Origin of the sequence: Mariniradius saccharolyticus AK6 (assembly GCF_000330725.2) — a bacterium.
Classification (GTDB): Bacteria; Bacteroidota; Bacteroidia; order Cytophagales; family Cyclobacteriaceae; genus Mariniradius; species Mariniradius saccharolyticus.
In genome coordinates, this window is sequence record NZ_AMZY02000017.1 from 1 (window position 1) to 57,671 (window position 57,671).

55 protein-coding genes and 1 tRNA gene (1 of these 56 running past the window's edge) are annotated in these 57,671 nt (G+C 46.3%); 24 read left to right on the forward strand and 32 right to left on the reverse strand.

Annotated elements, in window-relative coordinates:
• Positions 1–224: 224 nt before the first annotated feature.
• The 5 genes from C943_RS16215 to rpmH are packed head-to-tail and all read right to left on the reverse strand — an operon-like array spanning position 225 to position 3,679.
• Entirely contained in the window at positions 225–731 is a 507-nt protein-coding gene (locus C943_RS16215; protein WP_040481073.1) for a DUF2480 family protein, read from the reverse strand.
• Entirely contained in the window at positions 728–1,426 is a 699-nt protein-coding gene (gene tsaB, locus C943_RS16220) for a tRNA (adenosine(37)-N6)-threonylcarbamoyltransferase complex dimerization subunit type 1 TsaB (RefSeq protein WP_040481075.1), read from the reverse strand. The genes C943_RS16215 and tsaB overlap by 4 nt, the downstream gene beginning before the upstream one ends.
• A gap of 5 nt (positions 1,427–1,431) precedes the next feature.
• Positions 1,432–3,099 (reverse strand): S41 family peptidase, encoded by a 1,668-nt coding sequence (locus C943_RS16225; RefSeq protein ID WP_051069627.1) that lies wholly within the window; start codon positions 3,097–3,099, stop codon positions 1,432–1,434.
• Between the two features lie 7 nt (positions 3,100–3,106).
• A complete protein-coding gene (rnpA, locus tag C943_RS16230; protein ID WP_008629982.1) occupies positions 3,107–3,478 on the reverse strand; it encodes a ribonuclease P protein component in 372 nt (123 codons plus the stop codon).
• Positions 3,479–3,520: 42 nt separating this feature from the next.
• A complete protein-coding gene (gene rpmH, locus C943_RS21790; RefSeq protein WP_008629984.1) occupies positions 3,521–3,679 on the reverse strand; it encodes a 50S ribosomal protein L34 in 159 nt (52 codons plus the stop codon).
• A gap of 134 nt (positions 3,680–3,813) precedes the next feature.
• On the opposite strand from rpmH, the gene C943_RS16240 reads away from it, so the two are divergent.
• Both C943_RS16240 and C943_RS16245 read left to right on the forward strand, forming a co-directional pair.
• Positions 3,814–5,481, forward strand: a complete 1,668-nt coding sequence (locus C943_RS16240) for a M61 family metallopeptidase (RefSeq protein WP_008629986.1) — start codon at positions 3,814–3,816, stop codon at positions 5,479–5,481.
• Between the two features lie 71 nt (positions 5,482–5,552).
• Positions 5,553–5,996 carry a DoxX family protein gene (locus C943_RS16245; RefSeq protein ID WP_008629990.1) on the forward strand — a complete coding sequence of 148 codons (444 nt, stop codon included), beginning with the start codon at positions 5,553–5,555 and terminating at the stop codon, positions 5,994–5,996.
• Positions 5,997–6,144: 148 nt separating this feature from the next.
• On the opposite strand, the gene C943_RS16250 is transcribed toward C943_RS16245, so the two are convergent.
• The 11 genes from C943_RS16250 to aroQ all read right to left on the reverse strand — a co-directional run bounded on the left by C943_RS16250 (position 6,145) and on the right by aroQ (position 19,105).
• Positions 6,145–6,876, reverse strand: coding sequence for a peptidase, M16 family protein (locus C943_RS16250; RefSeq protein WP_081610499.1), 732 nt, complete (start codon positions 6,874–6,876; stop codon positions 6,145–6,147).
• 23 nt (positions 6,877–6,899) lie between these two features.
• Complete coding sequence (locus tag C943_RS16255) at positions 6,900–8,945, reverse strand: M16 family metallopeptidase (RefSeq protein ID WP_040481078.1); 2,046 nt, start codon at positions 8,943–8,945, stop codon at positions 6,900–6,902.
• A 44-nt stretch (positions 8,946–8,989) separates the two neighbouring features.
• Positions 8,990–10,354 (reverse strand): M16 family metallopeptidase, encoded by a 1,365-nt coding sequence (locus C943_RS16260; protein ID WP_008629997.1) that lies wholly within the window; start codon positions 10,352–10,354, stop codon positions 8,990–8,992.
• A 333-nt stretch (positions 10,355–10,687) separates the two neighbouring features.
• Positions 10,688–11,755 (reverse strand): DUF4249 domain-containing protein, encoded by a 1,068-nt coding sequence (locus C943_RS16265; protein WP_008629999.1) that lies wholly within the window; start codon positions 11,753–11,755, stop codon positions 10,688–10,690.
• A 7-nt stretch (positions 11,756–11,762) separates the two neighbouring features.
• Positions 11,763–14,162 carry a TonB-dependent receptor gene (locus C943_RS16270; RefSeq protein WP_008630000.1) on the reverse strand — a complete coding sequence of 800 codons (2,400 nt, stop codon included), beginning with the start codon at positions 14,160–14,162 and terminating at the stop codon, positions 11,763–11,765.
• A gap of 9 nt (positions 14,163–14,171) precedes the next feature.
• Complete coding sequence (locus tag C943_RS16275) at positions 14,172–15,647, reverse strand: IPT/TIG domain-containing protein (RefSeq protein WP_008630001.1); 1,476 nt, start codon at positions 15,645–15,647, stop codon at positions 14,172–14,174.
• An 86-nt stretch (positions 15,648–15,733) separates the two neighbouring features.
• Complete coding sequence (locus C943_RS16280) at positions 15,734–16,444, reverse strand: tRNA1(Val) (adenine(37)-N6)-methyltransferase (RefSeq protein WP_008630002.1); 711 nt, start codon at positions 16,442–16,444, stop codon at positions 15,734–15,736.
• A 9-nt stretch (positions 16,445–16,453) separates the two neighbouring features.
• The gene (rnhA, locus tag C943_RS16285; protein ID WP_008630003.1) at positions 16,454–16,918 is read right to left on the reverse strand and encodes a ribonuclease HI; all 465 of its coding nucleotides are present in this window, start codon (positions 16,916–16,918) and stop codon (positions 16,454–16,456) included.
• 123 nt (positions 16,919–17,041) lie between these two features.
• The gene (locus C943_RS16290; RefSeq protein ID WP_008630004.1) at positions 17,042–17,626 is read right to left on the reverse strand and encodes a MarC family protein; all 585 of its coding nucleotides are present in this window, start codon (positions 17,624–17,626) and stop codon (positions 17,042–17,044) included.
• Positions 17,627–17,628: 2 nt separating this feature from the next.
• Positions 17,629–18,684 carry an aminotransferase class V-fold PLP-dependent enzyme gene (locus C943_RS16295; RefSeq protein WP_008630006.1) on the reverse strand — a complete coding sequence of 352 codons (1,056 nt, stop codon included), beginning with the start codon at positions 18,682–18,684 and terminating at the stop codon, positions 17,629–17,631.
• A 4-nt stretch (positions 18,685–18,688) separates the two neighbouring features.
• Positions 18,689–19,105 carry a type II 3-dehydroquinate dehydratase gene (gene aroQ / locus C943_RS16300; RefSeq protein WP_008630008.1) on the reverse strand — a complete coding sequence of 139 codons (417 nt, stop codon included), beginning with the start codon at positions 19,103–19,105 and terminating at the stop codon, positions 18,689–18,691.
• 97 nt (positions 19,106–19,202) lie between these two features.
• On the opposite strand from aroQ, the gene xerD reads away from it, so the two are divergent.
• Together xerD and rluF are read left to right on the forward strand one after the other, a co-directional pair.
• Positions 19,203–20,105, forward strand: coding sequence for a site-specific tyrosine recombinase XerD (gene xerD, locus C943_RS16305; protein ID WP_008630010.1), 903 nt, complete (start codon positions 19,203–19,205; stop codon positions 20,103–20,105).
• Between the two features lie 266 nt (positions 20,106–20,371).
• Entirely contained in the window at positions 20,372–21,097 is a 726-nt protein-coding gene (rluF, locus tag C943_RS16310) for a 23S rRNA pseudouridine(2604) synthase RluF (RefSeq protein ID WP_008630012.1), read from the forward strand.
• A 390-nt stretch (positions 21,098–21,487) separates the two neighbouring features.
• On the opposite strand, the gene C943_RS16315 is transcribed toward rluF, so the two are convergent.
• The 3 genes from C943_RS16315 to C943_RS16325 form a co-directional block, all read right to left on the reverse strand.
• Complete coding sequence (locus tag C943_RS16315) at positions 21,488–22,669, reverse strand: ATP-binding protein (RefSeq protein WP_008630013.1); 1,182 nt, start codon at positions 22,667–22,669, stop codon at positions 21,488–21,490.
• Between the two features lie 349 nt (positions 22,670–23,018).
• Positions 23,019–23,480 carry a peptidase associated/transthyretin-like domain-containing protein gene (locus C943_RS16320; protein ID WP_169334632.1) on the reverse strand — a complete coding sequence of 154 codons (462 nt, stop codon included), beginning with the start codon at positions 23,478–23,480 and terminating at the stop codon, positions 23,019–23,021.
• Positions 23,481–23,538: 58 nt separating this feature from the next.
• Positions 23,539–24,543 carry a Kelch repeat-containing protein gene (locus C943_RS16325; RefSeq protein WP_008630018.1) on the reverse strand — a complete coding sequence of 335 codons (1,005 nt, stop codon included), beginning with the start codon at positions 24,541–24,543 and terminating at the stop codon, positions 23,539–23,541.
• A gap of 256 nt (positions 24,544–24,799) precedes the next feature.
• Here C943_RS16325 and C943_RS16330 point away from each other — a divergent pair, with 256 nt between their 5' ends.
• From C943_RS16330 to C943_RS16370, 9 genes are all read left to right on the forward strand, one after another.
• Positions 24,800–25,315 carry a hypothetical protein gene (locus C943_RS16330; protein WP_008630022.1) on the forward strand — a complete coding sequence of 172 codons (516 nt, stop codon included), beginning with the start codon at positions 24,800–24,802 and terminating at the stop codon, positions 25,313–25,315.
• A 28-nt stretch (positions 25,316–25,343) separates the two neighbouring features.
• Positions 25,344–26,399 carry a quinone-dependent dihydroorotate dehydrogenase gene (locus C943_RS16335; protein ID WP_008630024.1) on the forward strand — a complete coding sequence of 352 codons (1,056 nt, stop codon included), beginning with the start codon at positions 25,344–25,346 and terminating at the stop codon, positions 26,397–26,399.
• Positions 26,400–26,523: 124 nt separating this feature from the next.
• Positions 26,524–28,974, forward strand: a complete 2,451-nt coding sequence (locus C943_RS16340) for an FtsK/SpoIIIE family DNA translocase (protein WP_040481081.1) — start codon at positions 26,524–26,526, stop codon at positions 28,972–28,974.
• 118 nt (positions 28,975–29,092) lie between these two features.
• Positions 29,093–29,743, forward strand: coding sequence for an outer membrane lipoprotein periplasmic chaperone LolA1 (gene lolA1 / locus C943_RS16345; protein WP_008630030.1), 651 nt, complete (start codon positions 29,093–29,095; stop codon positions 29,741–29,743).
• 18 nt (positions 29,744–29,761) lie between these two features.
• The gene (pyrF, locus tag C943_RS16350) at positions 29,762–30,583 is read left to right on the forward strand and encodes an orotidine-5'-phosphate decarboxylase (protein ID WP_008630032.1); all 822 of its coding nucleotides are present in this window, start codon (positions 29,762–29,764) and stop codon (positions 30,581–30,583) included.
• A 133-nt stretch (positions 30,584–30,716) separates the two neighbouring features.
• Complete coding sequence (locus tag C943_RS16355; protein WP_040481122.1) at positions 30,717–32,012, forward strand: DUF2851 family protein; 1,296 nt, start codon at positions 30,717–30,719, stop codon at positions 32,010–32,012.
• 55 nt (positions 32,013–32,067) lie between these two features.
• Positions 32,068–32,706: an acetyltransferase gene (locus C943_RS16360; RefSeq protein WP_008630036.1), complete on the forward strand. Its 639-nt coding sequence runs from the start codon at positions 32,068–32,070 to the stop codon at positions 32,704–32,706.
• Between the two features lie 51 nt (positions 32,707–32,757).
• Entirely contained in the window at positions 32,758–33,777 is a 1,020-nt protein-coding gene (trhO, locus tag C943_RS16365) for an oxygen-dependent tRNA uridine(34) hydroxylase TrhO (RefSeq protein ID WP_008630038.1), read from the forward strand.
• A complete protein-coding gene (locus tag C943_RS16370; RefSeq protein ID WP_008630041.1) occupies positions 33,734–34,603 on the forward strand; it encodes a nucleoside phosphorylase in 870 nt (289 codons plus the stop codon). The genes trhO and C943_RS16370 overlap by 44 nt, the downstream gene beginning before the upstream one ends.
• 30 nt (positions 34,604–34,633) lie before the next feature.
• On the opposite strand, the gene C943_RS16375 is transcribed toward C943_RS16370, so the two are convergent.
• On the reverse strand, positions 34,634–34,909 hold the full coding sequence (locus C943_RS16375; protein ID WP_008630042.1) for a hypothetical protein: 276 nt from the start codon (positions 34,907–34,909) through the stop codon (positions 34,634–34,636).
• Between the two features lie 93 nt (positions 34,910–35,002).
• Positions 35,003–35,629 (reverse strand): response regulator transcription factor, encoded by a 627-nt coding sequence (locus C943_RS16380; RefSeq protein ID WP_008630044.1) that lies wholly within the window; start codon positions 35,627–35,629, stop codon positions 35,003–35,005.
• A 255-nt stretch (positions 35,630–35,884) separates the two neighbouring features.
• Between C943_RS16380 and C943_RS16385 the strand changes: the two genes are divergently transcribed.
• Both C943_RS16385 and C943_RS16390 read left to right on the forward strand, forming a co-directional pair.
• Positions 35,885–36,583 (forward strand): DNA alkylation repair protein, encoded by a 699-nt coding sequence (locus tag C943_RS16385; protein WP_008630045.1) that lies wholly within the window; start codon positions 35,885–35,887, stop codon positions 36,581–36,583.
• A 38-nt stretch (positions 36,584–36,621) separates the two neighbouring features.
• Complete coding sequence (locus C943_RS16390) at positions 36,622–37,209, forward strand: hypothetical protein (RefSeq protein WP_040481123.1); 588 nt, start codon at positions 36,622–36,624, stop codon at positions 37,207–37,209.
• A gap of 29 nt (positions 37,210–37,238) precedes the next feature.
• On the opposite strand, the gene C943_RS16395 is transcribed toward C943_RS16390, so the two are convergent.
• Positions 37,239–38,588, reverse strand: coding sequence for a DEAD/DEAH box helicase (locus tag C943_RS16395; RefSeq protein WP_008630048.1), 1,350 nt, complete (start codon positions 38,586–38,588; stop codon positions 37,239–37,241).
• Between the two features lie 120 nt (positions 38,589–38,708).
• Here C943_RS16395 and C943_RS16400 point away from each other — a divergent pair, with 120 nt between their 5' ends.
• From C943_RS16400 to C943_RS16435, 8 genes are all read left to right on the forward strand, one after another.
• On the forward strand, positions 38,709–40,064 hold the full coding sequence (locus C943_RS16400; RefSeq protein ID WP_008630051.1) for a dihydroorotase: 1,356 nt from the start codon (positions 38,709–38,711) through the stop codon (positions 40,062–40,064).
• A 72-nt stretch (positions 40,065–40,136) separates the two neighbouring features.
• Positions 40,137–40,212 (forward strand) — tRNA-His (locus tag C943_RS16405).
• Between the two features lie 360 nt (positions 40,213–40,572).
• Positions 40,573–42,489 carry an amylo-alpha-1,6-glucosidase gene (locus C943_RS16410; protein WP_008630056.1) on the forward strand — a complete coding sequence of 639 codons (1,917 nt, stop codon included), beginning with the start codon at positions 40,573–40,575 and terminating at the stop codon, positions 42,487–42,489.
• A gap of 15 nt (positions 42,490–42,504) precedes the next feature.
• Positions 42,505–43,785 carry a glycosyltransferase family 4 protein gene (locus C943_RS16415; protein WP_008630058.1) on the forward strand — a complete coding sequence of 427 codons (1,281 nt, stop codon included), beginning with the start codon at positions 42,505–42,507 and terminating at the stop codon, positions 43,783–43,785.
• Between the two features lie 2 nt (positions 43,786–43,787).
• Positions 43,788–45,002 carry a glycoside hydrolase family 57 protein gene (locus C943_RS16420; RefSeq protein ID WP_008630060.1) on the forward strand — a complete coding sequence of 405 codons (1,215 nt, stop codon included), beginning with the start codon at positions 43,788–43,790 and terminating at the stop codon, positions 45,000–45,002.
• A gap of 63 nt (positions 45,003–45,065) precedes the next feature.
• Complete coding sequence (locus tag C943_RS16425) at positions 45,066–45,569, forward strand: RidA family protein (protein ID WP_008630063.1); 504 nt, start codon at positions 45,066–45,068, stop codon at positions 45,567–45,569.
• Positions 45,566–46,006: a hypothetical protein gene (locus C943_RS16430; RefSeq protein ID WP_008630065.1), complete on the forward strand. Its 441-nt coding sequence runs from the start codon at positions 45,566–45,568 to the stop codon at positions 46,004–46,006. The genes C943_RS16425 and C943_RS16430 overlap by 4 nt, the downstream gene beginning before the upstream one ends.
• 8 nt (positions 46,007–46,014) lie before the next feature.
• Positions 46,015–46,293 (forward strand): ATP synthase subunit B family protein, encoded by a 279-nt coding sequence (locus C943_RS16435; RefSeq protein ID WP_008630066.1) that lies wholly within the window; start codon positions 46,015–46,017, stop codon positions 46,291–46,293.
• 302 nt (positions 46,294–46,595) lie between these two features.
• Here the strand turns inward: C943_RS16435 and C943_RS16440 are convergent, their stop codons facing one another.
• The 8 genes from C943_RS16440 to C943_RS16470 all read right to left on the reverse strand — a co-directional run bounded on the left by C943_RS16440 (position 46,596) and on the right by C943_RS16470 (position 51,649).
• Complete coding sequence (locus tag C943_RS16440) at positions 46,596–47,318, reverse strand: DUF4262 domain-containing protein (protein WP_008630067.1); 723 nt, start codon at positions 47,316–47,318, stop codon at positions 46,596–46,598.
• The gene (locus C943_RS22650) at positions 47,315–47,422 is read right to left on the reverse strand and encodes an HNH endonuclease (protein ID WP_211208894.1); all 108 of its coding nucleotides are present in this window, start codon (positions 47,420–47,422) and stop codon (positions 47,315–47,317) included. Before C943_RS22650 ends, C943_RS16440 begins: the two co-directional genes overlap by 4 nt.
• Positions 47,423–47,444: 22 nt before the next feature.
• The gene (locus tag C943_RS16445; protein WP_157198585.1) at positions 47,445–47,927 is read right to left on the reverse strand and encodes a hypothetical protein; all 483 of its coding nucleotides are present in this window, start codon (positions 47,925–47,927) and stop codon (positions 47,445–47,447) included.
• 216 nt (positions 47,928–48,143) lie between these two features.
• Positions 48,144–48,824: a DUF2461 domain-containing protein gene (locus tag C943_RS16450; RefSeq protein ID WP_040481085.1), complete on the reverse strand. Its 681-nt coding sequence runs from the start codon at positions 48,822–48,824 to the stop codon at positions 48,144–48,146.
• Between the two features lie 136 nt (positions 48,825–48,960).
• Positions 48,961–49,569 (reverse strand): alpha/beta hydrolase, encoded by a 609-nt coding sequence (locus tag C943_RS16455; RefSeq protein ID WP_008630069.1) that lies wholly within the window; start codon positions 49,567–49,569, stop codon positions 48,961–48,963.
• Positions 49,562–50,512: a ring-cleaving dioxygenase gene (locus C943_RS16460; RefSeq protein WP_008630070.1), complete on the reverse strand. Its 951-nt coding sequence runs from the start codon at positions 50,510–50,512 to the stop codon at positions 49,562–49,564. The genes C943_RS16455 and C943_RS16460 overlap by 8 nt, the downstream gene beginning before the upstream one ends.
• A gap of 74 nt (positions 50,513–50,586) precedes the next feature.
• On the reverse strand, positions 50,587–51,123 hold the full coding sequence (locus C943_RS16465) for a YceI family protein (RefSeq protein WP_040481087.1): 537 nt from the start codon (positions 51,121–51,123) through the stop codon (positions 50,587–50,589).
• Positions 51,124–51,199: 76 nt separating this feature from the next.
• Positions 51,200–51,649 carry a MarR family winged helix-turn-helix transcriptional regulator gene (locus C943_RS16470; protein ID WP_008630073.1) on the reverse strand — a complete coding sequence of 150 codons (450 nt, stop codon included), beginning with the start codon at positions 51,647–51,649 and terminating at the stop codon, positions 51,200–51,202.
• Positions 51,650–52,010: 361 nt separating this feature from the next.
• Between C943_RS16470 and C943_RS16475 the strand changes: the two genes are divergently transcribed.
• Positions 52,011–54,137, forward strand: a complete 2,127-nt coding sequence (locus C943_RS16475) for a M3 family metallopeptidase (RefSeq protein WP_040481089.1) — start codon at positions 52,011–52,013, stop codon at positions 54,135–54,137.
• Positions 54,138–54,310: 173 nt separating this feature from the next.
• Here the strand turns inward: C943_RS16475 and C943_RS16480 are convergent, their stop codons facing one another.
• Together C943_RS16480 and C943_RS16485 are read right to left on the reverse strand one after the other, a co-directional pair.
• Entirely contained in the window at positions 54,311–56,992 is a 2,682-nt protein-coding gene (locus C943_RS16480; protein WP_157198586.1) for a fimbria/pilus outer membrane usher protein, read from the reverse strand.
• Between the two features lie 63 nt (positions 56,993–57,055).
• A protein-coding gene (locus C943_RS16485) for a fimbrial biogenesis chaperone (RefSeq protein ID WP_008630085.1) crosses the window boundary here: on the reverse strand, positions 57,056–57,671 show its 3' portion. The gene runs 215 nt beyond the window's last position; only the last 616 of its 831 coding nucleotides appear in the window; its start codon lies off the right edge, out of view — the gene reads right to left on this strand; the stop codon is at positions 57,056–57,058.

A 57,671-nucleotide genomic window follows, 5' to 3' on the forward strand; every position in this document is an offset into this window, starting at 1 on the left:
CCGGGAAACTCCTCCCCCAGAAAGCGACCGCAAAGGTAATTGAATTTACTTCAACAACAATGCCTGGCCAATATTTTTTTGCAATTAAATCAAATGCTCTTTACCGCTTTGGGAAAATCCTGCAAATGACGCAAAAATTTTCTCAAATGGGCTTCAAATGTAAGAGTCGAAAGCAAGATAAGCAAATGAAAACGCCAGAAAATGAAATTGAAATCCAAAAAAACCTATTTCCCAACTTTGTAAAGCGGCACGGTGCTGCAAGGCTCTCCATACATGATAGATCTGGCAACAGGCTGCAATAATGATAATATCCTGCCATATGCATATAGAGGGACAGCAACCTTGCTACACCCCTTCACAACAACTGGTCTATTCCGATAGATTTCAATATCAATCTTTGTAAACGCCTTTTCAAACAAATACTGCTCCAACGCATTCATATCCCCAACTACATATTCAATCCCCAATTTACCAAGGTAAGTTCCGACCAACATAAAGGCCCAATTGGGCACAATTGCATCTACACTGCAAAATACGGCCACACATCCATTTTCGAATTTACTCCATTCGAATTCCCTCAAGGCGGCCCTAAATTCAGCTTCCCTGAGAATAAGCCCATGATAAAGATAATCCTTGATGTCAAACTGATACCTACTAAGTGGGCTATAAAACTCCTCCAAATCAATGGTAACGATCGGACTATTTGCCACACGATTGACTATTTCATTCATATTTCCAAAGGATTTTTCTTCGAAGCGATAACTCTGAACTCCTTCAAGTAGTTCGGCTCGAAGTATGCCAGGTCTTCAAATTTTCCGTCCAAATATTTCTTGTAGGCCAAAACCCCAACACCAATCGCGGAATTCCGCCCTTCCATAAAAACTGAATTGGCATGGCCCAAAACCGTTTTAAGTTTTTCCACACCATCACCGACAAAGTATACCTTGCCACTTTCCAACAAATCCAAAAATGGGTTGGTGTCCACAATAAGGGCATGGGAAGGCTTCAGTACACCCCCATCCGAACCAAACACCGCCGTGTAGACTTCCTTACGCCTCGCATCCAGCATCGGGATTATGTAAGACACCGGATCGACAGAATTAGTTACCTGGCAAGCCATAGCCTCTAAGGTATCAACGCCAATCAATGGTATATCCTGCGCAAAACATATTCCTTTTGCCGTGGAAACACCAATTCTTAGCCCGGTGTAAGAACCTGGTCCCGCAGACACAGCCACAGCCTGTATTTGGGCAATATTCATTGACAATTCCGAAAAAAGTCCTTCGATCAAACGCAGTAGTTTTGCACCGTGGGCATTCTCGATGTTTAACTCAGAATGCCCCAAAAGAACGCCATCTCTGTGTAACGCTACCGAGCAGATCTGAGAGGCTGTCTCAATGGACAATATGGTAACGGCTTGATGCATTTCGCCTACTTGGCTGATGCAGTAAGGATTCCAGACATCTTGGCCGGGTTAGACAATATGCCCATAGCTGCCTTAATTTCGCTATCATCTACGAGCGAAGCTTCGATCACGCCTTCCTGGAAGTAGTATCTAGAAACCAACTCCTCTCTCAATGCTTCCCGAATTTCACCTTGGAATGTTATCAAATCCTGCTCTTTATTATGGCTGACTTTCTTGCGCAGGTCCTCGATCGTGCCTTTGATTTCGTCGAAATATTTCTCCCGCTTCGCATACTTTTCAAGGTCATCCAAAGACTTTTCCACATAAGTCGTGTAATCGTATTCTTTTCCTTCCAACCATTTGACGAAATCATTGTAAACTACATCACTTACCACAAAACTCCGTGGATTGCCAATTTCCTTATTTTCGAGGAAAAACTTGTTCCCGTATTCAAAAATGAGATCCCGACCCACCAGGCTATAGGTAATCGGCGCATAGGATTTTGATCCGACCGCTTCGTCCGGTTCAATCCCAGCACCATCCAATACGATACGGCCATTTTTGGTCTTGAATTCTCTCCGCAGAGAATCTGGGATAGAATTGGAATTCCCGTTTTCATCTCTTTTCTCTCGGCTGTAATCAATCGCCTGGATACAGCGCCCACTCGGGATATAATACTTCGCGGTCGTAACCTTCACCTGCGCATTGTACGAAAGCGGTACCGTTGTCTGTACGAGACCTTTTCCAAACGTTTTCCTGCCAACCAAAACCGCTCTATCATAATCTTGAAGTGCGCCGGCCACAATCTCGGCTGCAGAAGCACTTCGTTCGTTGATCAGCACTACCAAGGGAATATCCTTATCCAGTGGCGCTTTAGTGGTTTTGTAGGTGACATTGGCGCTTTGAAGCTTGCCAATGGTCCTCACCACTTCTTTTCCTTTTGGAATGAAGAGATTGACGATATCAACAGCCTCGTTGAGTATTCCTCCTGGATTGTCACGTACGTCAAGAACGAGCCTTGTGATCCCTTGGGACTTAAGATCGACCAATGCCTTTCGCACATCCGAACCGGCATTGGTAGTAAAATCGGAAAGCTTGATATAACCTGTATTTTCGTCCAATTTGCCATAGTACGGGACATTGGAAATGACGATCTTTTTCCTCATTAGATCCACTGAAATTGTATCATCTCCCCGTTTTACCTGAACGAAAACCGAGGTATTGGCAGGCCCTTTAAGCAATTTGGAAATTTCCGAGGTAGGCAAGTTGGTTGCCATTACTGTATCCACCTTCAATATCTTATCCCCGATCCTGAGTCCGCCTACTTGAGCAGGAAAGCCCTTGTAAGGCATCAGAATCATATTCGATCCCACCCTGTTGCCAATCAAAGCTCCGATACCTGCATATTCGCCCGTGGTCAAAAGGCGAAAGTCATCGGAATTTTCCTCGGGAATAAATTCGGTGTACGGGTCCAGTTCATTCAACATCGCGTTGATCCCGACGGGGACCAACTCATCCGCGTCAATTTCATCGACATAATAGGAATCCAACTCTCTCACAAGCGAAGCAAAAATGTCCAGGTTTTTAGCGATCTTAAAAAGCTTGTCATTTTTTGCCGCAAACGAAAAAAGGAGGCCAAGGGTCAGAATTACCAGTACAATGGAGATGTTTTTTCTAGTCATAAATCGTTTCATGCGAAAATCAATTACTTTTTGGGGAAAGGCTGGTAAGTACCTTCAGCATTTTTGCTTCAATGGTTTGAAAGGTAAGTATATCTGAGGAAACGTAAATAAAGGCGATTAATTTTTTGTCGGGCTCGGTTGCTGGTATGAGGTGCTTGTGAAGGCGATACGCCTCACGCATCCTCCGCTTTACCAAGTTCCTGTCCACGGCCTTTTTGAATTTCTTCTTCGAAACGGAAAATAGAGCCTGGTTGGTTCCAATTATTTCAGAGGGGACATTCAAAACCAACACCTTGAAGGGGAATAAAAAAAAAGAGGAACCTTTGTCAAAAAGTTCCTTGATCAATTTTTGGGAATGCAAACGTTCGCCTTTGGAAAACCCGTAAGTCATGGCATATGAATTGACGTATGATATACGAAAATCAAGGCCAGATTACTTTTTCAGCGTTTTCTCGGAAGAAACTGAGAGTTTATGTCTACCCTTTGCCCTTCTTGCCCTCAACACTCTTCTGCCGTTGGCTGTGGACATTCTTTCCCTGAAACCGTGCTTGTTTCTTCTTTTTCTACGAGAAGGCTGGAATGTTCTTTTCATGACTGTATGCTTTTATTGATTTCCGTATCTTTTGATTCATTTCGGAGGATGCCCCACCAAAAGGAACGCAAAGATAGAACCCATTTTTTTATTTACAAACGGTGGTCTTACTTTTGTTTGGAATATAAAGGCTCATGGAGTACTTCATCACACGTAGTTCAATCCCATCCCAATACATAGAAATCACGCTGAGCATTCACTGCGAAAGAAATGAATGCATTTGCCTGCAGATTCCAGCATGGCGTCCTGGGCGCTACGAGTTGGCAAACTACGCACAAAAGGTTCGAAACTTCTCTGTCAGGATTGGCGAAAAAAGCGTTGAATGGAAAAAAACCAGCAAGGATCTTTGGGAATTCCGGTCAATTGAATCAGGATTGTATTCAATAAGCTATGAATATTATTGCAACCAAATGGACGCGGGGGGTTGCTGGTCTGACGATGAGCAGCTCTACCTGAATTTCAGCAACTTTTGTTTCGAAGTGAAGGGCAGGGAAGATGAGGGGATAATGGTCCACATCGATCTTCCTCAGGATTATGTCGTCGCGACGGCGCTTCCACATCGGGAAAGTCAAAGCTGGTCAGCGGAGAGTTTCGACCATCTGATGGATAGCCCATTTTTGGCTGCAGTATCCTTGACACATCGCTCCTACCGGGTTTATGAAACTGAGTTTCATCTGTGGTTTCATGGCAAAGTCGCGTTCGACACGAATTATCTAGTCGATATTTTCAGGAAATTTACCAAAAAGCAAATCGATGATTTTGGATCTTTTCCGGCAAGTAACTACCATTTCATTTTTCAGTTGCTCCCATACAAGCATTATCACGGTGTGGAGCATGCATATTCTACGGTCATCACATTTGGACCCGCTGGCAGTTTGGTTGAAAAAAGCCAAATCGATGAATTGATTGGAGTGAGTTCTCATGAGCTCTACCACTTTTGGAATGTTTGCCGCATTCGTCCAAAAGAACTTCTTCCATACGACTTATCCAAAGAAATCTATTTGGACTCCGGGCTAGTGATGGAAGGGGTGACGACCTATTTTGGGGACATCTATCTTTTGCGATCCGGATATTTTACGCTGGATGAATACCTAGAAAATCTGAAAACCCAAATCCAAAAAGAATTCGACAGCTTTGGATGGAAGAGCCAATCGATCACCGAATCCAGCCTAGACCTTTGGCTGGATGGCTATAAATCCGGCATTCCAAACAAAAAAGTTAGTATCTACAACAGAGGGGCACTAATTTCACTTTGTTTGGACTTGATGCTCTTGGAACAGGGGAGCAGTTTGGCGATTGTGATGCGGCAGATGTGGGAAAAATTTGGGAAAAATAGGATTGGATATTCCCTTGCAGATTTTGAACAGTTTTTGTTGGAAGGCACAGATAGCGAAAAAGAGTTGTATTGTTTCTTGGAAAAAATCGTCCGAGGTAGGGAAGATCTACTTCCCTATTTGGAACAACAGCTTTCTACCGTCGGCATTTCACTTCAAAAGGAACCCAATCCAAATCTCTTGACTGCAGAGTTTGGAATCAGGATAAGCGAATCCAAGGAAGTCTTCGATGTGCATCCCGAGAGCCAAGCATATCAATTGGTCATGATTAGGGACCTTGTTGAATCTATAGGGGGATTGGAAGAGTCCAGATTGCAAGGAAACACCAAATCTGAAATTACGATCAATCTCATACGTGGGGGAAGAAAATTAAGCGTAAAATTACATGCTGAAAACGTTGGATTCTTTCCTGTTTTCAAGCTTAAAAAATTCTCAAATCCTGACAAGCAAAAGCGTTGGATAAATTAATAATATCCTGATTTTCAATTTTTTGAATCATTTTTTCGTAACTTTTTCCTTCAATCAAACCAGACGAAAAAATGAACACCGTATCCAAAATCGAAACTTGGGCGGATTCCCATCATCCAAAATGGATTGATTTCATCCGTGTGGCTTTAGGTTTATTTATCCTTTACAAGGGTATCTTATTTGTCTCCAACGTTGACGTCTTGATGCAGATGACCCAAAATGCAGATATCGCATTCTTCAATATGGCCTTGGCACATTATGTGGCCTTTGCACATTTGGTAGGTGGACTATTGATTGCCATTGGACTGCTAACGCGAATTGCTGTTATTGTTCAGATCCCAATCTTGATAGGCGCAGTATTTTTCGTGAATATCAAAGAAGGATTTCTTTCTACGATCAACAACATGGAATTTGCATTTTCACTAGTCGTACTTGTCTTATTGTGCGTGATTCTGTTTTATGGATCAGGAAAATTTTCTGTGGATCGGTGGATGAAACAGCATCCAAATGAATAAAAGTCCGAATACTCACAAAAAAAAACATCATTTGCCAAAAACCAAAAAGCCTCCCGATGAGGGGAGGCTTTTTGGTTTGGAATATATTTGAAAACGGCGTCAATTCAGACCCCAATCGTAAAACCTGAGCTAAAGTTCCTAATCTTTTTCAATCGAAATCAGCTTCGGAGAGTTGTTGATTGAATGTTAATGATACCAACTTCGTCTGTAACTCCACGGGAAGCATCGGACTCTTGATGGTGATCAGACTTGGGAATTTCATTCCATCATAATCTTTATATTCAGAATATCTGATCTCGCCCGCCGCATCTGATTTCGTCATCAATTTCAGCCCAGTGGCAACGGAGTAATACTCAGTCGTCACATTACCTGCAGAAGTTGTGATAGAAAGCTTGTGGGCTTCCTCTCCTTGGATAGTCTCTGTGCCATCCAAAGCGAGTGTGTATCCAAACTCTTTGTATCTCGATTCCGGAAATGCGTAAGTCTGTGCTTTCAAGGCCTCTGCCATTTCGGAAGGAAGCTCTTGTTGCTGGCCTCCCGCAAGGACGATTCCCTTACCGTCTTTGTAGATTGTCTTTGACGCCAAATTACCCGCTACGGTGGTCTCTTGCACCATGCGACTATTTTCGGAATCCGCTATCGCCTTGATGACAATGGACATCCCTTGGAACTCCGCTTCCATAACCATCGTGGAGTTCTTGATTTTGTCAGTTTTTGACTTACCTCCAACCGCTTCGATATACTTTGCAATAATCTGCTCAGGATCGTTCAAATTGTGTACAATGACGGTTTCAAATGAGGCAGTTTTGGTCGCTGCATTAGAAACGGGACTAACTACAAGCAAAGCAAGAGCTAGAAAAAGCGATGGGGATTTTTTCATGCGATACGGATGGTTTTTGGTTTTTATTTGAATTCTTCTTCTGAAATGGGCTTGTTCAATTCGAGTTTCTCCACCTTTGCAGCCATCGGAACAGGCAGCATGGGGGATTTGATTGTCATCGTCATGGGAAACTTAACCCCTTCCACTTCTTGATAATCTGAAAGATAAGTCTCACCCGCTTCTCCATTTTCGGATTTCACTTTCAACCCCGTGGATACGCTGTAATAGTTAACCTGTGAATTTCCAGTCGGGTTTTTAACGATCACCTTGTAGGCTTGATCGCCTTCCACATCTTTGATCCCGTCGAGTTCGAGCGTGTAGCCCATATCTTCATAGTGCAACTCTGGAATGATGAACATAGACATCTTCATTGCGTCCAATTCCTGGTCATTCAGGTCCTTGGAAGGCTGGCCCATTTGAGTCATTGTGCCCTTTCCGTTTTTGATCACTGTGTTCATTGCGACATTTCCCATGACCATCACTTTGTTGGCATACGCCTGATTGGATTCGTCATAGGCCATGACGAAATTCAGTTTTGTACCCTGAATTTCAGCTACAGATTCTATACGGGATGTCTTGATTGACCTTGCACTTGCCTCACCACCTATAGCTTTTAGATAGGAATCGATTACCTGGTCCACAGTGACATTGGCGTCCATGGCCACCAGTACTTCTGGGTTGCCCATGTTGTTGAATTTGGAAACTTCACCAAATGCCGCAAGGCTCTTTTCGATCACCGCACCGTTGCCGACAACAGTGATGTACATATTGTCAGGTTTCAGGTATTTTTTTGCAGCGGCATTGATATCATCCACTGTCAGTGCGTTGAGACGCTGCAAATAGGTGGCGTAGAAATCTTTTGGGAGCTTGTAGCGCTCGGTGTTGATTGCAAAATTGGCAATGGTGGAAGGGCTTTCGAGAGACCGGCCAAAAGAACCGCTGAGGGTTGCTTTGGCGTTTTCCAATTCGGTGGCATCCACACCTTTATCCCTCAGGTTGCGGATTTCAAAGATAAACTCGTTGATCGCTGAGTCAGTCGCCACTTGCTTCACAGAAGCTTCGGCGGAGAAAGTTGCCACCAGTTTATCCGCACCGATCGAAGAATACGCGCCATAGGTAAACCCTCTTTTTTCCCTCAAATTCATAAACAATCGGGAAGATGAACCTCCACCCAAGATGTAGTTGAGAAGGCGGGTTGCGATATAATCAGGATGGCTTAGGCTCATTTCCATAGGATAGGTCACCTCCACGACAGATTGCACGGAAGCGGATCTGTCTACCAACGCGACCATGTTTTTTTCCGGAAGCTTTGGCATTGCATATTGATGGGTAGGGACATTTCCTTTTTCCCATTTACTGAAATACTTTTTCACCAAAGCCTCTGCCTCGCGGCTATTGATGTCACCGACGATAGCGAGATAGGCGATATTGGGCTTGAAATAAGTATTGTAGTAAGCCTTAATATCCTCAACGGTGATGTTTCCAATGGTAGCTTCGGTTTCGATCTCGCCATAAGGATGGTTCCTGCCAAAATTGAGAGCGGATGCCAACCGGGATGAAATCGCGTTGGGGTCATCCTTGCTTGCCGCCAAGCCGGAGATTGCCTGCTTTTTCAATTTATCCAATTCTTCTTGTGGAAAAGTCGGGTTGTAGAGGACATCGGTCATCAGTTCCAAAACCTTTTCCTGGTGTTTTTTCAAGGCAGAACCAAATATTGATGTAGAGCTGGCGCTAAGACTGGCTCCGATAAAATCCACTTCTTCATCCAATTGGTCCTTGGAGCGGTTTTTTGTGCCGCCGGTCAACATTTCGCCGACCATGCCCGACATTCCCGCCTTGTCGCCTTCCATGATTGGATCCCTGTCGAGGACCAGAGAAAAGGCAACACGTGGCAATTTGCGGTTTTCCACAACAAATACTTTCAGCCCATTGGGAAGCGTAAATGAATGCGCGTCACCGAGCTTGATCTCACGGGCAGGACCAGCTGGCGGATAAGTTGATCTGTCCACTTGTGCCCAAGATGTCTGGACCAATAGGACAACAAAAAGATATATGATTAGCTTTTTCATGATTTCTGGAATTAGTTGATTCAATGTCAGACAAGCTTCGATAATCAATTGGAGTTGGATTTGATCGCAGCACCCGCTGGAGTTTCAGGGGCTTGAGCGGACTTTGGCATGTAATATAACACCACCCTACCGTCGAGGCTGAGGTATTGGTTCGCTACACGCTTCAGGTCTTCAGCAGTCACTTTACCATAATGTTTCATCTCCTCATTGATGTAGTTGGCATCACCGAAGAATACGCGGGACTGGGCCAAGTTCTGGGCAATGCCTGCCATCGAACTGTTTTTGGTCACCAGGTTATTTTCGATGATATTCTGGAGTTTTTGGAAGTCTTTGTCAGAAACACCCTCCTGCTGCACTTTTCTAAGCAAGGCATCGATCTCACCTTCCAAGGCTTTGGGTTCCACTCCCATGTTAGCGATGCCATACATGATAAATACCCCACCATCCTCCAAGTCAAGCGGGATAGCTGCTACGGCCAAGGCTTTTTGTTGTTTGTCAACAAGTTCCTTGGTCATGAGCGAAGAGTTGCCGCCCGTGAGGTATGTAGAAAGCATGGACAAAGCATACGAATCCGGATGATTTTTCGGAGGTAAATTGTAGGCTTGGATGATTGCAGGGATCTGGATATTGTCATAAATCACGTCACGTACTTCCGCGGTTTTCTTTGGTTCTGTGACATTTGGCCTAAAGAATGCCTTTGGCCCGGATGGAATTTCCTCAAAATAAGCCCTTACCCATTTTTCCGCCTGCGCATAATCTATGTCTCCCGCAACAGTCAATACAGCGTTGTTGGGCACATAATAGGACTTATGGAAATCCATGAATTCCTGCAAACGCGCAGAATCCAAATGCTCCATGGACCCGATTACTGGCCATTTGTATGGATGGACGTTGTATGCCCTCTTCATGGTTTCGGGCAAAATCGTCCCATAGGGACGGTTATCATAGCTTTGCCTTTTTTCTTCCTTGATCACCTCTCGCTGCGTATCCACACCGATCTGATCGATTTTTGGATGCAGCATACGCTCGGATTCCATATACAATGCAGTCTCCAACTGGTTGGAAGGAACGATCTCGTAGTAATAGGTAATGTCGTTGGAGGTAAATGCATTCAGCGTACCACCGATTGCCTGGATTTTATTCATATATTCGCCCCGACCGATGTTTTCTGTCCCCTCAAACAGCAAGTGTTCGAAGAAGTGCGCGAAGCCGGTCCTATTTGGATTCTCGTTCTTTGAACCCACATGGTAAAGCACAGACACCGCCACTATCGGTGTCGTGTTGTCTTGGTGTAGGATCACATGAAGGCCATTGTCCAGTGTAATTTCCTTGAACTCGATTTTGTTCTGGGCCAGCGCAGGCAAGGACAGCACGGCCACTAGTAAGATTGAAAAGGTAAACTTTCTCATGATAGTTTATTTGGTTGTTTCCGTTACATAAATACTACATTCTTTGGAGTTTGTTTCGCGATTTGCGGATAAATGCCGATTTCGGGTTATGGATAAAAGGTATCAAATCCTCCTAGAGGCAATTGGTTTCACGTTGAGAAACCGCTTTGGAAACCGATAATTATCCAACACTCCTGATTCATTCTGTGACCACAGGCTACAAATCAAGGATCGGAGAAAGTCACACCATGGTAGCTTTTGAACCATGGACTCCTTCACCGAAAATCCCCGACCGGTATTTTCAAGATTTTGTCTGAGATTCTTACTAAGGAAATATTCCACCAGAATCCATTGCTAGTCTCTTGGAGGATTCCAATAAGATGGTGGGTCGAGCGTCGTGCCGGGAACCGTGAGGCAGTCATCCGGGATAATCCTCGGAGTGACGGATTCAGAAAGCCTTGAATTTTCGATATAAAGCGGCATACGACTCACGGATGCCACGATGAAATAGCCCAAGACGACCTCGTCCGGATCAGTCAGTCCAATGATATTGCCGCGAATATTGGCAGGCGGTTGGTCAAAAACGCTTCCAGTAATATTGATTTGCTGCTGCACTAAGCGCAAAAACCGATAGGCCTCGCGGGATACGGCCATCTGGAGAATCTCAGTCCTATAGGTACGCTTGAATCTCAATCCATCATCCTGTATGTAGGCAACAGGAATCTTTTGGGACAAACCATTGAAACTCTCATCGGCTGCTATCGCAAAACTCTGTATCCTGGAATTTTCTTTAGCGAAGCATATGTCGCAGCAATCCTTCGGCGCTGGACCTCTTGGATTGGTGGGATGGGTCGGAGGAAGTGTATAAAGTTCCGGATTGGCAACCAACACATAATCGCCTGGACCGGATCTCCAATAGTAAAAATTGGTCTGATCGCTCGGATCCTTGAAATACGCATAAATCTGGGTGCCTACTTTGTCGTTCAGCCGATCGCTGGTAAACGTTCGAACAGATTCATAGGAGAGCGAATCAATCTGGGGAACACTATTGGCGATCTCCGGCAACGAGGAATAGGTCTTCCCATTCTGAAGCTCTATTTGGAGGATGTAACTTCTCCCTACCTGTACCTGAAATCCCGCAGGTGTAAAATAAGAACCTCTTTCCACTTCCTCTGAAAGGAACGTAACGTTTCCTTCACTGTCCCTCAAAGCGACTTTTGCTTCGGTGACTGGCCTAATCAAGCCCTCAAATACACTTCCATAAGTATCGGACCTTGTCAAGCGAATCAAATGTGGCCCGGGTTCATTGGTAATAAAGCCCTCGACCGTCAAGAGTTGTTCGCCTTCGGGAATCTCTACCTTGTAGGGGTCGATACAGGAAAGCGTAAACAAAAGCAATATGTAAAGTGATCTCTTCAACATCGTCGTATCAGAATTTTACCGAATAACTTAAAGTTGGAAGCGGGACGCCCAATATCGCCAATCGGTATGGCTGTGGCGGTGAACCCGGCTGGTCTGCAAAGAAGATCGAATATGGGTTCTTTCTTCCATACACGTTCATGATCGCAAAGGTCCAATCACCTTGATAGAAAAGGCCTTTGCCCTTCAGTTTGAAATTGAAGGAAATATCCAGACGGTGAAAATCCGGCAAGCGCTGCAAGTTTCTATTTGGGAAATAGGCAAGTGAGTTGCCTGCAAAGTCGAACTTGGCTTCCGGGAACGAAACAGGGCGACCTGTGCTGTAGGAGAATGTGGCCGAAAAAGAAGCGTTGGTTGCCAGCTTGTAATTTCCGATCAGAGTCAGGTCATGGGGTTTGTCGAAATTTGCTGGATACCATTCGCCGTCGTTGACGATTTCCTCCTCAAAGGGGGTGATCACACGTCGAAAGGTCCTGGAATATGTGTAACTCGCCCAACCTGTCGTCCTGCCCAGGTTTTTCTTTACATAAAACTCCGCGCCATAGGCTTTTCCCTGTCCCGGGATAATCTCCGTTTCGAGGTTGTTTTGTAGCAGCAGTCTAGCGCCATCCTTGTAATCAATCACGTTCTGGATGTCCTTGTAATACACTTCCACGGAGGTTTCAAAGATGTTTCCTTTGAAATTCTTGTACACACCCAACGAAAGCTGGTCCACAATCTGTGGCTTGAAGAATTGGTCACTTAGCTTCCAAACATCCGTGGGCGCAATGGTAGCGGTATTGGAAATCAGGTGGATAAACTGGTACATCCTGTTATAGCCACCCTTGATGGAGGTCTTGGAATCGAAGGAATACCTGAATGAAGCCCTTGGACCGAGGCCATCATATGATTGGATCAATTCCCCGTCCCCGTAGGTTCTTTCCCCAATCACCGTCCCATTGCTAATTGGCAGGTTTGGAGCGTATTCCCGGACCGTTCGAGGGCCGAAGTATTGGTAAAAATCATACCGCAATCCGTAGGATATCCCAAATTTTTCACCAAACTCCAATTCGTGCTGTGCATACACTCCTGATTCCCGGCCAAACTCATTTTGGACACTTTGGGGCAGTACACTCGATTCGCCATCACTCGGCAGCGGAATCAAATCTCCTGGCCTGATCGTGATTTTTTTCGAATCAGCACCAAATGAAATCTTGTTCCGCTCTCCCAAATTGTAGGTAAAATTCAACCTCAATCCCAAATCTTGGATACCGGACTGCAGGTCGAAGTTGTTGATACCGGATTTGTTGAAAATAGAAAAATCGTATTCAGTGTAAAAGCCGATAACATCCACGTTCGTCCGCTCACCAAACTTGCCCTGATACCGCAAAGTATGGCTCATGTTTGTCCATGAAATGGTGGTGTCCGAAGCCAATGCGAAATCATCGTAACTTCTGTAAAAACTGTACGTGACGTTGTGGTTTTCATTGATTTCCCCGTAAAGGATTCCATTCATGTCGTTGAAGTTGGCATTGGAGGAGCGCAAATCGGGATTGTTGAGTGAGTTTAGCAACCAATTGATATATGAACCTCTAAAGCCCACCTTGGCGGAAAGATGGTTTTTGATAATCGGGCCGTTCAACGAGGCTTTGCCGGAAACTGTCCCGACCATGAAGTCTCCTCCCCAGCGATCCAGGCTGCCTGACCTCGGCGTGATATCGAGGATCGAGGAACCACGCCCACCAAATTTGGTTGGGATGATCGCCTTGTAAAGTGTGAATTCATTGACCATATCCGGATTAAAAGCCGTAAACAAGCCAAACAAGTGGGATGGGTTGTACACAGGCGCCCCCGCGAAAAGTATCAGGTTTTGATCGGCGCCGCCTCCACGGACATTGAGCCCCGAAGAAGCTTCGCCCGCCTGGCTAACACCAGGCAAGGTCGCAATTGAACGGATGATATCCACTTCACCCAAAAAAGGAGGCAGTTCCTTCAGAGTATTCATATTGATACTGACGGCTCCCATTTCCGTACTCCGGATGTTCTTCTCTGGATCCGAACCGAAAACCACCACATCATCCAAATCAAAATCCTCTTGGATCATCGTCAGGGTAATCCGACCATCTCCAACGGCCACAAAAGGGTAAATGATTGTTTCGTAGCCCACATACCTGATTTCAAGGACATACTCAGCACGATCCAAGACAAGGTTGAAGCTCCCGTTTGTGTTCGTCACCTCGGTTTTGTTAAGTTCTCTGACCGTGACGGTAGCGCCTACCAACGCCTCTCCGGTGATTTGGTCAGTCAGACGGCCACCGATCTTTATATCCTTCAGCTGGCCAATATCGCGACCAATGACGGTTTTCTGTTGACTGTACGCAGTCAAATGGCAAACCGAGAAAAGCACCAGAAGGAGTAAATATTTTCTCATATCGTATCGTTAAAAGCCCTTCGGATCAAAAACCCAGAATTGCATGGGCCCAGACACCTGTATCTCCCCATTTCTAAGGATATAAATGCTCCCGGAATCCTGGAATGCGCCCACGTTTTGCCCTTGGGAAAGTCCAGGAAAATCATTCTTGGCCACCCAGTTCATCGTGCGCAGGTCAAGTTCCCAAATCTTTTCGGAGCGATTTTCCAGACCTACATAGGCAAAGTCCCCAATTGTCAAGCCAAATCCCCTGAGATTCGTGAGCACTCCTGGATACACACTCACCACATCCCAGGACTCATTGGAAGGATTAAATTCGTAAAGCCCTTTACTGGCTGGGTCAATGAAATACTGCTTCCCTTGATAATGGAAGTTCATCACGTTGAGATTGATTGAAATGGGGGCGTCATTTATCCTCGTCCAAGTATCCGTCGGTTTGGAGTATTTCAGAACTTCCTTCTCTGCGTCAAAACCTCCACCCAAAACAAACACGGCGTCGGCAGTCTCAAATGCCGCAGCCAAATAAGCGGGCCGAGGAAGATCGCGCAATTTCACAAATGCACCATTTTCGAGTTTCCAGAAATCCAAAGTAGCGCTGGAGGGGTTGAGAGAAAAACTCAACAAACCGCCTCCAAAATATTTCCCAGTGGAAAATGCCCTAAAATGATTCCCCCCAGGAAAAGACACTTCATTCCAAGTACTGGAACCGAAATCATATTTCCAAAACCGGTTGTTGAGGTTTTGGGCCAAACCTTGGGTCAGGTTACCCAAACCCACATAAAAATCACGGCCTTCCTGAAGTGCGACGTTCTCAAACAAACGCAAGCCATCCGGGAATAGACCAATTGTCGAAAACTTACCCGTGGTGTATTCAAAAGGCTGGGGAAGCACCATTTCCCTGCCCTGACTGACAACACGCACCTGCACGACCGGACTCACCGTGGGCGCCGGGACGATTACCCGAATATTTGATTCAAAGTCGATTCCTAACACCTGCGCCCTATTGGGCCCGAAGAAAACTTCCGTGTCGGAAGTGAAATTCCTTCCCGAAATGGAAACTTCAATTCCAGATTTACCATTGTTGGGAGCCATGTCCAAAGCAGCAGGAACCAGGCTTTCCAATGTGATCGCATTTCCAAATAACTCCCCTGAACCAGTCTTCAGATAAGTTCTGGCATAGTACCTGGTCCCTGCCTTGAGCCCCCCGGTTTCTCCGATAAACCTGCCGGGACCGGTTCTTTCGCCTAAAGAGATTACAATCGGTTGGGAAAACTGCTCCGATTCTGAAACTTGGAAACCGTGGTCGGAAGCCTCGATATTTTGGTTGGTGATCACCCTCCCCAATAGCCTGACCCTTTCCCCACTTAGGTACAAAACCTCCTCCGTAAGCAAGGAAGGCTCAAAATCGACCTCCTCTTGACAGGCACTAAACAATCCCAAAAGGACAAATAGGAAGATGACGGGAGTAAACCTGAATTTATTCATTTACTAAATGGCATACGCAGCCGCCAAAAATAAAGGAATAATTATTTAAAAAAAATCAAAATTCAGGGCCGAACGAGGAGTATAAACTAAAATATGATGAGGAAATCACACAACAAATCAGAATATTCTTTGGAATAAATCCCCTCAGTGTCCTTGATTGAAATGATCCTGCTTTCAAAGCCCCGATCCAAAAAAGAAAAACCCTGAATCGAACGGTGGATCTTTTTTTGGGGTCGATCACAAATTTCCAACAAAAAAAATGGGGAAAGCCCCCTTTTTTGCAACTCGCTTTCCAAGGATTCCATTTGTCGGGGCGGAAGAATCACCCAAAAAACACCTGCTTTTTCCAGAAGCTTTGAAACTCCTTCTGCCAAAGCATCAAAATCCAAGCTCTTTTGATGCAAAGCCAGATTACGCTTTTGATCGATGGAAAGTAGGTGATTCGGAAAATAAGGCGGATTACTGACTATCAGGTCAAAGGTTTTCTCCCATGCTTTTGCAAAATCTTGGAAAGGGCTGTGCCAAATGTGTACCCGTTCACCCCATGGACTTCCCTCCACATTTTCCTTTGCCTGCAAAAAGGCAGACTCATCGATCTCTACCGCCTCGATCCTCGCGGTGGGAAATCGCTGGGCAAGCATCAAGGCAACCAAGCCAGTACCCGTGCCGATATCCAAAATCCGGTTAGGGGATCCCGTGCCCGCCACAGCCCCTAACAGCACCCCATCCGTGCCGACTTTCATCGCACATCGGTCGTGATGGATTTGGAATTTTTTGAATCGGAAAGGCTTGGACATTTGAGTTTATCAAAAGAGAGAAGAATCTTCCTTCTCGTAGCCTTCGTCAGGGGGAAGATTGGCCTGACTTGCGGCCTCCACGGCGAGTTGGTCGCAGCGCTCATTCTCTGGATGTCCCGCATGCCCTTTGACCCAAATAAACTTCGGCTTAAACCGCACATGCAGCGTGATGTAGTGCTTCCAAAGGTCAGGGTTTTTCTTTCCCTGAAAGCCCTTTTTCTGCCAGCTCCATATCCAACCCTTTTCTACCGCATCCACGACATACTTGCTGTCGGAAAAAATAGTCACCGGAATATCCCTGACCTTCAGCGCCTCCAATCCGCGGATCACGGCAAGCAGCTCCATACGGTTGTTGGTGGTCAAGCGAAAGCCTTCCGAAAGCTCCTTCCGGTGCTGCTTGTAGATCATCACGACCCCATAGCCTCCCGGTCCAGGATTGCCTTTGGATGCGCCGTCGGTGTAGATGGTGATCATGGGTAGGTTTGGAGTATGGATTTATGTACGAAGTACGAAGAACAAAGTACCAAGAAATAGGGGCCTAATGAGGGTTTCGATTTTTGATGTAAACCTCATCGGTCATCCGAGAAGTCGACAACCCTAAATCATCTCCCCCGAAAACATCGCGCTCTTGAAAATCTTGATCGCAATGGATAGCAGGATGATGCCGAAAATCCGCCGCAACACATCCAAGCCGGTTTTTCCAAGCTTCTGTTCCAGCCAGTTGGTACTTTTCAAAACGGCATATACAACAGCCAAATTGATCACAATCCCTATGGCGATATTGGCTTGGGAGTATTCTGACTTAAGCGTCAAAATCGTCGTCAAAGTCCCCGCACCTGCGATCAGCGGAAATGCAATCGGCACAATACTCGCGCTCGTCGTACTCGCCTCCGGGTCCGGCTTGAACAGCTCGATTCCCAAAATCATCTCTGCCCCCAAGGCAAAAATGATCAAGGCTCCAGCAATCGCAAAGTCATCCACCCCAATCCCGAACAGCTTGAGAATGGATTGACCCAAGAAAAGGAAAAGGATCATCAGCAGACCCGCGGCAATGGTTGCCTTTCCGGATTGGATATGGCCGACCTTTTTGCGGAGATTGATGATGATGGGAATGGAACCCAAGATATCGATCACCGAAAACAGGATCAAGGTCACGGAAAATATCTCCTTCAGGCTCAGCATGCTCAGTATTTCTTCAGAAAGGCAATCAATTTGTCAAACTCCGCATCGGTGATAGCGGGGAAGTTGGCAATGCGGAAACTGGTCGGCTTCAATGGACCATAGCCGCCTCCGAGCTGCATGCCGGCATTCTCCGCTTCTTTCTTTACCTGGGCAATAAATTCCTCCTTGCCACTGACCGCCATGACAGTGCTGCTGCGGGCCTCGGGATTTTGGATCAGCATTCGCATGCTGGCGGTATTGGCAATTGTATCTTCCAATTTCCGCATCCGAGCTTTGGTCTTTTGATCAATATGCTGGATCTCGGGCATATCCTGCAGCACCCGGTACAAAAGGTAAATCCCAAAAACATTGGGCGTGTAATGCGTCTGATAAGTCGCGGCATTTTCCAGCATAAAATTCAGGCTGTTGTAACGGCCCTTCTCCCCCTTGTCCGCGGCTTTTTGTACGGCTTTTGGGGAAATGATCAAAATACCCAGGCCTGCCGGCAAGCCAAAGCACTTCTGCACCGAAGCATACCAAATGTCCGCCAAGCCAAAGTCCAACTCAATCCCCGCCATGGAAGACGTGGTATCCACCGCAATCATCTTTTCGGGATACTTGTTGGCAATCGCCGCAATGGTCTCCATCCGCACTTGGGTGGCATTGGAAGTTTCATTTTGCGTTATCGCGATCAAGTCAAACTCCTCGCCGATATGCAAATTCGCCACGTCAACCGTTTGGTCGGCATCCAGCTTGTGCGCAAAGGTTTTCGGCTCGATGTACTTGGCGTACTCGTACCATTTTTTCCCAAAAGATCCCGAGAAAATATGGTATCCTGCCGACTGCACGATGGATTGGCTGATGATTTCCCAATTTTCCGTGGCAGAAGAAGTGAAAAGCAGCTTGTAATCGGCCGGCATATGCAGCTTCTCCCGCATCAGGGTCTGGGTCTCCTGATACAGATTCATGAAAACGGATGAGCGGTGGTTGGCGCTCAAAATACCTTTCTCGTAGGCCTCCTGCATGTAGCGGGGCAGGCTGTCATAGACCTTGGAAGGTCCAGGTGCAAAAGTCAACATGTAATTATGGGATAAAATAGCGGATTCCTAATTCATAACCTCGAAGGCCCAAGCCCGAAATCATCCCCACGCATTCTTTGGTGATGATGCTTTTGTGGCGAAACTCTTCCCGCTTGTAAATATTGGAAATGTGGACCTCCAATACAGGCGTCTTGATGCCTGCGATCGCGTCCGAAATTGCCACCGAAGTATGGGTATAGCCGCCCGCATTCAGCAAAATCGCATCATACGAAAACCCCACTTCATGGAGCTTGTTGATGATTTCGCCTTCGACATTGCTTTGGAAATAGTGCAGGTCGACCTGCGGAAACATCGCCCGCAGCTCGGCAAAATAGTCCTCAAAGGACCTGCTGCCGTAGATTTCGGGCTCGCGCTTGCCCAGCAGGTTGAGGTTGGGACCGTTGATGATGATGATTTTCAAGGTAATGGTTGGGAGTGGTTACGGTCGCCAAAGTTAAGGAAGGATTTCTTTTTCTACTTTCCCGACCTTAGATTTAAATTCCAAAACCAGCGCCAACATGTCCCAATGGACTTCACTCCTGAAGCAATTCCAGCACCACCTCAAATTGGAAAGATCGCTCAGCGAAAATTCCATCCTGGCCTATACCCAGGACATCGAGAAGCTCAGCCGCTACATGGAGTCGAGTTTCCCCGATGTGCATCCTACGACTGCGAAACTCGAACACCTTCGCTATTTCGTCAATAGCCTCGCCGAATTGGAGATTTCGGAATACACCCAAGCCCGCATCGTGTCGGGCATCAAGGCTTTTTACAGGTTTCTTATGTACGAGGACAAAATCCGCGAAGACCCCGCCCAACTCCTCGAAGCGCCCAAACTCGGCCGCAAACTCCCTGATACCCTCAGCTACCACGAAATCAACGATATCCTCGAAAGCATCCCCCTCGGCAGCCCCGAGGGCCACCGCAACCGCGCCATGCTCGAAATCCTCTACAGTTCGGGGCTCCGGGTATCGGAACTCACGGACCTCAAGACCGGCCAAATCTTCGCCGACATCGGCTTTTTGCGGGTTATCGGCAAGGGGAACAAGGAGCGCCTCGTCCCCATCGGCCGGGATGCCCTGAAGTACCTCCGCATCTACATCGAGGACGTCCGCGTCCATGTCCAGCCTGCCAAAGGCCACGAACAGTTTGTCTTTCTCAACAAAAGGGGCAAAAAACTCAGCCGCGTGATGGTATTTCTCATCATCAAAAAACAGGTTGAGAGTATCGGGCTCAAGAAAAACGTCAGCCCGCACACCTTCCGGCACAGTTTTGCCACCCACCTTATCGAAGGTGGTGCCGACCTGCGTGCCGTCCAGGAAATGCTGGGACACGAAAGCATCACCACCACCGAGATCTACACCCATCTCGATAGGGATTACCTGAGGCAAGTGCTGAACGAGTTCCATCCCAGGAAGTAGGTTTTTGGATGCAGTGGCAGAGTTCAGTTGGTAGAAGCTTGATCAGTTGGCAGTAACAGGGGGTTTCTTTGTGTGATCGCCGAGGGAAATCTTCCGATAATTGAGGAAAGAGCGTTTGCGTTTTTTTTAAAACCAAATGTTATATGCTACTTTCTCTTAGGGTGAAAATCAATTTTTCCTACTTTTGAAAAAGGGAACCCGATCAATGCTTCACGGTTACTTCCGATCGCTTCCACCCGCTTTGGTCAAAAAATCAATCCCACCCCATGTCCGAGGGAACAAGAATCAATAAATACCTGAGTGAAGTCGGCTTTTGTTCCAGAAGGGCTGCCGACCAACTCATCGAGGAAGGCCGCGTGACCATCAACGGCAAGGTACCCGAAATGGGCACCAAAATCCATCCGGGCGACGAAGTCCGCGTCAACGGCAGATTGATTTCCAAGCCAACCGAGCAGCACGTTTATATCGCCTTCAACAAACCCGTCGGCATCGTCTGTACCACGGATGTCAAGTCCGAACGCAACAACATCATCGACTATATCAAGCACCCCAAGCGGATTTTTCCCATCGGCCGACTCGACAAAGACAGCCAAGGATTGATTTTCCTGACCAGCGACGGGGACATCGTCAACAAAATCCTGCGCGCAAAAAACAACCACGAAAAGGAGTATGTGGTTACGGTCAACAGGCCCATCAACGGGGAGTTTATCGAACGAATGTCCAACGGCATTCCCATACTCGGGACCATGACCAACAAATGCCAAGTCAAACAGCTCGGCCCCAAGGTATTCAACATCATCCTGACCCAAGGACTCAACCGACAAATCCGCCGTATGTGCGAATACCTCGGCTATGAAGTCGTGAAGCTGCAGCGCATCCGCATCATGAATATCCGCCTGGATATTCCCATCGGCAAATGGAGGGACCTTTCACCAAACGAAATGAAACAAATCAACCTCATGGTTTCCGATTCCTCGAAGACGCATGATTGATGTTAAGCCCCAGGCATTTTTTTTTGAGAAGACTCGCCATCCAGAGGTTTGGGCTTTTGTAACAGGTGTTGATTCGATTTTACGCTATTTGGCTATAGCCGGAACCGACTATCTCCATCTCTTAGGAACGGGCTAAAGCGCCGTTCCAATTTATCCCCAATCAAGCCAAGAAACCCATTTATTGTTTCCTGCTTTGGCTGGGAATTGCCTCCTTCCTGCTTTAGCTGGAGGAAAAAAAATCCCGAGGATTCCTTTGGGGCTTTAGCCAAAAAACAGACTGACTACAGCGGGATTTTTGCCACAAAGACACGAAAAAATCCGTACCCATGTCGACTTGGTAACCTGATTTCATCTTTTCAGATCGCTGTGTCTCCCGATTATACCGTGTCCCTAATACAGCATCCCAAACAACCACAACGGTATGCGGTTGTTACCTCCGCCTTCGACATCCAGTGCCAGGTAGGCATTGGGAATTCCCCGAATCTGATCTCCCGTCTTGGAAGCGCCTCCCACTTCAAAAAGATATGCATCATCCACTATAAAGTCCCCAAACTTCGGAGCAGTTACCGAATGGACTGCGCCTACTTGGTTGAAAAAGAAAGTCTCACGCACATTACCGATATTGGCCATATTGGGTGAAAAGAGGTAAATGAAATTTGGATTATGAAGGTAGATTTTCTCCGGTTTCTGCAGGTAACTTATTCCCTTTGTCGAAGTCTTCAAAAGCTGCAGAATTCTGGCCTGACCCAAAATATCCAGCAGCCGGAGTATCGTGTTTCGCTGCGTTTCCAGTTTTTCTGCAAGTTTGTTGATATTGGGCGTGAAAGGCACAGACTCGCTCAGCACAAAAAGTAGTTTTTTCATCGTCCGAGTGGTGGCATGTTGGAGTTCTTCAAAAGGAGCAATATCGGTATCGATGACCAATTGAATGGTTTCCTGTAGCTGTTGCTGGTAAGAGTTTCCCGATTCTAGGAAAAACGGGAAATAACCGTACCTCAGATAATCCTGAAAATCGGCGTGAAAATCAAAAGTATCCAATAGTTGGGGGCCAAGTACATGGTGGTTGCTCAGTATTTCCTGCAAACCCAGCTTTGTCAAGTTGAGGCCTTTATTGAAATTCAGATATTCCCTAAAAGACAATCCCTCCAGGTGATACACCGATGCGCGCCGGGACAGGTCCGCACTGCCCTTGGAAATGTCCAGAATCGAAGAACCGGTCGCGACGACTTGGATATCCGGAAAGTCATCATGCAGTTGTTTGATATCCTTTGACCACCAGGCATACCGGTGTACCTCATCCAGTAGAAAAACACGGTACCCCATGCCATAGAGGGTATCGACAGTCGGCACGAGGCGGTTGGTTTCAAAGAAAAAATCATCGAGGCTTAGGTAAATTCCCTGCCTTTGGATAGAGGAAAGGTACTGCAAAAGCAGCGTCGTCTTCCCGGTACCCCGGTAGCCAAGCACCATAATCAGCCTTTGGTCCCAGCCGATCTGCTCATACAGGTACCGCCGTTTCAAATTCCGATTGAGGTTGGCCTTTCGTTCAGATTTCTCTATCAGACGCTCCATAAAGTAGTTTTTACAAAAAGCAAAAATATGAAATAGTTTTTACAAAAAGCATTACCGATAAATAGTTTTTTCAAAAACCAGTCAGCGGCAAATACACATGATGTACACCACGGGACTTAAATCAAAAAGGGAGGATCATCTTTCGTGATTTTCCTCCTAGATGTAGTATATAACTTCGGCGGTGGCTTGTTGGATACAGATATTCCTCGCGGACGAAACTACGCCCTATTATCAAACTCAATTTTCAAGTGGAAACCAACCAAAACTACCAATAATCCACTTCACTCAAACCCTTTAGTCCTGAATACCTGCCTGCCTAAGCGAGGCAGTTGGGAAAGCTATTCAGATGCTATTTTTCCCTCCTCTCAAAAAAGGGCACAAACACTTGTGTGTAACAGGCCTCTTCGGTTTTAAATATGCCTTTTAAAAATGCTTCCCTATGTATTTCAGGAAGATCCCTGAATCTTTTCATACGGAGTTTATCAGCCTTCTTGAGCGACATAAAATCAAAGGTACCTGTTAGCATCATAACGACCTCTATGTCAACGCAATTATCAAACAACACTATAGGTGTCGGATCTAGACCAACATAGACAAACTTTAGTTCCTTCACGGAATCTGGAACGTTTATTTGGAAAAACCCATCCAAATCTGTTTTTCCAACTTTAACTGTGTCATCAATTAAAATGGATACGAAAGACATCGTTTCAACTTGATCTGAAATTACACGTCCCTTTAACGTCCGAGTTTGAGCATAAACAAAGGATGCCGAAACGATAAAAACGAAAAAAGTGATGGATAATTTTTTCATGCCGGTTTCAGTGTTTTTACGGTCTACATTCATGGGAGAAATCTTATCCACCCAAACCTCACTTCATCTCCAATACCCACCAGTCGCTTCCAAAGGTCAGCCCGTTGCCTTCGTCGCCGAGGCCGAGATAGACCTTTTCTCCAAGGACCTCAAGCACTTTCAGCGTAAACCCACTTCCCGGATAGTCACCAATCTTCTTCCAAGTCTTTCCCTTTGGCTCAAACTGCCAAACGTCGCGAAACCTTTGGTTTTTACCAAAAAAGTCACTTTCCTTCCCTCCAATCAGGTAGCCATAGCCGTCCATCGCAAACCCACTTGCATCGTATCTACCCTTTTCCGGGAAGTCGGGAAGCAACTCCCAAGTTCCGTTAACTAGATCGTAGCTGACGCATTGCTTGTTCCCCAGCCCATTATCCATACCGGTCATGTAGTAAATTTTATCTCCAATTCTAAAAAAGGCGGCAAAATTGATCAATACAGGGGGAGCCGCTTTATCTGTGTAGCTAAAATCCAGCAAGCTAATCTCGAAAGCCTTATTGTCGGTAACAAAAAACACCTTATCACCGATCAGTGTAGCATGGCCGTCACGAAGGCCCGGGATGGAGGATAAGTCCGCAACTTGCTGCCAAGTATCAGAGGCTGGGTCGTAGGCGTGTACATAGTTGTATTCAATATGATCACAGGGCACTTCCGGACCACTGCACTCAACCGTGCCTCCAAAAAACACATATCCCTTTCCGTTGTAGGCAAAAGCGTCCTGCCCAAAAAATGGCCCTAATGGAAATGGCGCTTTTTCAGTCCATGTGTTTGAGGCTACGTCATACTCCCAAAAGTCCGCCAAATACGTCTGTCCCGAGGCGTCACGCCCAAATCCGGCACCTACATAAACCTTGTTGCCGATGGCAAACGAAAACGCGCTCCGGCGACCTGAACCGGGTATTGCGCTTAAACCAGTGAAATCAGCTTCAATTTCTGTTTCCGGATCGCTGGGATCTGGGTCCGCAGATTCCGAGCAGGCAAAAAGGGCAAAAGCCAAAAAGAAGACAAACAGTCGTGTGCACATAAATGAGTTATTTAGAATTGAAAAATTAGGTAAAAAATCAGATAACATCTTGAATGTCGAGATTTTTTTTAGTTTTGAGCTAAAGCTTCCACATCGAAAGCCAGTCAGACAAGCTTTCAAATTCAAGAAGAAAACGGTCACTGGCACTGAATGAAGCCTACTCCTAGGTGGAGAATCAAATGTGTTGCCTTCAAAATTACCAAAACCTTGGGTGAATGCGCTTGTTCCAAATCAATAACATTCACTACTTTGGTTCATGTACAAATATTTTCTTCGGTTTGCGGTCTTTTTCATCCTGATACTATTTTGGATTCAGACTTCATTCGCACAAATCAGAGATGAGGCGGGAATCCTATTGGTCAACAACCGCACGGGCGAGCAGCGCTTTATCCCGCAGGGCAAAAAGATCAGTGTTACCGATAGCCTTGGGAATCGCTTCAAAGGTAAATTTTGGCTGGAGTCCGAAAATGAAATCATCATTGACGGCCAAAAAATCCGAACTACCCAAATCCTGAATATCAAAAGACGTATCACCGGCACGAAAATCGTAGGGGTTGGCTTGGTGACCTTGGGTTTGGCGGTGTTCCAACTGGAAGTCATCGCCACCGGTGTAGGCAACGCGGTATCGCAGACTAGCTCCGAACCTGAAATATCCCCAACAGGCCTTTGGATCGCCGCGGCTTCAGTTCCTTTTTTTGCCTACAAGCCCACTTTCAAATCAAAAAGATGGATAATCAAATTAATCCCCAAAGAAAAGATAGATTTACCTTAATTTTACCCCAACATCAATTTACCGAGAAGTGTACAAGTCCATCCTGAAGCCGCTGCTTTTTAAAATGAACGCCGAAAAGGCGCACCACCTCACTTTTGCCTGGATCAAACGGACCTTCAACCTTCCCTTTGCGCGGACGGTAATCCAGCGGCAGTTTGCCTACGACGACCCCATTTTGGAACGGGAGGTGTTTGGATTGCGGTTCAAAAACCCGGTCGGATTGGCTGCAGGCTTCGACAAGGACGCCAAGCTCATCGACGAAATGGACCTCTTGGGATTCGGCTTTATCGAAATCGGGACACTCACACCAAAGCCCCAAGAGGGAAACCCAAAGCCGAGGCTCTTCAGGCTTCCCCAAGACCTTGCCCTTATCAACCGCATGGGCTTCAACAACGGCGGGGTGAAGGATGCAGCCATTCGCCTGCAGGATCGCAAATCGGATATCATCGTCGGCGGCAACATCGGCAAAAACAAAAACACGCCCAACGAAAAGGCGGAGGAAGACTACCTGATTTGCTTCGAGGCGCTGTATCCCTACGTTGACTACTTTGTAGTCAATGTAAGCTCCCCCAATACGCCCAATCTACGAGACCTCCAAGAAAAAGAACCGCTCAAGAAACTGCTCCTTTCTGTCAAAAAGGCCAACAAACGCAAGGATTACCCAAGGCCGATACTCCTGAAAATCGCTCCCGACCTCACCGTAGGACAACTCGACGATATCATTGAGATCGTGATGGAAACCAAAATCGACGGCGTCATCGCCACCAATACGACCATTGACCGGAGTCTGCTCAAAACAGATAAGGGTGAGGTAGAGGCCATCGGCGCGGGAGGCGTCAGCGGAAAGGTCCTCGCCAAACGCAGCACGGAAGTCATCCGCTACCTCCACAGCCAATCCAACGGCGCATTTCCGATCATCGGTGTCGGGGGGATTTTTTCGGCCACGGACGCCATCGAAAAGCTGGAAGCAGGCGCATCGCTGGTGCAGGTCTACACAGGCATGATTTATGAGGGACCCAGCCTGATCAAAAAAATCAAGAAGGGAATTGCGGCACACTACAAAAAGAACAAGGTCCTCGCATAGAATTTGTTGCATTGCTGCGTTAGGCTTTTTGGGCAGGAATCCCCGAAATATATCCGAACCGATTGTTTGGAAATCTGTATATTTCCGCCGCCTTCATAAAAAGAGATATGTAAGTTGATGCTCTATGGCTTCAGAGACTCCCAAGACAAATACCTTTAGAAAGAAAAACGAACCCAAACCAAGTCCCAAGGCAGCTTGGAAACCCGGGTTTTCCCTGTCTTTTGCCAAAGACCAACGCATTCCCCTGACTTTGGGGATCATTTTCCTGTCGTTTTCGATCTTCCTCTTTTTCGCCTTTGTCAGCTATATCTTCTCCGGCAAGGCCGACCAAAGTCTGGTAGCCTCCGAAATCGACCAAAGCCTCCGGACCACTGCCACGGAAGCCCGCAACTGGCTTGGGTTGTTTGGTGCCAAACTTTCTGACATTTTGATCAGGAGGTGGTTTGGTTTGGCTGCATTTTTCCTTCCTCCCTACCTGTTTTTGTTGGGATTCAAATTGACCTTCAAAAAATCCCTGATGTCCCTGAGTCGGTTCAGCAGCTTTGCACTGTTTTTCGTCTTTTGGTTGGGCCTGACAATCGGGTACTTGGTACAGCTGGCAGATGGATTCACAAGCTTTGGCTACCTCAGTGGGGGATTTGGCTATGAATTGGGCCTGCTGGCACAGGAATTTCTGGGTTGGGGAAGTTTTATCCTAATCCTGGGTTCGTTGATCATTTTCCTCGTTTTCTATTTTGACATCAGCCAACTCAATTGGTCATTCAAATCAGATTCTTCATCAAAGCCATTGGCAGGTGAAACAAAGGAGAAAATGGAGGACGAACTGGATGAATTGGAAGACGAGGTTCCGATGTTGACAGAGGAAGAAATCGAGGAAGACGTCAGTTCATGGACATTGAAATCCGAGGAAAAAGAAACCAAAAAACCCATCAGCGCCCCTGTTTTCAATATCGAAGGTGAAGACGTGCTATTGGATGAAGAGCCAGTCGCACCGGCGAAAGAGGAGAAGAAATTCTCCGTAGTGACGAATATCGACGAGGAAAAAACCGCCGAGATGGTCGAAAACCTCGATCCCTATGATCCGACCTTGGATTTGCCGCATTACAAATACCCGACACTGGATCTGCTCAATGAATACGATGTCCAAAAAGTCACCGTATCCCGACAGGAACTCGAGGACAACAAAAACAAGATTGTCGAGACCCTAGTCAACTTCAAGATTGGCATCCAGGAGATCAAGGCAACCATCGGCCCGACTGTGACGCTCTACGAAATCATTCCTGATCCAGGGGTGAAGATTTCCAAGATCAAAAACCTGGAGGACGACATCGCGCTCAGCTTGGCAGCCTTGGGTATCCGAATCATCGCCCCGATGCCCGGCAAGGGCACCATCGGCATCGAAGTTCCCAACAAAAACCGGGAGCTAGTTCCTGCCAAAGCGGTATTGGGTACGGACAAGTTTATGAAGAGCGACAAGGACCTGCCTGTTGCCTTGGGAAAAACCATCTCCAATGAGGTCTTTGTAATTGATCTGGCCAAGATGCCCCACCTACTTATGGCGGGTGCCACGGGTCAGGGAAAATCCGTCGGTTTGAACATGATTTTGGCTTCCTTGGTCTACAAGAAGCACCCGTCCCAACTGAAATTCGTCCTTGTTGACCCAAAAAAGGTAGAACTCACCCTTTTCAACAAGATCGAAAGACACTTCCTCGCCAAGCTCCCCGGTACAGAAGAAGCGATCATCACCGACACCAAAAAGGTCATCTATACGCTCAATTCGCTTTGTATTGAAATGGACCATCGGTACGACTTGCTCAAGGATGCAGGCTGTAGGAATCTTAAAGAATACAATGCAAAATTTGTGGCGCGGAAGCTCAATCCGGAAAAAGGACACAAGTTTATGCCTTACATCGTTTTGGTCATCGACGAGTTGGCGGACTTGATGATGACGGCCGGAAAGGAAATCGAGGCGCCCATCGCACGCTTGGCACAGTTGGCGAGGGCGATTGGGATCCACCTCGTAGTGGCGACCCAGAGACCCTCCGTCAACGTCATCACAGGTATCATCAAGGCCAACTTCCCGGCAAGGCTATCTTTCCGCGTGACTTCCAAGATCGACAGCCGCACCATCCTCGATGCAGGCGGTGCAGAGCAGTTGATCGGGATGGGCGATATGCTTTTGTCCCAAGGTTCGGATGTGACACGCCTGCAATGCGCCTTCTTGGACACCCCTGAGGTAGATGCAGTATGTGACTGGATTGGTGAACAAAAAGGCTATCCGGATGCTTATCTATTGCCGGAGTTTGAAGGCGAAGAGGGCGAGGGCAGCTTGGCGGATATTGATTTGGCGGATCGCGATCCGCTGTTTGACGAGGCAGCGCGATTGATTGTCCTGCACCAGCAGGGAAGCACTTCCCTGATCCAAAGGAAGCTCAAACTCGGCTATAACAGGGCCGGTCGGATTGTCGACCAACTGGAGGCAGCTGGAATTGTCGGCCCATTTGAAGGCAGCAAGGCCCGCGAAGTGCTGATTCAGGATGAGGCCAGTTTGGAACGGTTATTGAATAGCCTGTAGATTAACTGTACAAAGTACCAAGTACGATGTACCAAGCAAAGGGTCCTTTTGTGAGAATTTAGGAATATTGGTTATCCTGCCTCCAAACGAACAAAGAAACACATTTCACCAAACCAAAATGAAGCGTTTACAAACTTTACTTATTTTTTTTCTGGCATTTTCCAGCATTGCCTTTGCGCAAAAGGATCCCAAAGCCAAGGAGGTTTTGGATGCCGTAAGCTTGAAATACAAGGGATTGAAAGGCATGAAAGCCAGTTTTGATTTTACGGTCACCGATGCGGGAGAATCGCGTGCGCAAAGTAAAACCGGCGAAATTGCCATCAAAGGCAACAAATACCACCTCAAGCTGCCCGAGCAGGAGATTTACAACAACGGAAAAACCGTCTGGACCTATATCGAAACGGATGGCTACAAGGAGGTTACGATCAACAATGCAGGAGAAATGCAGGATGAATTGACCCCTTCGACGGTGTACACGATTTACCAAAAGGGTTACAATTACCGGCTTGTCGGCGAACGGACAGAAAACGGGGTTCTGATCCAAGAAGTCGAACTGACGGCAGAAAAGGCAAATGCACCATTCAAACGGGTGAAACTCTTTGTCGACAAAAACAAAAAAGACCTGACCGGATGGGAAATCTACGACGACCAAGGCGGAATCTTCAAATACAAGTTCAAATCCGTGAATACCAACGTCGATCTACCGGACGAATATTTCAACTTTAACCCGCAGAAGTACGGCAAGGTTGAGATCATTGATTTGAGGTAAAAGCCCCTTTTCCGATCCATGAATAGACAGGAACTCATCCAGCAAATCAAGGCCAAGCAATCATTCCTTTGTGTCGGTTTGGACACCGATCTGCAAAAAATCCCCAGCCACCTCCATGGCGCAAAAGATCCCATTTTTGAGTTCAACAAAGAAATCATCGACCAAACCGCCGATTTTGCGGTAGCCTACAAGCCCAATATTGCCTTTTATGAAGCACTCGGGCCCAGGGGTTGGGAGAGCCTCGCCAAGACCTTGGAGTATATTCCCAAGGACATTTTCACGATCGCTGATGCCAAAAGGGGCGATATCGGCAACACCTCTGGGCTGTACGCCAAGGCCTTTTTCGAAACGATGGATTTTGACTCCATCACCGTCGCACCGTACATGGGAGTCGACAGCGTGGGTCCTTTTTTGGAATATGCGGGAAAATGGGTCATTCTGCTCGCCCTCACTTCCAACGAAGGAAGCCATGATTTTCAGGTCACGACACTGCAAAACGGAAAACCGCTTTACCAAGAAGTGTTGGAAAAAAGCAGCCAATGGGGAAGCCCCGACAACATGATGTATGTGGTCGGCGCGACAAGAGGGGAAAAAATCGGGGCGGTACGCAAGATTGTTCCTGATCATTTTTTCCTGGTCCCAGGTGTGGGCGCTCAGGGCGGAAGTCTCCAGGAAGTGGCAAAATATGGCATGAACAAAAACTGTGGCCTTTTGGTGAATTCCTCCCGCGGCATCATCTACGCGGGGAAAGACAAGGATTTTGGAAAAGCCGCACGGCAGGAGGCCAAAATACTCCAGGCTGAAATGGCCGATCTGCTGGCCCTTTACTCCGAATTGTAAGCCTTTAGCTAACTAGCTTCAAATTAGTCGACTAATTTCACCTCCAGGGACTCGGCAAAGAGTGGGCACCAAGAATATCTTTTTAAATTAGATCATATAGTTGATCTTGACCAAAGATAATTTTGGAAAGCCTATGGAATTCCGGGAAGATTTTCTCCAGGCAGTCTGGAAATACCAGTATTTTGACAAAAACAGCCTGTTAACCACGGATGGTCAGTCCCTCGAAATCAAAAAAATCGGCTACCACAACCAGTACGAGGGGCCGGATTTTTTGGAGGCACATGTCAGGATTGGCAAAATCGACTACCACGGACATGTCGAAATCCACATCCATTCCTCCGATTGGAATGCACACGACCACTCAGCAGATACGAAATATGCTCCGGTGATCCTCCACGTAGTCTGGACGCACGACAAGGAAATCAACAACCAAGATGGTACTGCCATACCGACATTGGAGTTACGTGGAAGGATTTTCCTCGACACTATGCGCAATTATGAGCGATTGACCAGCAGCCGGGAGGAAATCATCTGTAGCCCCCACATCGAGCGGGTGCCAGAAATTGTCCGCTTTTCGATGCTGGAAAAAGCCCTCGTAGAAAGGCTGGAACACAAATCCCAAAAGCTGGCGGGGATCTTGACGGCGACCAACAACGACTGGGAAGAGACTACTTTCAGGTGGTTGTTGTATTGTTTTGGGTTCAAAACCAACGCAGATACGATGCTGCAACTTGCCACAAAGCTCCCTTTCCGGCAATTGCTGAAGCTTCAGCAACAACCGCAAGCGATTCGGGCGATCTTATTTGGCATGGCAGGATTGCTACCTGATCAGCCCGAAGACGAAGAGGGAGAAGCGCTGCAAAAAGAGTTCGCCTACCAACACAAAAAGCTGAAGCTTTCTCCCCCACTCCACCGCAACGACTGGAAATTCCTCGGCGTCAGGCCTCCGGGATTCCCGACGGTGCGCTTGGCACAATTGGCCGAACTGATTGGTAAGCAGCAGGGATTTTTCTCGACACTTTTGAATGGACTGGATTCATTTGGGCAATTCCAAAAATCAATGGACATCCAGTTACCCGAATACTGGCGAAACCATTATCAGCTCGGGCAGCCAAGTCCAAGAATCCAATCAGCGAAATTGGGTTCTTCCACATTGCACCTGTTGGCCATCAACCTACTTGTCCCACTTTGGTATGAATATGGAAAATACACCCAACAGAGCGAATGGAAGGAAAAGTGCTTTGATTTTCTCCAAACGCTGCCTGCCGAGCAAAACCACATCATCCGAAAGTACACCTGGATAGAATCCCACCAACAATCTGCTTTCGAATCGCAGGCACTAATTGGGCTTTTTCAGGATTACTGCCAGCCCAAACGATGCCTGCATTGCAAAATTGGCCAAAGTCTGCTCAAACCAGAAAAGAAATGAATGTTGGTTAGGTAGTCATTTTCCCGTATTTTTGCACTCCGAATTCGCAGAAACCATGGAAAAACCAGTCATAATTTTGGGTGCAAAAGGCATCGCCCATCCTGCTTTGGAGATATTCAACAGCAACCAAGTCATGGTCTATGGATTTCTCGACGAAGACGAAAAGCTCTTTGGACAGGAAATCAACACCGTTCCTATATTGGGCCATACCGAAGATGAAGGCTTTCTCAAATTGATTGGAAAAAAATGCGAGGCCTTTGTCGCCGTGGATGACAACAAGTACCGACAGTTTCTGGTGAAAATGCTCCACGAAAACCGTAAGGTCCAGCCAGTCAATGCCATCCATGGCATGGCGTATATTTCCACAGACGCAACGATCGGGCACGGAAATTTCATCAACGCGAAGGTTACCCTAGGTGCAGGTAGCAAAATCGGCAGCCATTGTATCCTCCACACGGGCGCGATTGTGGAGCATGGGGTAGAATTGGCTGATTTTGTGCAAATTGGTGCAGGTTCCGTCATCAACTCAGGCGTACGTATTGGCGAAGGTGCATTTGTGGGCTCGGGAGTCACGGTGGTAGCTGGAGTTTCCATTGGGAAAAACGCCCGAGTAGGAGCAGGTTCGGTGGTGATCTCAAATGTAAAGGACGGAGAAACCGTATTTGGCAACCCCGCTGCCCCCATCAAAAAGTAATTTATTCAATCAAATAATACCTAACACCCTGCTTGAAACAGGGCGATCGTTATGGAAAACAACAAATACAGCATCCTGCTTTACTATTGCTATGCCCAGATCGAAGATCCGGAGGCATACCGCGAGGAACATCACCTCTTTTGCGTCGAAAACAATATCCGCGGACGAATCATCATTTCGCCCGAAGGCTTGAACGGAACCGTCTCGGGACTCAAGGAAGACTGCGAAAGGTACATGGCCTATATACATGGTGATCCGAGATTTGCCAAGACAGAATTTAAAATCGAATCCCACGACAAGCATGCCTTTGCGAAAATTCACGTGCGGGTAAAGCCCGAGATTGTGCATTCAAGCCTACGACATATTGATCCCAACGTCCGCACAGGGAAGCATTTGGAACCAGAGGAATTCAAGGCGCTCAAAGACCAAGAAGATGTAGTCATCCTCGATGTCCGATCCAATTATGAGCATGAATTGGGCAAGTTCAAAAATGCCATTACGCTGGATATCGAGAACTTCCGGGACTTCCCTGACAAGGTAAAGGAGCTCGAACACCTCAAAAACAAAAAAGTCCTCACCTATTGTACCGGGGGAATCAAGTGCGAAAAAGCGTCTGCTTTTCTACTGGAGCAGGGTTTCTCGGATGTGTACCAGCTGCATGGCGGCATCATTAAGTACGGCCTCGAAGCGGGTGGTGAGGACTTCGAGGGAAAATGCTACGTGTTTGACAACCGGATCGCCGTAGACGTCAACAAGGTCAATCCTGTGGTGATATCAACCTGCCACGTGTGCGGCACTACCTGCGACCGCATGGTCAACTGTGCCAACCCAACCTGCAATGCGCATTTGGCGATTTGTGAGAAGTGCGGCTGGGAATTGGAAGGAGCTTGTTCCACAGAATGCAAGGAACATCCAGAAAAAAGGCCTTATGATGGCACTGGATATTACCAGAAAAACACCAATGGCTACAATCCCTACAAGGGACTATTTCGAAGACAGGACAAAGAGAAAATCAAAACTACGATCCATGGCCAAAAGGATTCCAGAGTCGGAACTGATCATCAATCCTGACGGGAGCATCTACCACCTCAATTTGAAGCCAGAACACCTGGCTTCAAATATTATTGCCGTAGGTGATCCTGATCGTGTGGCAAAGATCTCAAGATACTTCGACGAAATCGAGTTCAAAATTTCCAAGCGGGAATTTGTGACCCATACAGGATGGTACCGGGGTACCCGAATTACCGCGATTAGTACCGGAATGGGCACGGACAATATCGAGATTTTCATGACCGAACTCGATGCCTTGGTCAACATAGACCTGAAGGAAAGAGTGGTAACGGATAAACATAAAAGCCTCAACATCGTGCGCGTCGGCACCTCCGGCAGTATGCGTCGAGAGATTCCAGAAGGTTCACTCCTTGCATCCGAATATGGAATTGGGTTGGATACATTGATGGCATTCTACAAGACCGATTACACCGAATTTGAAGAAAACGTCGCCGATAAAATCCAAGATTCATTGGAGCTGGGCTTTAGACCTTACTGCATTCGAGGCTCAGAAAAGTTGATGAAGACGGTAGGAAAGGGACTTATCATCGGCAACACCGTAACCTGTCCGGGATTTTTCGGGCCACAGGGACGGGAAGTCCGGGTAAAGCCTGCCTTGCCAGATTTGATCGAAAAACTCGGAAAACTGGAAATCGGAGGTATACGCTTGACCAATTTTGAAATGGAAACTGCAGGATACTACGCCATGGGACGGCTACTTGGGCACGAAGTTCTGAGTCTCAATGCCATTATCGCCAACAGGATAAGCAAAAAGTTCTCCAAAGATCCCTACGGTCTTGTGGATCAACTGATCCGACACACATTAAATGAAATGGCGGGTATCTAGCCCGCCATTTGAGTTTATTACTGGTAATTACTAGGCATTCGACCTGTAAAACACCTGTTCCTGATCTACCTGAAGGTGGTCCCAATCTTTGTAGTCAATGTTTTTCAACATTTCATTAATCGCCTCCAGACATTCCCGTTTTTTCAGATAGACGCCAAACACCGCATCTCTTTTATCGATCATAAAAATCCGACTTGCTTCAAAAAGATGCTTCAAGCTTTCCCATTTGGACAATACAAGGAGCTCATCCTTATCGCTAACAGATTGGATTATCTTGAACTTGCCAAATCCACATTGAATATTCATATCTTAAAAATTTAAACAATGCAACAAAAATAAAACCTACAGACGTTAATTTCAATACGTATTAGTACTTATTTTTCTTTGAATAATACCAAATTAACTGATCAACTCTTTGTTTTTCTGTGCCCAAATCAATAATGCGTTCGGTCGTTTGTCCAAAGAAAGCTTTTTGATGATGTTACTCCTGTGCTTATCCACCGTTCGTTCGGCAATCGAAAGCGTATCAGCGATCTCCTTGGTCGTAAGTCCTTCCGCTACATATTTGGCAATTTTAATCTCGGACCGCGTCAACAGGTCCCCTTTCTCAAATTTATCCTCCTGACTCAGGACCTGATCGCCTCCGATCCCAAAATACTGTCCCCCGCCCAGCACTACTTCGATGCACTTGAGCAAGTCTGCAGGTTCAAATTCCTTGGAAATAAATCCTCCAACGTGCTCAATCTTTGCCAGTTGGAGAAACAAAGGGTCCTTGTGGAAGGTCAGGAAAATAACCTTTGTCGGGAGTTTGGCAGCTTTGATTTGCCTCGCCACCTCTAATCCTGACTTCACGGGCATTTCATAATCCAAAATCGCCAAGTCCGGTCTCAACTCTGAAATCAAATCCAAAGCCTCTCCCCCATCCGTCGCTTCCCCCACTACTTTGAAATTATGTTCATTCAGAAAAGTCATTATACCCCTTAAAAACAAAGGGTGGTCGTCGGCAATCAGAATCGAAATACCCATATCAATAAAAGTAGGTTAGAATAAAATGAATTATTCAATGATTAAACTTAAACAAACAATTACTATTTTACCTTTTGTGAACTTTTCAAAAGTAAATTTAAAGATACTTGTTAGATTCGAATTATCGTAATGATTGGAATTTCTTTTGGCGCAGCACATTCGAAAATGGGATAATTTCCTTTCTTCCTATTATCCGGGCCATATCAGTCGCCCACGAAGCTAAGAATTTCCACATGCCACAACCACCAATACTCCATGACTGCTAGCGCCATAATCCAAGCACTTTCAGATTTGTCAAATCCCGAAAAAGCCGCTTTTCTACCAGGTTTCTTTAAGGCATTCCCGGGTGGATATGGAGACGGGGACAAATTTTTGGGTGTGACGGTCCCCAACCAAAGAAAGGTTGCCGCACATTTTGCCAAGAAAACGACCGAGGGGGACTTACAGCAACTCATCGAAAGTCCCTATCACGAGGTGCGGCTCACTGCGCTCCTGATCCTCGTTTCAAAATTCAGAAAAGCCTCTGAAAAGGGATTCTGGGTCGATTTCTACTTGCGAAACCTGAAATATGTCAATAATTGGGACTTGGTAGACAGCTCGGCGCACTTTATTCTTGGTGAATGGCTTTGGGATAAGGACAGAAAAATGCTGCATGACATGGCGCGGAGGGGAAACCTTTGGGAGCAACGGATCGCGATCATCAGTACTTACCATTTTATTCGGAAACAAGACTTCGCAGACACCTTCACAATCGCCGAGACACTCATAGACCATCGGCATGACCTGATCCGTAAAGCTGTTGGTTGGATGCTGCGGGAGATTGGCAACAGGGATTTCGAAGCTGAAAAGGTGTTTTTGGAAAAACATTACAGACAAATGCCCCGAACCATGCTGCGCTATGCCATCGAGAAATTCCCGGCAGTGGAAAAGGAAAATTTCATGAAAAAGGGATGATTTTTCCTTACTTTAGCGTAGTCCCAAACCCAATGGCCATGAAGACTTTGTTCACGTTCGCCCTTTTTATCGGATTCCAAATCTTTGGAGTAGCACAGACTATTCCCTCGAAAGAAATCCAAATAAAGACTGCGGTGATGGCTGCGCCTGAAGAAAAAAGGGAGGGGGCGACCGTGTTGGGTTTTGATGAAAAAGGAAACCTTGTGACGCTACGGAAGGGCAGCAATGATCTAATCTGCCTTGCCGACGACCCCAATTCAAACGGATTTAACGCTTCATGCTACCACAATACCCTAGAACCATTTATGGCGCGGGGCAGGCAACTTAAGGCTGAAGGCAAGACTCCAAAGGAGATTTTTGATATCAGGGAAGCCGAAGCAAAAAGTGGAAAACTCAAAATGCCCAAGGATGGCGCTACGCTTTTTGTTCTGACAGCGGACCAACAAAATTTTGACCCGAAAACCGGTGAAGTCAAAGACAGTTATCTACGCTATGTCGTTTACATTCCTTGGGCCACTGAGGCTAGCACTGGTTTACCATTGAAGCCTTCAGGGCCTGCTATGCCTTGGATTATGGATCCAGGCACCCATCGGGCCCATATCATGATCAATCCGCCGAGAAATTAGAAATTTGAAAGATTTCCAGAAGGCAGCGGTCACTTCTTGTATTTCCCTTGGGCACCTAATTGGTTCCGGTTTTTCTTGGCCTTAAACTTCTTGCCTTTCTTCTTTTCAGTTGGCTTTTCGTATTTTGAAAAAGGCTTCTTTTCATGGAAAGCGCCCTTGAATTCAGGATTTTCCTTCCGTTTCTGATTGTCAATTTCCCGTGCGTACTCCTGTTTTTCTTCAAAGGGAGTTTCGGTCACCTCTACGATATCAGGAATACTTTCCTGGGGCACGGGCATCCGGATGATTTTTTCGATTTTTTCGAAATGATATTCCTCTCCCGGATTCACAAATGTGATGGCCATCCCTTCATTTTCGGCCCGTCCAGTCCTACCGATCCGATGGACATAATCCTCATAAATCAAGGGGACGTCGAAGTTGATCACGTGGCTGACCATACTGACATCAATCCCACGGGCTGCCACATCAGTCGCGACAAGGATTCTGACTTCCCCGGATTTGAAATCGTCCATGGAATTGATTCTCGTGTTTTGGCCCTTATTGGCATGTATCACGCGGATTTGGCCGAGGTTTTTCCTACCAAGATAGGAAAACACGGCCTCGGCATTCTTCCTTGACTTTGCAAAAATCATTACCCTGCTGACACCTTCGTCCTGCAAAAGAAAGTGTAGCAAGTTAATCTTGGTCTTGATGTTTGGCACAAAATATTTGATCTGCCGGATTGTGTCAGCAGTAGTCGCCTGAGGCGCCACTTCCACCCGCTCTGGGAATTCGAGGAATTCCTCGGACAATCGCTCCACCTTGGAACCGAAAGTAGCCGAGAAAAGCAGATTTTGACGCTTGACCGGAATCACTTCCAAAATCGCCCTGATTTGGGGTAAAAAGCCCATATCCAGCATTTTATCGGCCTCATCCATGACCATGGTTTTAATCTCCTTGGTCAAGATCGCCTCCTTCCTATATAGGTCCATGAAGCGGCCTGGCGTGGAAATAATGATATCGACTCCCTCTTGAAGTTTTTCGATTTGGGTTTTTGGTCCCAAGCCTCCAAAGAGTGCCACATAACGTAGGTCGGTGTTCTTGCCAAGCTGCTGCACAGCTTCCTCTATCTGCAAAACCAATTCCCGGGTCGGCGCGAGTATCAGCGCTCGCGGCAACCTACCCTGTGCATATTTCACCTTCATCAAAATGGGAAGAACATAGGCTGCGGTTTTACCGGTCCCTGTCTGTGCTATGCCCAAAACATCATGTCCTGCCAAGGCCAGAGGAATCGCCTTTTGCTGAATCGGCGTGGGTTTGTCGTATCCGGCTTCGCTGATGGCATCCCACAACTGTCGGTTCAATTTAAAATCTTCAAATTTCGGGAGGCTATCGGACATGTTTTGTAATTTTGAAATGAATGAAATGGGGAAGGTTGCTTGGGTTTCACCTGCGTCTAAGCAATTTCATGATACAGAAGCATTCTCCTAAAACCATGAATCTGGCTACATTGTACTAATATGAAAAAGAAAAGCATTCTTATCACCGGGGCAAATATAGTGAATGAAGGCCGAATCAGGCCATCGGACGTATTAATTAAGGATGGTTTCATCGAGCGTATTGATGCAAACCTGTCCTCAATCTCCGCCGATATCCTGATCGATGGCAGTGGAAAATACCTTTTCCCTGGGCTTATTGACGATCAGGTACACTTCCGTGAACCGGGCCTGACACACAAGGCGGATATCTACACAGAAAGTAAGTCAGCAGTCGCGGGAGGCGTGACTTCCTACATGGAGATGCCAAATACGGTTCCCCCGGCCACGACGATAGCGCTTCTGGAGCAAAAATTCAGGATAGCCTCCGAAAAATCACTTGCCAATTACTCGTTCTTTTTTGGTGCTTCCAATGACAACATAGCGGAAATCCTACAGGTCGATCCGCAGAACGTCTGCGGCGTAAAAGTATTTCAGGGTTCATCCACCGGAAATATGCTCGTCGACAATCCGGAGAGCTTAGAACGGATATTCGCAGAATGCAAGGTGCTTATCGCCACCCATAGCGAAAACGACGAAATCATCAAAACTAATCTTGAAAAATACAAGAGCGAGTTTGGGGATAATATTCCAGTCAAGTATCACCCGCTGATTAGATCCGAAGAAGCATGTTATGATGCCTCCAAGAAGGTGGTAGCATTGGCGAAAAAATATGGAAGTAAGCTCCATATTCTCCATATCAGCACCGCAAGGGAAGTCGGGCTCTTTGACAATTCTTTGCCACTGGAACAGAAACGAATTACCGCTGAAGCATGCATCCACCATCTATGGTTCTGCGACGAAGATTACGAAAGCAAGGGGAACTTTATCAAATGGAACCCTGCCGTCAAGACAAAAAATGATCGGTCCACAATCCTCCAGGGGGTATTGGATGGGCGGATTGATGTGATCGCAACCGACCACGCCCCCCATACCCGTGAGGAAAAGTCCAAAGCGTATTCCTCTGCACCATCGGGCGGCCCCTTGGTACAGCATAGTCTAGTAGCTCTTTTGGACATGTACCACCAAGGCAAAATCAGTCTGGAAATGATTGCCCAGAAAGCCGCACACAATGTTGCAATATTGTTTGAAATCGATAAGCGTGGATTTATCAGAGAAGGCTTTTATGCCGATTTGGTATTGGTCGATTTGAATTCTCCTTGGACAGTTACACCTGACAATATCCTGTCGAAATGTGGATGGTCGCCTTTTGAAGGACATACTTTCCGCTCAAAGGTGACGCACACGATCGTTTCCGGACATTTGGCATACGAAAACGGCACTTTCCATGAAGAACAAAAAGGTGTGCGTTTAAAATTTTCCAGAAAAATCAATAGCTAATATTGTAAACAAATCCGGCAAGCGTTACCTTTGCAGTCCAATCAACAAGCTGGTTGTATTGAAAAATAAAATGGTGATTGTAGCTCAGCTGGTTAGAGCGCTGGTTTGTGGCACCAGAGGTCGCCGGTTCGATCCCGGTCATTCACCCAATAAGACCCCTTTAAAATTGAGGGGTCTTTCTTTTTGAATTAGGCAGTGAACCCAAATGGCATTAAATTTGTACTAAAGGTTGAAATTTAATTTGAAAGGTATGTTCACGTTATTCATGAATTCTCCCAGGTTTCCAAAAGTGAAACCCGTCAATTTGAAATTTGTGCAATCCTATATCCAGAAATTTGAGGAATCCCTCAAAGTTTACGAAGAACTCCAAAAGGAAAGCGCACGGTAAAATGCAGGACAATCGATAGCAATAAGGTTATGGTAACGTAACCTTTTATTTTTATACCAATATTTTTTTCTTTCACACTCAAAAAAGTATTTTTATCCTGAATCTCAAATTTTTGACCCAATGAGTTATATCCACTTCGACAAAACCCAATTAATCAATCTTAATTACTCTTTGGATCGGGAAATCATCAGGACCAACAGAGGCGGATGCTATACAAGTACAACTATCATTGGATGCAACACTCGAAAATATCACGGTCTTTTGGTCGCCCCCCAGCCGCAAATTGATGAGCAGCTACATGTGATGCTTTCCACAGTGCACGAGACAGTGATCCAACGCGGCGCATCCTTCAATTTGGGAATCAGCAAGTTTCCAGGAAATTACTACCCTCGGGGCCATAAATATTTGGAGGATTTTGATTCCGAACCTATTCCAAAGCTCACTTACCGTGTCGGAGGTGTTTTGCTTCAAAAAGAGCTTATCCTCGACACCAACCGCGACAGAGTGATGATTCGGTACACGCTGCTGGAAGCCCATTCACCGACAAAAATCAGGATCAGCCCATTTTTGGCATTTAGGGGCTACCACAATCTGTCCAAGGCCAATGATAGAATCCAGAAGGACTTTGAAAAAGTGCCAAATGGAGCAAAGTATCAACTCTACCCGGAGTATTCTCCGCTGTACCTCCAGCTTTCCAAGAAAAATGAATACGTATCCAAACCCGATTGGTATTACAACATCGAATACATCATGGAACGGGAAAGGGGTTATGATTACCAAGAAGACCTTTTCGTGCCTGGTTATTTCGAGTTCGACATCGCCAAAGGCGAATCGGTGATTTTTTCCGCCGGACTTACCGAAGCAGATCCGAGTACAAGACAGCGCGCATTTGAGAAAGAATTGGCAAGAAGGATACCCAGAAACAATTTTGTGAATTGCCTCAAGAATTCGGCGGGACAATTTATCCAAAGACGAGATGGCAAAACCCACGTAGTCGCGGGGTATCCATGGTTTGGATGGTGGGGAAGGGATACTTTCGTCGCATCGCCAGGCTTGGTTTTGACCCAGGGCGACAAGGAGACTTTTCTTGAGATAATGGATACCATGGTCGCCGATCTACATGGCCCGCTTTTTCCAAATGTTGGCAGCGGGGTGATGCGAAACTTAGCTTCCATGGATGCACCACTTTGGTTTTTCTGGTCACTTCAGCAATACATCAAGTTTACCGGAGACGAAAAAACCGTCAAGAAGAAATACCTCGAAAAAATGAAGGGAATCATCGACGGCTACATGAAAGGAACGGATTACGGCATCCACATGCTTGAAAACGGACTCATGTACGGTGGTCAGGAAGGGGTAGCATTGACTTGGATGGATGCCGTCAACTCAGATGGCCCGGTGACTCCAAGGATTGGCTGCCCGGTAGAAATCAATGCCCTTTGGTACAATGCGCTTTGTTTTTATGCAGAACTGACAGGAGACAAAGCGATATCGGAACTTTCCGAAACTGTCAAAAAATCCTTTGTGGAAGTATTTTGGGACGAGAAGAGAGGCTATCTGGCAGATTACGTAGATGGGTTTTATAAAGATTGGGCCATAAGGCCAAATATGGTTTTTGCGACATCTTTGCCGTATTCACCATTGGAAGAATCCCAAATGCAGCGCATTCTCGAGATTGTCAAATCAAAACTGCTCACTTCCCGTGGATTGAGATCGCTCTCGCCTGACGACCCCGGATACAAGGGATATTATCAAGGCAACCAATTTTCACGGGACAATGCCTACCACAACGGTACGGTTTGGGCTTGGCTGTTGGGCAATTTTGTGGAGGGATACCTCAGGCTGCATGGGAAGGCAGGCAAGCATTTTGTCGAGAAAATCGTACAGGGGTTTGACGAAGTAATGAGCCAATACGGGATCGGTACGGTAGCGGAAATATACGATGGAGATCCACCCCACCGGCCAAAAGGTTCGATTTCTCAAGCTTGGAGCGTTGGGGAATTGCTCAGGATGATGTATTTGTTGGAAAAAATATAGATAAACTCTTTTTGTATGAAGGTACTGATGTTTGGTTGGGAGTTTCCTCCTCATATTTCCGGAGGCTTGGGCACCGCGTGTTACGGATTGGTAAAGGGCCTTGTCCACCACAAGCAAGACATAATTTTCGTGGTCCCAAAGCTGTGGGGAGATGAGGAGCCTTTGGCTGATTTCGTAAACGCCTCGGATGTCACGATCGACTACCGTGAAAGGAAATTCAAGAAGATATGGAAAAACCTCACCTATCTAGAGGTCAGTAGTTTTTTGGTACCCTACCTGGGTCCCGAAGAGTTTAAAAAATACACCGATTATGCAATGCATGACCGCGTGGATATCGACGAGAGCGTATTTTCCAACAAGTTTGAATTCAGTGGCAAGTATGGAAAAGACCTGATGAAGGAGGTATCCCGATATGCCCTTGTTGCCGCCCAAATCGCCAAATCCAAGGAACATGAAATTATCCATGCGCATGATTGGCTGGCGTTTCCCGCAGGTATTGCCGCCAAGGAAATCAGTGGTAAACCACTGGTATGCCACGTACATGCGACCGAATTTGATCGGTCTGGCGAGTCAGTCAATAAGCCGGTCTACGATATCGAAAGGGCTGGGATGTTGGCAGCGGACCACGTGGTCGCAGTGAGTCATTTGACACGAAAGGTTTGCATCGAGCGCTATGGAGTCCATCCTGACAAAGTCAGCGTACTGCACAACGCCGTCTTGGACGCCAGCATAATCAAATCGGACGCCAAGAAGCATGTTCCAGAAAAGATCGTGACCTTTTTGGGTCGTATCACTTTCCAAAAAGGACCGGAGTATTTCGTCGAAGCTGCGAAAAAGGTACTGGACCGCGATGACAATGTGCGATTTGTGATGGCAGGAAGCGGAGATCTCCTCAACCGTATGGTAGAACGCGTCGCCGAACTGGGCATGGGTACCAAATTTCACTTCACCGGGTTTTTGAAAGGTAAAGATGTGGACGATATGTATGCCATCAGCGACGTATATGTAATGCCATCCGTTTCCGAACCCTTTGGCATTGCTCCTTTGGAAGCCGTACGTCACAATACACCTGTTATAATTTCCAAACAGTCTGGCGTCGCGGAAGTGCTTCGAAATGCCATCAAGATAGACTTTTGGGATGTGGATGGCATGGCAGATGCAATCTTTGGATTGCTTCATTATGAGAGCATCGCCAAGATGTTCAAAGAACTTGGAAGCGAAGAGCTCAAGAAGCTCAAGTGGGAACACGTCGCAGCCAAGTTAGTTACTGTTTATGAAAAACTCACAAAAGAATAGCCATGAGAAATATCTGCTTTTACTTTCAGGTACATCAACCACTCAGAATCAAACCTTATCGCTTTTTTGACATTGGCGAAGACCATTATTATTGGGACGACTACAGCAACAAAAGCATTATCCGAAAGGTAGCCCAAAAATGCTACCTGCCGATGAATGCCTTGCTTTTGGAACTGATCCATGCATACAAAGGCCAGTTCAAAGTCGCTTTTTCGATATCGGGTGTTTGCCTGGACCAATTTGAAGCATATGCGCCTGATGTATTGGAAAGTTTCAGAAAATTGGTGGCAACCGGACATGTAGAGATGCTAAGTGAAACAGACGCCCATGCACTTTGCTCTTTGAAAAGCAAGTCTGAATTTGAGCGGATGGTAGGTCGGCACAAGGACAAGCTGAAGAAACATTTTGACGGTTACGAACCAAAGGTTTTCAGAAACACTGAGCTGATTTACTCAGATAAGATCGGAGCAATGGTCGCAGAAATGGGATTTGAAGGCATGTTGACCGAAGGTGCCAAACATATTCTAGGTTGGAAGAGCCCAAATTTCGTGTATCAAAACGCCATCGATCCAAATTTGAAAGTTCTCCTCAAAAACTTCCAACTCAGCGACGACATCGCTTTCCGATTCAGCAACAAGACCTGGAACGACTATCCGCTGACAACCGAGAAATTCGTTACATGGATCAATGCCATCCCTAAAGAGCAGGAGGTCCTGAACCTGTTTATGGATTATGAGACATTCGGGGAACATCAGTGGGCCGAAACGGGGATTTTTGAATTTATGCGCGCCTTGCCTGGGGCAGTTTTCAAATACACTAATTTCGGCTTTGCAACACCGACTGAGGCTGTACGCCAAGGCACTCCTGTCGCAAAAATCCACGTTCCCACGCCAATTTCGTGGGCGGACGAGGAAAGGGACTTGACCGCATGGCTGGGAAATGATCTGCAAAAGGAAGCATTTACCAAGCTTTATGAGCTGGAATCCAAGGTCGTTAAAATTGATGATCCGGATATCCAACGCGACTGGAACTGCCTGCAGACCTCCGACCACTTCTATTATATGTCCACCAAGGCCCTGTCAGATGGTGCTGTACATACCTATTTCAGCCATTACGATACGCCCTATGATGCGTTTATCAATTACATGAATGTGCTCAGCGACTTTATCCTTCGGGTGAAAAATAAAGAAAAAGAACTGGCTGAGGCTGCCGAATAAATCCAAACTCAGAGAAAGGCTTGAATTTCAAGCCTTTTTTTAATCAAATCTATCCCTGCGATTATGAAAACCCTGCCCTTGATTCTATTCACAGTCTTGTTATCATCTTGCTTCACTTTTTCAAAAAAGGAAGAAGTGGTGGAGCACTTGGCACCCATCGTTCGATACGACAGGTCGGATGCAGCAATTTTGAAGGGAGTTTTTATACCGGAGGGAAAAAGCTACTACCTGACTTCTGGCTTGGTGGCTACGGCAAAAAACCCAGACGCAGTGCCGGGAACTTATGAGCGTTACGGAAATACCTACGAGCAGAGCATCAGTATCTTGGAAAAAATCAAGGCGACCCTCCAGGAAGCTGGCTTTGAAATGCACGATGTGGTTTTTCTGCGGGTTTATCTCGCTCCGGACAATGAGGGGAAAATAGACTGGGACTCTTGGTTCAAGGCCTACGGCGAGTTCTTCAACAATGAACAAAACCCAAACAAAGTAGCGAGATCGACGATTGGCGTTTACGCTTTGGCAAATCCCGATTTACTGGTCGAAATCGAAGCCGTTGCTGCGAAATGAAAACCATCAAACTTGGCCTAGCTCTTCTAGGCTTTTCAATCCTATTGCAAGCCTGTTCCTGCGAGCCCGAAAACCTCACGAAAGGATTGTTTTGGGGATTCAACAAAATCGCGGGTGAAGGATATTTCCCTTCGCCCGAACTCATTGCTCTGGGCGGGTTTGAACATGTGGAAGTAGCCGTAAACCATAGCATCGTCAATGGTGAAGACCAAAGCAGGATAGAACTGAAACTCTACAATGGCAAAAGCAAGGAGTTTTTGGAAAATGAAGCCAATGTCGCCAGAAAATGCGCCGAATTGTACGCCGCCAACTATTCTAGGATCAGCGAATTCAAGACTATAGACATACAATTTGTAAAAGTCGACCCGATCAATCCGGAGAACTACACCATCGCAGAATACAATTTTGACGTGAGTGACCTTTTGACCAAACCCTAAACTCAGCCATGGACAACTACATGAATTTCCCCGAGCAGCCCAAAGCGCCAATTGTCAAAACCAGCGATTGGTTTTTGACGATATTGATTTCAAGTATTCCACTGATTGGATTCATCATGCTTGTCGTTTGGGCAATAGACAAGGAAGGCAATCCCAATAAATCCAATTGGGCAAAGGCGACCCTTATTTGGTATGCCATTGGATTTGGCTTCGTAATGCTGGTTTTGTTCTTTATCGGATTTGGGGCGATCACCGGGGTATTTGACGACGTTCCCACTTGGGATTAAGGAAATAAACCTACAGCAAACCCCCTCCATCTAAGTGTAGTATATACTTTCAGTGGTGACTGGGAGGATCCCGATAGCCAGCACGGATGTAACTACACCCTTCTATCAAATACAATCTGCAATTGCATTTTATCGACGAGTTATCGAATTAGAACATAGTTCTAAACAGATGGAATTAAAAATTCATAAGGATAGAAAAGTGTAGTTGAAAACTACGCTTAGCGGGGGCATTGACGTTTTCCGGACGGAGATTTTGCCTCTTTTCTCAATAAATTCATTCACAAACAATTTCCACCATTGACTTAGCCCCAATCATTCCAAATAAGATCAACATGGTCTCTCCAAAGTCCTTTGCCAATTTTCAAATTCATTGATGGGACTAGCGTTTGATCAATGCCTAACAAGGTTCCCAATGATACGATCCTCATTTGTTCCTTCGGAACATCAGGTCCCGGGCCTGCAAACATTTCCCATTCACTTTTCTCCCAACGCATAATCTCTGTTATTTTTTCGCCTTTGAGCGCAGCCAAATTGGTCACTACTTTTGAGTCTCTTGGGACAGAATAATTCCATTCGTCGATCAACCACTTCCAAACTGGCTCTGCTTTGGTATCAAACTCCTTTGATAAGTCTGGAACATCTAAAGTGTGGTGCTCGGCATCTGGCAAAATCTGCAATGCATTAAATTCACTTACTTGAAAATAGTCATAAACCCCCAGCATTAACAATTTAGACCAACTAGGGTGAACCTTCACCAACGAAAATGAACCTAATAAAGGGATATCTATTTCAACGCCATTAGGATTGGTTTCCAAAAAACTACCAATCCTATGAAATAATTCGTTGATTTCATTCGCAGAGAAATATTCACCTCCGGCAAAAATCAATTCAACATTCACTTGATCCTTTAGGCCGATAGTGTACGCAAATCTAGGGATACCATCACCGGCAATAAGCGTTACATGATATTGATTCCGATTGATATTTGACTTGATCGTTTTTAAAAACTGTTCTCTATTAATCATGGATTCTTATGTACATGATTGCGACAACTTTCACAAAGATTAACCATATCTTCTTTAGTCGTTTTACCTCCATCAGCGTGCCTTGTTTTATGATGTGCTTGCACGGTACTCCTGGTTGCGGGTTTATCACAGCCCCACCCCAAAACCTTTTTTCACCAATAAGGCAATAGAATAGAAAGGGGTCGAATCAGTACTCATTGCGCAATCTGCTTCATTAACCCGAATTCTCGTATTTGTATCATTGTCCAATCTAAAGGCTAACCAACATTCGTTATCGTAAATGTATTCAGTTACGACATATGCATAACCATCCGCATCTTCATCTAGCTCTGCATCGCCTCCTTTATTCTTTGCAATCCCTGCCAACCGAGCCTCTTGCATTGTAATCTTATTTCGAGAAACTAATAAAAAACTTATCTCTCTCTCGTTTCTCGAATATAGTTCGACATACTGTTTCAATGTGTCATTCTCAAATTCAAAAATTTCGCTTTTAGAATTGTTAATGGAATAACTCTCATTAAAGTCATTTAATGTTTTATCTTTTTTGAGCATCCCTACTGTACATGAACCAATCATAAAGACGAATAAAATTGTTTCTATCATTTTCATAGGTATTAGGGAGTATAATGTCGAGTACTATGCACTGCCCCCCTGTGTGTACTATAAAGTTTCAGTGGTGGCTGGGTGGATCCCGGATACATTGCGGATTCAATCCACCTCTTTATCCTATTCAATAGAAATACGATCCTAAATCAATGATCGGAATATAGTTTGAGATCAGGTGAATTAAAAATTCCAATAGAAAAAAGGGATTGGTGAAAAAACCTACAACAAACCCTCACCGGTCTCGGAATCTTCCACTGCCCTGGACAGGAAATCATGAAAGGGCTTCATGATTTTGAAGCCCTCCACGGCCTTCTCTTTATAACTTCCATCTTCGATTTCCTTGTCGGACAAGGGACTCGAGACAATGAAGCTTTTGAACCTCAACAAATCCAAGTATGGGTGCTCGCTGTCAAATCCTTTTGGCGCCGACTTCAACTGCTCCCCTTCTATCCCTTTGAAAACACTTTTGAATGAAGTTGCTTCCAGAATTTCCCTGAGTTCATGGCCGGAATAATCGATTTCCTGCCTAATCTTCTTGAGAGAGTCCGCCTCGGGCATCCAAATCCCACCCGCAAAAAAACTCTGCCCCGGCTGCACATGGACATAATATCCCGGACCCATTGATTTTTTTCCACCCAAAGCGAAATATGCGGCAAAATTGGTCTTGTAGGGATCTTTGTTGGCAGAGAATCGAACATCACGATTTTGCCTGAATACACAATCCTTGGGCTGAAAGGAAGCAAAACCGGGTTCCCATTCACTGATATTGGCTATCATCCAAGCGACGTCCTCCAAAAACCTTTCCCGATTCTTCCGATACCAGTCTTTGTTGGCATCCATCCATTGTTTGGTATTGTGTGCGCTGAGTTCGCTGAGAAAATGGAGGTATCGCGTGTCCATAAGGAAAAGGTCTACTGATGAAGTATTGGTATAGAATCCCGTGAAGTTACAAATCCAACGACGGACGACCACGGTTCTTACCAACAAAAAAACCCAGGATAGTCTCCCGGGTTTTATTTGGTTCGATTTTTTTTTCTCAGAAAATATGCGTGTTGACCCAATCCAACTCCTCCTGTCGAATCGTATGCATCGTGTCTTGGAAAATCAGCTTTTGGACATTTGCACCCAGGGACTGCATCAATTTGGCAGAAGCCTCAATTCGCTCCAAGGGCACATGCATGTCACGGAAACTCGCTCCGATAAATACCGGTGTCCCTGCAAAATCCCCCGAGTATTTCCAAGGCTGAAGCTTCTCGCCGATGAGTCCTCCCGTGAAAGCCGCAACACCTCCATACCTTTTCGCATGTCGGGTGGCAAACTCCAAGGATAGGCAAGCGCCCTGCGAAAATCCAATCCAATAAATCTGCTCGGATTCAAGTCCTTGATTGTACAAGCCGGACACCAAATCCTCCAAGTGCCGAATGGAATTGGACAAGGCTGGTTCGTTGCTTGCATCGGGCGCCATGAAACTGAATGGATACCAAGTGTTTCCCTTTGCCTGTGGGGCTAACAAAGCAAAACCTTCCAGATTCAGATATTTCTCGAGCTCCAATATGCTATGTGCCGAAGCTCCGCGACCATGCAGCATGATGGCTACTTTCTCCGCCCGATCCAATGAAACGCCGCGCTGTACGATCTCAAGCATAGTTTTCTACCTGTAGTTTGACTTTTGGCAATCTCTTTTCGATACCCTCCCGTTGTGGTTCAGCCCATCCCGGCAGCTTGAGTGCTTCTCCCAAGTGTGCCTCGTCCTCGTCGATGGCGAATCCAGGTTCATCTGTCGCAATTTCAAACAGGACGCCTCCCGGTTCACGGAAGTAGATGGATTTGAAATAGTTTCTGTCACGTACTTCGGTGACATTGAGGCCATGCCTCATCAAGATATCCTGTATCTCCAGTTGGGTTGCTGTGTTCGGGGTACGGAAAGCAATGTGGTGTACCGTTCCAGCGCTTTGAATCCCATGTCTTCCATTTGGATCCAGCACGATATCAACGATATCACCCGGCTTTCCTTCGGTACCATAACGGTATCGACCATTTTCCTCCGCAATAAACTTGTAGTCCATCAATTCGACCAACAATTTCTCGGTCAAATCCTTGGAACGCAGATTCAAAGTCGCACCATAGAAGCCACGAATCGACATTTCCAAGGGGATATGCCCATAGGTCCACCCTTTTCTCGAATCCGAACTATTGGCAATCAGTTCTATACCCATCCCATCATGGTCCTCAAAACGGATCAGTTTTTCCCCAAAACGGGTCAACACCGTTGAGGTTGGAATGCTATATTTTGCCAGTCTGTCGATCCAAAAATCCAAAGCATCCTCCGGTATCGAAAAGGCCGTGTAGGTCAACTCCCCGGTTCCTTTCGTACCTTTTCTCGCGCCATCAAATGGAAACGTCGTGAAAACCGTACCCGGTGCGCCCAGTTCATCCCCAAAATAAAAATGGTAGACGTCTGGTGCGTCGAAGTTGATGGTTTTCTTGACCATGCGAAGCCCCAAGATTCCGGTATAGAAATCGAGGTTTTTTTGCGCATTTCCCGCGATTGCGGTAATATGATGTATTCCTTTGATGAGCGTTGCCATGGGAATAGGATGTTTTTAGTGAATTTAGTGATAATAGCCGCCGATACAGCTGTACCGGCGGATTTTGTGGCAAATTATGCCTGCTTGACAACTTGGATGTTGGCAAGGATTCTCACTTGGTCGCCCACGACCACGCTTCCTGCCTCCGTCACATAGTTCCAAGTCAAGCCAAACTCTTTGCGGCTGACTTTGCCTTCCAATTCAAATCCAGCCTTGGTGTTGCCATATGGATCCTGTACCACGCCACCGAACTCGACGTCCAACTCAACGGCCTTTGTGGTACCTTTGATTGTTAAGTCACCTTTCAAGGTATTGCCTTCCAACACGCCTTCGAAAGTCATTTTTGGAAATGTCACGGCATCGAAGAAATCGGCAGACTTCAAATGGTTGTCACGGTCTGCTTGGTTGGTGTCGATGCTCGCGATATCCGCAGAAAAAGAGATTTTTGCTCCCTGGAAATCATCGGAAGCAGTCTCGGCACTGGCGTCGAAAGTCTTGAAATAACCAGTGACGGTGGAGATTACAAGGTGCTTTACCTTGAATGAAACCTCAGAATGTGTAGGGTCCAAACCCCATTTTGTAGTTGTTGCTGTTGCTGTTGCAGTACTCATTTTGATTATTGTTTAAGTGAATGAAAATTGATTTATCTACATTATTTGTATATACATTAAATATTGGAAATTTTTTTTACCCCCTGAGTTTGTCCAACAAATCGTTCAGCTGGTTGACTTCCTGCTCACTCAATTGGATCAACGCTCTGTTGTGCCCATCCGTTTGTTTTTCGATTTCAGCCAAGACGTCGAGTCCCTTTTCCGTGATCAATACATCGACTTGCCTCCTATCGCTTTCGCATTCCCTGCGGATGATCATGCCTTTTAACTTCAACTTCTCCACCAACCTGGACGCATTAGACATGCGATTCAACATGCGCTCCTGTATCGAGGAAACGGTAATCGCATTTCCTTTTTGGCCTCTCAGGATTCTCAGCACGTTGTATTGCTCCGGTGAAAGCCCGTATTTCTTGAACAAGCTACTTTGGGAATTGACAATATAACTTTGCGTGAAAAGAAGATTCACCACTGCTTTGTTATAAGGATCCTTGAATTCCTTCTGCTTGATGGCGTCCTCTATTCTCATCTGTATATAATGTTTTTGTATTTAATGTATATACATACAAATGTACGAGAAAGTTTCAGAACTTGAAAAAATATTGGAAAAAAATATCTGGGCCCCACTCCGGTATGTTCTGTGAGGTAATGAATTAATCTGTTACATTTAACATTTTACTTCCATTCTTTCAACCCTTCCAGGGTTGGAATGCTCTCCATGCGACGTCTTCGCTTCCCACCGGGTTTAACCCGGGGTAAATACCACCTTGTGGATTCAATCACTTCGTGATTACGTAAATCCACCCAATTCTTCATACCTCATTCCCCATCCCTCATTTGCAATTTCATTTCTCCCTATCTTTGCGCCCGAAACCCAAATAAGAATACCCATGAAAAAAACCATGATGGCTTTAACAGGCAGCATATTACTCGCCTGCGGTACAGCTGACCAAGAATCCATGAGCACCAACCCCTTCTTTGAGCCTTACAATACCCCGTTTGAGGTTCCTCCTTTTGACAAAATCAAAAACGAACATTTTGCACCCGCCATTCGGGAAGGCATCAAGCAACAGCAAGCTGAAATCGATGCCATCGTCAACAATGCGGAAGCTCCGACTTTTGCCAATACGATTGAGGCGATGGAAAATTCCGGCGACTTGCTCGCTCGGGTATCGACGGTATTTTACAACCTGAATTCCGCCAATACCAACGACTCGATTCAGGCAATCGCCAAAGAATTGGCACCTGAGATTTCAAAACACGGAGACAACATTTCCCTGAATGAAAAGCTTTTTGCCAAAGTCAAGGTGATTTGGGATGGCAAGGACCAATTGGGTCTGAACCCCGAGCAACAAAAACTTCTGGAAAAAACTTACAAATCATTTGTCAGAAATGGGGCAAACCTCAATGAAGCTGACAAGGAAAAACTACGGGAAATCAACTCCAAGCTTTCTGTCCTTAGCCTGCAGTTCGGCCAAAATATCCTTGCTGAAACCAATGCCTTCAAACTCTTCATCGACACCGAATCTGATTTGGCAGGGCTTCCACAGGAATTGCGGGATGCAGCATTTCAGGATGCTGAAACTGCCGGAGAGGAAAACAAATGGCTGTTTACCCTTCAAAACCCAAGTGTGATGCCATTCTTGCAATACGCCGATAACAGGGAATTGCGGAAACAAATTTGGGAAGCCTACCAAATCCGTGGAAACCAAGGAAACGACAAGGACAACAAATCGATCCTGATCGAAATGGCAAATTTGCGCCAGCAGAAAGCCCAGCTTCTTGGCTACAAGACCCACGCGGATTATGTTTTGGAAGAATCCATGGCCAAAAATGCGGACAATGTCTATAAACTGCTCAACCAACTTTGGACACCTGCCTTGGCCAAGGCAAAACAGGAACGTGACGAGATGCAAGTTTTGGCCAAAACCGAAGGTGCAGACTTCAAAATAGAGCCATGGGATTGGAGGTATTACGAGGAGAAGCTTCGCAAGCAAAAGTTTGACTTGGACGAACAGCAAGTCAAACCGTATTTCTCCCTACAAAATGTACAGAACGGTGTATTCATGGTCGTCAATAAACTTTTTGGCCTGACTTTCGAAGAAATCAAAAACATCCCAACGTACCATCCTGACGCGAAAGCCTACGAAGTAAAGGAGGCCGACGGACGCCATGTGGGGGTACTGTACATGGACTTCCACCCAAGAGCATCCAAAAGAGGCGGTGCCTGGATGACATCCTATCGCCCACAGAAGACTATCAACGGCGAAAGAAAAGCGCCTGTGATTTCCATCGTATGTAATTTCTCCAAGCCGACCGGGGATGCCCCTGCCCTATTGACATTTGATGAAGTGACAACATTCTTCCATGAATTTGGACACGCGCTCCATGGCTTGCTTTCCAACGTGCAATACAGAAGCCTGGCCGGAACCTCCGTGCCGCGGGACTTTGTCGAGCTACCCTCCCAGATTATGGAGAATTGGGCTACCGAACCAAGCGTCCTCAAGCAATATGCGCTTCATTATCAAACAGGAGAAGCCATTCCCGATGAGTTGATCGCAAAGCTTCAGAATAGTGGAACATTCGGCCAAGGATTCGCGACTACCGAATACCTTGCTGCTTCGCTTTTGGATCTCGATTACCATACCCAGACGGGTGCAATCACCGTTGGTGCGGACGAATTCGAAAAAGCTTCGATGGAAAAAATCGGTATGATCTCCGAAATCATCCCGCGCTACCGCAGTACGTATTTCCAGCATATTTTCTCCGGCGGCTATTCCTCAGGCTATTACAGCTACATTTGGTCAGGTGTATTGGATACCGATGCTTTCCAAGCCTTTAAGGAAACCGAGCTTTTCAACCAGGAGAAAGCTCTTGCCTTTCGAAAAGAAATCCTAGAGAGAGGCGGCACGGATGAACCCATGAAAATGTACGTCAATTTCCGTGGCGCAGAACCTAAAATCGACGCGCTGCTCAAAAAACGTGGCCTCGATCAAGTGACGGTAGATAAAAAGTAATTTTTCAAAAAAGCTTTCCGGAAACCAAACTCCGGAAAGCTTTTTACTTTCTCAAGTTTGAAGTGTTGAATTCTTTTGAAAATCAAGATTGAACCTTGAATAGCGTTTGCCGAAAAGCGACAAAAAACCAATTCCCTACTTCCACTTTTCGAATAAAAATCAGTGGGAAATTATCATTCCTTTGGCTTGAGTTTGAAATTCAATCCTTCCAAATAATCCCCTTCCGCCAAGGCGCGGATTTCAAATTCCAATTCGCCTGGCTCTGATTTTACATTCATGAATTCCAATTGTTTCGGATCGACAAAAGCGCGGTATTTCCCTGGCATCAAGCCAAAGAGATAGAATCCTCCATCGGAGAAGGTCCGCACAATCTGCAATTCCTCTCCTGAATAATCCAATCGCTCAACAACTAGGCGCAATCCGCCCAAGCCTTCGACCCTGCCATATTGCTCGATGGTCACAACCCCTTCGATCAAACCGGTCTGGTAGAGCGGGATATCGATCGTACGGAACCTGTTTGGCTCAGCAACGAATTCGAACCGACTGACTTTCGGCGCCAAATTTGGATTGGGCAGCGCATGCTGATCCACCTCCATGATATATTTCCAGTAGGATTGGAGTTGGGTGATCCTCAGGATACCATCCGAACCAAGCAGCATGTTTGCGGAACGGTCCAACCTTACTGCCTTGGCTGGTATGACGAGCTCGTTGGCATCGAATTTCCCGTTTTCATTGGCATCGACAAAAAGCCTCACCGCCACTCCGGATCTGGTAACCTGATCTCTATTGTCTGGCAATATGAACCCTTTGGGATCGATGCCCAGGGAACCCGTGAATGCCTGTTGAGCGACGTATCCGACCTCATTCTTGGTAAATTGGGTAGAAGTCCTGATCCCTCTGAAGTCATACAAGAAGCCTATCTGCAACAGACCCGTCTGTCTTTGAATCTCTCGGTCATAGCCAATCGTGAGCCTTCCCATTTTGAACAAAGTCTGTGAAAGCATCAAACTTACCGTCGCAGGCTGCTTGTGATAGGTGTCATATTTGAACTGGCCACGGAGGAAAAGACCCCGCACAAAAACGGGGACGCTTGGCGTTCTCTTGAGGGTGTAAGTAAGTGACGCTGTTGCTTGCCCCATAGACAAAGACTGCTCCGGAAGCGGCGGTAAATTGCCCAAATCCTCAATGCCATTGATCCGTGTGCGGTAGTTAAAACGGGCAATAACCCGGCCGATCTGAGTATTAAAATCAGACTGCAGGTTGGTACGGAAGCCATTGTCAAACCACTGCCTTTCACCCGTCAGCCTAAATCCCGAAAACCGCCCGAAGGCTTTGAACGGGAAAAAAGTATTCAAGCTTGCCTCCCGCAGCTTGCCCATCGGGTTGAATTCAGAACCTTGGACAAACTCGGTGAATTGGCCATTTATACTCGTATTATTGGCATAAAACACAGAACCTGAAGCTTGGTAATAGCGGTCAGGAAGCACATCCACGTTGACCAGATATTGCTCAAAGACCCTCGCCGACAATCCATAAACAGGATAGGTTTTGTTCAAGCCGAAAACCGCTCCATGGTCCACTCCTGCCCGTACGGTCAAGGCATTGGTCAGCCCATATGCAAAATCCAAATGGGCAATCGGCTCTTGGTCGAAGTTCAAGGTATCTCCCATCGGGAGGCCAGCTTGGAAATTATAGGTTGCAAAGCCTTTTGGCAAAAAAGTAAAGGGAATCTGCAGTTGACGGTCTTGGATAATCACCTCGCCCTGTGGGGTGTAAATCCTGGTGGTGATCCGCACCACTCCAAAGGTAATCGGTGCATTGAAACGATAATAGCCGACCTCGTCAGCTCTCAAAAAATCCACCAACTGTCCGCCAATCAGCAATTCCACCTCTGAATCAGGCTCCGTGTAGCCATCTATCACAAATACATCCAGCTTCATGCGGGGAATGATCGGATTATTGGTCACGGCCAAGCCAAGAATCCGAGCGGAATTGGTCATGCCAGTTGTCTGTAATTGACCTACGGCGATACTGGTAATGCCGACATTGTCATCAGGTTCCAGTCCACCTTTGAAAACGTACCTCCACCGGGCGCCAGATACCCTTGATACCAGGTTCCCGTCGATCACATTGCCCGCATAAATTCCTTGCAAATCGCCCCCAAACAACTCCATACCGGCATTTAACAGTGTGGAAAATGTCGAATTGCTCTCCGTTTGGGTATAGCTGAGATTGTAATCGAGCATGCCGGGTGCAAAACCCTTTCGGTCACGATCATACATCAAAGGTGCAGGCGCTTGTTCGCGGGCCGCTCCCATCTGTTGCATTTTTCGACGGAGTGCTTCACGCTTTTGCCGCTCGTCTATCGGAAGCGGAAAATCAGCCTTCAGACTGAGTGTAAGCGAATGGAAATTCACGGAGAAATTGAGTCCAAACATCCGGCTGAAATACTCGGGATGGAGGTAAAGGTCCATTTCGCCCAAATAAAATTTATCGGCAGGAAGTACTTCAGTATTGTTGCGCATGGTAATCACACCCTGTACCGGGTCGACTCGCCAAGCATCATTTTTGGTCGGATAAAATCCAGTAAGTCCTTTTCCACTTTCGGTCTTTTCGTTGTGGATGTACATCATACTCAAAATCTCCCCAAGCGGAAGGTAAGGCACCTCCTCAAAAAATACCACGTTGACATATTCCTGTCCCAAAGACGGATAGGCAAAAAGCACCAAAGCTTCGCCATCCGGCTCACGCTGCGCGTGCGCTTTGGTCGATGGCAATAGCCACCAAAGCGCCATGCAGACAGTAAGAGCCTTTGCTGTCTGGGTAAGGGACAGAAATGATAATTCTTTTAACAAAACAATGAAGAGTAAAAATTGGGTGACTAAGATGGGCTTGACTGTAATGCGACCGTGGTGGCCTTATGGAATCTTGACAAAAACCCGCTTCGCAACTGAGCTGGCTTGCACCAAATCCGTGGACGGAATATCGGATCGTTTGGTCTCGAACCTCATCTCAACTTGGTATTCCCCAGATGGCAAACCTTCCGGAATAGCGATGTCCAAACCTTTCTTTCCACCGAAATACAAGGCAATGGATTGCTGCTCCTCGGTTACGGTTTTGTTGTTGCTGTCCTTGAGCGAGGCGATGACACTTCCCAAAAACGGAGAATTTCCAGTAGTCTGGTAAGGAGCAATGACCCTGATTTTCTCGGCATCCTGCTGCATTTGGAGCTCGCCCAATTCCAATCCCGTGGATGTCTGTCCTTGTTTGAAGAACACCGCGATCACTTGGTCAAATTTGAAATTGACTTGGGTTGCAACCTCATTTTCGACTGGCTGACCAACTTCCTGGGCCACGTTGTTGGAGGTGACTTTCACCCTGGTGAAATAAGTACCCGCAGGCAAAGACCTATCCGGTCTCAATTGAAGTCTTACCGTCTGCTGTTGCTGGGGAGCGAGGACAAATGTCCTTGGGAAAGAACGTAGCCTGTCGCCTAATCCGAATTGTTTTTCTTTGACACTGTCGCCATAGACC

Bases quoted from the DNA above. Each gene is read 5' to 3' on its own strand.
- C943_RS16215 (WP_040481073.1), bottom strand. From the start codon at position 731: ATGAATGAAATAGTCAATCGTGTGGCAAATAGTCCGATCGTTACCATT.
- tsaB (WP_040481075.1), bottom strand. From the start codon at position 1,426: ATGCATCAAGCCGTTACCATATTGTCCATTGAGACAGCCTCTCAGATC.
- C943_RS16225 (WP_051069627.1), bottom strand. From the start codon at position 3,099: ATGAAACGATTTATGACTAGAAAAAACATCTCCATTGTACTGGTAATT.
- rnpA (WP_008629982.1), bottom strand. From the start codon at position 3,478: ATGACTTACGGGTTTTCCAAAGGCGAACGTTTGCATTCCCAAAAATTG.
- rpmH (WP_008629984.1), bottom strand. From the start codon at position 3,679: ATGAAAAGAACATTCCAGCCTTCTCGTAGAAAAAGAAGAAACAAGCAC.
- C943_RS16240 (WP_008629986.1), top strand. From the start codon at position 3,814: ATGGAGTACTTCATCACACGTAGTTCAATCCCATCCCAATACATAGAA.
- C943_RS16245 (WP_008629990.1), top strand. From the start codon at position 5,553: ATGAACACCGTATCCAAAATCGAAACTTGGGCGGATTCCCATCATCCA.
- C943_RS16250 (WP_081610499.1), bottom strand. From the start codon at position 6,876: ATGAAAAAATCCCCATCGCTTTTTCTAGCTCTTGCTTTGCTTGTAGTT.
- C943_RS16255 (WP_040481078.1), bottom strand. From the start codon at position 8,945: ATGAAAAAGCTAATCATATATCTTTTTGTTGTCCTATTGGTCCAGACA.
- C943_RS16260 (WP_008629997.1), bottom strand. From the start codon at position 10,354: ATGAGAAAGTTTACCTTTTCAATCTTACTAGTGGCCGTGCTGTCCTTG.
- C943_RS16265 (WP_008629999.1), bottom strand. From the start codon at position 11,755: ATGTTGAAGAGATCACTTTACATATTGCTTTTGTTTACGCTTTCCTGT.
- C943_RS16270 (WP_008630000.1), bottom strand. From the start codon at position 14,162: ATGAGAAAATATTTACTCCTTCTGGTGCTTTTCTCGGTTTGCCATTTG.
- C943_RS16275 (WP_008630001.1), bottom strand. From the start codon at position 15,647: ATGAATAAATTCAGGTTTACTCCCGTCATCTTCCTATTTGTCCTTTTG.
- C943_RS16280 (WP_008630002.1), bottom strand. From the start codon at position 16,444: ATGTCCAAGCCTTTCCGATTCAAAAAATTCCAAATCCATCACGACCGA.
- rnhA (WP_008630003.1), bottom strand. From the start codon at position 16,918: ATGATCACCATCTACACCGACGGCGCATCCAAAGGCAATCCTGGACCG.
- C943_RS16290 (WP_008630004.1), bottom strand. From the start codon at position 17,626: ATGCTGAGCCTGAAGGAGATATTTTCCGTGACCTTGATCCTGTTTTCG.
- C943_RS16295 (WP_008630006.1), bottom strand. From the start codon at position 18,684: ATGTTGACTTTTGCACCTGGACCTTCCAAGGTCTATGACAGCCTGCCC.
- xerD (WP_008630010.1), top strand. From the start codon at position 19,203: ATGTCCCAATGGACTTCACTCCTGAAGCAATTCCAGCACCACCTCAAA.
- rluF (WP_008630012.1), top strand. From the start codon at position 20,372: ATGTCCGAGGGAACAAGAATCAATAAATACCTGAGTGAAGTCGGCTTT.
- C943_RS16315 (WP_008630013.1), bottom strand. From the start codon at position 22,669: ATGGAGCGTCTGATAGAGAAATCTGAACGAAAGGCCAACCTCAATCGG.
- C943_RS16320 (WP_169334632.1), bottom strand. From the start codon at position 23,480: ATGAAAAAATTATCCATCACTTTTTTCGTTTTTATCGTTTCGGCATCC.
- C943_RS16325 (WP_008630018.1), bottom strand. From the start codon at position 24,543: ATGTGCACACGACTGTTTGTCTTCTTTTTGGCTTTTGCCCTTTTTGCC.
- C943_RS16330 (WP_008630022.1), top strand. From the start codon at position 24,800: ATGTACAAATATTTTCTTCGGTTTGCGGTCTTTTTCATCCTGATACTA.
- C943_RS16340 (WP_040481081.1), top strand. From the start codon at position 26,524: ATGGCTTCAGAGACTCCCAAGACAAATACCTTTAGAAAGAAAAACGAA.
- lolA1 (WP_008630030.1), top strand. From the start codon at position 29,093: ATGAAGCGTTTACAAACTTTACTTATTTTTTTTCTGGCATTTTCCAGC.
- pyrF (WP_008630032.1), top strand. From the start codon at position 29,762: ATGAATAGACAGGAACTCATCCAGCAAATCAAGGCCAAGCAATCATTC.
- C943_RS16355 (WP_040481122.1), top strand. From the start codon at position 30,717: ATGGAATTCCGGGAAGATTTTCTCCAGGCAGTCTGGAAATACCAGTAT.
- C943_RS16360 (WP_008630036.1), top strand. From the start codon at position 32,068: ATGGAAAAACCAGTCATAATTTTGGGTGCAAAAGGCATCGCCCATCCT.
- trhO (WP_008630038.1), top strand. From the start codon at position 32,758: ATGGAAAACAACAAATACAGCATCCTGCTTTACTATTGCTATGCCCAG.
- C943_RS16370 (WP_008630041.1), top strand. From the start codon at position 33,734: ATGGCCAAAAGGATTCCAGAGTCGGAACTGATCATCAATCCTGACGGG.
- C943_RS16375 (WP_008630042.1), bottom strand. From the start codon at position 34,909: ATGAATATTCAATGTGGATTTGGCAAGTTCAAGATAATCCAATCTGTT.
- C943_RS16380 (WP_008630044.1), bottom strand. From the start codon at position 35,629: ATGGGTATTTCGATTCTGATTGCCGACGACCACCCTTTGTTTTTAAGG.
- C943_RS16385 (WP_008630045.1), top strand. From the start codon at position 35,885: ATGACTGCTAGCGCCATAATCCAAGCACTTTCAGATTTGTCAAATCCC.
- C943_RS16390 (WP_040481123.1), top strand. From the start codon at position 36,622: ATGAAGACTTTGTTCACGTTCGCCCTTTTTATCGGATTCCAAATCTTT.
- C943_RS16395 (WP_008630048.1), bottom strand. From the start codon at position 38,588: ATGTCCGATAGCCTCCCGAAATTTGAAGATTTTAAATTGAACCGACAG.
- C943_RS16400 (WP_008630051.1), top strand. From the start codon at position 38,709: ATGAAAAAGAAAAGCATTCTTATCACCGGGGCAAATATAGTGAATGAA.
- C943_RS16410 (WP_008630056.1), top strand. From the start codon at position 40,573: ATGAGTTATATCCACTTCGACAAAACCCAATTAATCAATCTTAATTAC.
- C943_RS16415 (WP_008630058.1), top strand. From the start codon at position 42,505: ATGAAGGTACTGATGTTTGGTTGGGAGTTTCCTCCTCATATTTCCGGA.
- C943_RS16420 (WP_008630060.1), top strand. From the start codon at position 43,788: ATGAGAAATATCTGCTTTTACTTTCAGGTACATCAACCACTCAGAATC.
- C943_RS16425 (WP_008630063.1), top strand. From the start codon at position 45,066: ATGAAAACCCTGCCCTTGATTCTATTCACAGTCTTGTTATCATCTTGC.
- C943_RS16430 (WP_008630065.1), top strand. From the start codon at position 45,566: ATGAAAACCATCAAACTTGGCCTAGCTCTTCTAGGCTTTTCAATCCTA.
- C943_RS16435 (WP_008630066.1), top strand. From the start codon at position 46,015: ATGGACAACTACATGAATTTCCCCGAGCAGCCCAAAGCGCCAATTGTC.
- C943_RS16440 (WP_008630067.1), bottom strand. From the start codon at position 47,318: ATGATTAATAGAGAACAGTTTTTAAAAACGATCAAGTCAAATATCAAT.
- C943_RS16445 (WP_157198585.1), bottom strand. From the start codon at position 47,927: ATGAAAATGATAGAAACAATTTTATTCGTCTTTATGATTGGTTCATGT.
- C943_RS16450 (WP_040481085.1), bottom strand. From the start codon at position 48,824: ATGGACACGCGATACCTCCATTTTCTCAGCGAACTCAGCGCACACAAT.
- C943_RS16455 (WP_008630069.1), bottom strand. From the start codon at position 49,569: ATGCTTGAGATCGTACAGCGCGGCGTTTCATTGGATCGGGCGGAGAAA.
- C943_RS16460 (WP_008630070.1), bottom strand. From the start codon at position 50,512: ATGGCAACGCTCATCAAAGGAATACATCATATTACCGCAATCGCGGGA.
- C943_RS16465 (WP_040481087.1), bottom strand. From the start codon at position 51,123: ATGAGTACTGCAACAGCAACAGCAACAACTACAAAATGGGGTTTGGAC.
- C943_RS16470 (WP_008630073.1), bottom strand. From the start codon at position 51,649: ATGAGAATAGAGGACGCCATCAAGCAGAAGGAATTCAAGGATCCTTAT.
- C943_RS16475 (WP_040481089.1), top strand. From the start codon at position 52,011: ATGAAAAAAACCATGATGGCTTTAACAGGCAGCATATTACTCGCCTGC.